Source organism: Agrobacterium pusense, assembly GCF_013285525.1.
Taxonomy (GTDB): Bacteria; Pseudomonadota; Alphaproteobacteria; order Rhizobiales; family Rhizobiaceae; genus Agrobacterium; species Agrobacterium pusense.
Map to the genome: position 1 here is coordinate 1,338,561 of NZ_CP053857.1, position 53,940 is coordinate 1,392,500.

The 53,940-nt window shown below is 59.5% G+C and carries 47 protein-coding genes (2 of these 47 running past the window's edge); 28 read left to right on the forward strand and 19 right to left on the reverse strand.

Annotated features, from left to right (window positions below; all coding sequences use genetic code 11):
* The 6 genes from HQN82_RS19770 to HQN82_RS19795 form a co-directional block, all read left to right on the forward strand.
* Positions 1 to 1,379: the 3' portion of a GMC family oxidoreductase gene (locus tag HQN82_RS19770; protein WP_006698061.1), read on the forward strand. 217 nt of this gene lie to the left of the window's left edge; the window shows 1,379 of its 1,596 coding nt (coding positions 218-1,596); the start codon falls outside the window, past its left edge; its stop codon occupies positions 1,377 to 1,379.
* A 13-nt stretch (positions 1,380 to 1,392) separates the two neighbouring features.
* Positions 1,393 to 2,277: a 3-hydroxyisobutyrate dehydrogenase gene (gene mmsB, locus HQN82_RS19775; protein WP_006698060.1), complete on the forward strand. Its 885-nt coding sequence runs from the start codon at positions 1,393 to 1,395 to the stop codon at positions 2,275 to 2,277.
* Entirely contained in the window at positions 2,274 to 4,229 is a 1,956-nt protein-coding gene (locus HQN82_RS19780; RefSeq protein WP_006698059.1) for an acetoacetate--CoA ligase, read from the forward strand. Before mmsB ends, HQN82_RS19780 begins: the two co-directional genes overlap by 4 nt.
* Positions 4,230 to 4,233: 4 nt before the next feature.
* Complete coding sequence (locus tag HQN82_RS19785; RefSeq protein ID WP_004437889.1) at positions 4,234 to 5,019, forward strand: 3-hydroxybutyrate dehydrogenase; 786 nt, start codon at positions 4,234 to 4,236, stop codon at positions 5,017 to 5,019.
* A 123-nt stretch (positions 5,020 to 5,142) separates the two neighbouring features.
* Positions 5,143 to 5,484, forward strand: coding sequence for a hypothetical protein (locus HQN82_RS19790; protein ID WP_173615669.1), 342 nt, complete (start codon positions 5,143 to 5,145; stop codon positions 5,482 to 5,484).
* A gap of 93 nt (positions 5,485 to 5,577) precedes the next feature.
* Positions 5,578 to 7,914, forward strand: coding sequence for a glucose/quinate/shikimate family membrane-bound PQQ-dependent dehydrogenase (locus tag HQN82_RS19795; protein WP_173615670.1), 2,337 nt, complete (start codon positions 5,578 to 5,580; stop codon positions 7,912 to 7,914).
* 75 nt (positions 7,915 to 7,989) lie between these two features.
* Here the strand turns inward: HQN82_RS19795 and HQN82_RS19800 are convergent, their stop codons facing one another.
* A complete protein-coding gene (locus HQN82_RS19800; protein WP_004437899.1) occupies positions 7,990 to 8,490 on the reverse strand; it encodes a YciE/YciF ferroxidase family protein in 501 nt (166 codons plus the stop codon).
* Between the two features lie 174 nt (positions 8,491 to 8,664).
* Here HQN82_RS19800 and HQN82_RS19805 point away from each other — a divergent pair, with 174 nt between their 5' ends.
* Positions 8,665 to 9,150, forward strand: coding sequence for an MgtC/SapB family protein (locus HQN82_RS19805; protein ID WP_173615671.1), 486 nt, complete (start codon positions 8,665 to 8,667; stop codon positions 9,148 to 9,150).
* Between the two features lie 6 nt (positions 9,151 to 9,156).
* Here the strand turns inward: HQN82_RS19805 and HQN82_RS19810 are convergent, their stop codons facing one another.
* The 6 genes from HQN82_RS19810 to HQN82_RS19835 are packed head-to-tail and all read right to left on the reverse strand — an operon-like array spanning position 9,157 to position 13,033.
* Positions 9,157 to 10,383 carry an NAD(P)/FAD-dependent oxidoreductase gene (locus HQN82_RS19810; RefSeq protein ID WP_173615672.1) on the reverse strand — a complete coding sequence of 409 codons (1,227 nt, stop codon included), beginning with the start codon at positions 10,381 to 10,383 and terminating at the stop codon, positions 9,157 to 9,159.
* 19 nt (positions 10,384 to 10,402) lie between these two features.
* On the reverse strand, positions 10,403 to 10,813 hold the full coding sequence (locus tag HQN82_RS19815; protein WP_004437907.1) for a TIGR02588 family protein: 411 nt from the start codon (positions 10,811 to 10,813) through the stop codon (positions 10,403 to 10,405).
* Positions 10,814 to 10,820: 7 nt separating this feature from the next.
* Positions 10,821 to 11,681, reverse strand: a complete 861-nt coding sequence (locus tag HQN82_RS19820; RefSeq protein ID WP_004437909.1) for a TIGR02587 family membrane protein — start codon at positions 11,679 to 11,681, stop codon at positions 10,821 to 10,823.
* A 53-nt stretch (positions 11,682 to 11,734) separates the two neighbouring features.
* Positions 11,735 to 12,175 (reverse strand): PPC domain-containing DNA-binding protein, encoded by a 441-nt coding sequence (locus HQN82_RS19825; protein ID WP_173615673.1) that lies wholly within the window; start codon positions 12,173 to 12,175, stop codon positions 11,735 to 11,737.
* A gap of 58 nt (positions 12,176 to 12,233) precedes the next feature.
* The gene (locus HQN82_RS19830) at positions 12,234 to 12,794 is read right to left on the reverse strand and encodes a DJ-1/PfpI/YhbO family deglycase/protease (protein WP_107340525.1); all 561 of its coding nucleotides are present in this window, start codon (positions 12,792 to 12,794) and stop codon (positions 12,234 to 12,236) included.
* A 17-nt stretch (positions 12,795 to 12,811) separates the two neighbouring features.
* Positions 12,812 to 13,033 carry a hypothetical protein gene (locus HQN82_RS19835; protein ID WP_004437916.1) on the reverse strand — a complete coding sequence of 74 codons (222 nt, stop codon included), beginning with the start codon at positions 13,031 to 13,033 and terminating at the stop codon, positions 12,812 to 12,814.
* Positions 13,034 to 13,077: 44 nt separating this feature from the next.
* Between HQN82_RS19835 and HQN82_RS19840 the strand changes: the two genes are divergently transcribed.
* The 4 genes from HQN82_RS19840 to HQN82_RS19855 are packed head-to-tail and all read left to right on the forward strand — an operon-like array spanning position 13,078 to position 17,073.
* Positions 13,078 to 13,308: a hypothetical protein gene (locus tag HQN82_RS19840; RefSeq protein ID WP_107340523.1), complete on the forward strand. Its 231-nt coding sequence runs from the start codon at positions 13,078 to 13,080 to the stop codon at positions 13,306 to 13,308.
* 15 nt (positions 13,309 to 13,323) lie between these two features.
* Positions 13,324 to 14,142: an N-formylglutamate amidohydrolase gene (locus HQN82_RS19845; RefSeq protein ID WP_173615674.1), complete on the forward strand. Its 819-nt coding sequence runs from the start codon at positions 13,324 to 13,326 to the stop codon at positions 14,140 to 14,142.
* Positions 14,139 to 16,016, forward strand: coding sequence for a flavohemoglobin expression-modulating QEGLA motif protein (locus HQN82_RS19850; protein WP_173615675.1), 1,878 nt, complete (start codon positions 14,139 to 14,141; stop codon positions 16,014 to 16,016). Before HQN82_RS19845 ends, HQN82_RS19850 begins: the two co-directional genes overlap by 4 nt.
* 10 nt (positions 16,017 to 16,026) lie before the next feature.
* Positions 16,027 to 17,073 (forward strand): glutathione synthase, encoded by a 1,047-nt coding sequence (locus HQN82_RS19855; protein WP_107340520.1) that lies wholly within the window; start codon positions 16,027 to 16,029, stop codon positions 17,071 to 17,073.
* Here HQN82_RS19855 and HQN82_RS19860 read toward each other — a convergent pair whose 3' ends face one another.
* Positions 17,074 to 18,096 carry an NAD-dependent epimerase gene (locus HQN82_RS19860; protein ID WP_173615676.1) on the reverse strand — a complete coding sequence of 341 codons (1,023 nt, stop codon included), beginning with the start codon at positions 18,094 to 18,096 and terminating at the stop codon, positions 17,074 to 17,076.
* Positions 18,097 to 18,179: 83 nt separating this feature from the next.
* A complete protein-coding gene (locus HQN82_RS19865) occupies positions 18,180 to 19,511 on the reverse strand; it encodes a UDP-glucose dehydrogenase family protein (RefSeq protein ID WP_173615677.1) in 1,332 nt (443 codons plus the stop codon).
* Between the two features lie 381 nt (positions 19,512 to 19,892).
* On the opposite strand from HQN82_RS19865, the gene HQN82_RS19870 reads away from it, so the two are divergent.
* Positions 19,893 to 20,780, forward strand: coding sequence for a DMT family transporter (locus HQN82_RS19870; protein WP_004437937.1), 888 nt, complete (start codon positions 19,893 to 19,895; stop codon positions 20,778 to 20,780).
* A 9-nt stretch (positions 20,781 to 20,789) separates the two neighbouring features.
* On the opposite strand, the gene HQN82_RS19875 is transcribed toward HQN82_RS19870, so the two are convergent.
* Entirely contained in the window at positions 20,790 to 21,692 is a 903-nt protein-coding gene (locus HQN82_RS19875; RefSeq protein WP_173615678.1) for a LysR family transcriptional regulator, read from the reverse strand.
* Between the two features lie 213 nt (positions 21,693 to 21,905).
* Between HQN82_RS19875 and amaB the strand changes: the two genes are divergently transcribed.
* From amaB to HQN82_RS19895, 4 genes are all read left to right on the forward strand, one after another.
* Positions 21,906 to 23,435: an L-piperidine-6-carboxylate dehydrogenase gene (gene amaB, locus HQN82_RS19880; protein WP_173615679.1), complete on the forward strand. Its 1,530-nt coding sequence runs from the start codon at positions 21,906 to 21,908 to the stop codon at positions 23,433 to 23,435.
* 254 nt (positions 23,436 to 23,689) lie between these two features.
* Entirely contained in the window at positions 23,690 to 24,643 is a 954-nt protein-coding gene (locus HQN82_RS19885) for an aliphatic sulfonate ABC transporter substrate-binding protein (RefSeq protein ID WP_035210700.1), read from the forward strand.
* Positions 24,644 to 24,659: 16 nt separating this feature from the next.
* Positions 24,660 to 25,439, forward strand: a complete 780-nt coding sequence (locus HQN82_RS19890) for an ABC transporter permease subunit (protein ID WP_107341467.1) — start codon at positions 24,660 to 24,662, stop codon at positions 25,437 to 25,439.
* A gap of 8 nt (positions 25,440 to 25,447) precedes the next feature.
* Positions 25,448 to 26,275 (forward strand): ABC transporter ATP-binding protein, encoded by an 828-nt coding sequence (locus tag HQN82_RS19895; RefSeq protein WP_173615680.1) that lies wholly within the window; start codon positions 25,448 to 25,450, stop codon positions 26,273 to 26,275.
* Between the two features lie 43 nt (positions 26,276 to 26,318).
* Here HQN82_RS19895 and putA read toward each other — a convergent pair whose 3' ends face one another.
* Positions 26,319 to 29,993: a trifunctional transcriptional regulator/proline dehydrogenase/L-glutamate gamma-semialdehyde dehydrogenase gene (gene putA, locus HQN82_RS19900; RefSeq protein ID WP_173615681.1), complete on the reverse strand. Its 3,675-nt coding sequence runs from the start codon at positions 29,991 to 29,993 to the stop codon at positions 26,319 to 26,321.
* A 175-nt stretch (positions 29,994 to 30,168) separates the two neighbouring features.
* Between putA and HQN82_RS19905 the strand changes: the two genes are divergently transcribed.
* Positions 30,169 to 30,639, forward strand: a complete 471-nt coding sequence (locus HQN82_RS19905) for an Lrp/AsnC family transcriptional regulator (protein WP_173615682.1) — start codon at positions 30,169 to 30,171, stop codon at positions 30,637 to 30,639.
* A gap of 64 nt (positions 30,640 to 30,703) precedes the next feature.
* On the opposite strand, the gene HQN82_RS19910 is transcribed toward HQN82_RS19905, so the two are convergent.
* Positions 30,704 to 31,270, reverse strand: a complete 567-nt coding sequence (locus tag HQN82_RS19910) for a sigma-70 family RNA polymerase sigma factor (protein ID WP_004437960.1) — start codon at positions 31,268 to 31,270, stop codon at positions 30,704 to 30,706.
* Complete coding sequence (locus HQN82_RS19915) at positions 31,270 to 31,476, reverse strand: NepR family anti-sigma factor (RefSeq protein ID WP_004437962.1); 207 nt, start codon at positions 31,474 to 31,476, stop codon at positions 31,270 to 31,272. Before HQN82_RS19915 ends, HQN82_RS19910 begins: the two co-directional genes overlap by 1 nt.
* A 138-nt stretch (positions 31,477 to 31,614) precedes the next feature.
* On the opposite strand from HQN82_RS19915, the gene HQN82_RS19920 reads away from it, so the two are divergent.
* Both HQN82_RS19920 and HQN82_RS19925 read left to right on the forward strand, forming a co-directional pair.
* A complete protein-coding gene (locus HQN82_RS19920; protein ID WP_004437964.1) occupies positions 31,615 to 32,409 on the forward strand; it encodes a response regulator in 795 nt (264 codons plus the stop codon).
* Positions 32,410 to 32,505: 96 nt separating this feature from the next.
* A complete protein-coding gene (locus tag HQN82_RS19925) occupies positions 32,506 to 33,495 on the forward strand; it encodes a sensor histidine kinase (RefSeq protein ID WP_173615683.1) in 990 nt (329 codons plus the stop codon).
* Between the two features lie 257 nt (positions 33,496 to 33,752).
* On the opposite strand, the gene HQN82_RS19930 is transcribed toward HQN82_RS19925, so the two are convergent.
* Positions 33,753 to 35,477, reverse strand: a complete 1,725-nt coding sequence (locus tag HQN82_RS19930) for a sensor histidine kinase (protein WP_173615684.1) — start codon at positions 35,475 to 35,477, stop codon at positions 33,753 to 33,755.
* Between the two features lie 231 nt (positions 35,478 to 35,708).
* Between HQN82_RS19930 and HQN82_RS19935 the strand changes: the two genes are divergently transcribed.
* Complete coding sequence (locus tag HQN82_RS19935; RefSeq protein WP_004437975.1) at positions 35,709 to 36,284, forward strand: PRC-barrel domain-containing protein; 576 nt, start codon at positions 35,709 to 35,711, stop codon at positions 36,282 to 36,284.
* A gap of 97 nt (positions 36,285 to 36,381) precedes the next feature.
* On the opposite strand, the gene galE is transcribed toward HQN82_RS19935, so the two are convergent.
* From galE to HQN82_RS19950, 3 genes are all read right to left on the reverse strand, one after another.
* Positions 36,382 to 37,365, reverse strand: a complete 984-nt coding sequence (galE, locus tag HQN82_RS19940) for a UDP-glucose 4-epimerase GalE (RefSeq protein ID WP_173615685.1) — start codon at positions 37,363 to 37,365, stop codon at positions 36,382 to 36,384.
* A 171-nt stretch (positions 37,366 to 37,536) separates the two neighbouring features.
* A complete protein-coding gene (locus HQN82_RS19945; protein WP_173615686.1) occupies positions 37,537 to 37,974 on the reverse strand; it encodes a hypothetical protein in 438 nt (145 codons plus the stop codon).
* A 4-nt stretch (positions 37,975 to 37,978) separates the two neighbouring features.
* Entirely contained in the window at positions 37,979 to 38,323 is a 345-nt protein-coding gene (locus HQN82_RS19950) for an ElaB/YgaM/YqjD family protein (protein WP_004437983.1), read from the reverse strand.
* Between the two features lie 277 nt (positions 38,324 to 38,600).
* Here HQN82_RS19950 and nspC point away from each other — a divergent pair, with 277 nt between their 5' ends.
* The gene (nspC, locus tag HQN82_RS19955) at positions 38,601 to 39,698 is read left to right on the forward strand and encodes a carboxynorspermidine decarboxylase (protein ID WP_173615687.1); all 1,098 of its coding nucleotides are present in this window, start codon (positions 38,601 to 38,603) and stop codon (positions 39,696 to 39,698) included.
* A gap of 59 nt (positions 39,699 to 39,757) precedes the next feature.
* Positions 39,758 to 40,996, forward strand: a complete 1,239-nt coding sequence (locus tag HQN82_RS19960) for a saccharopine dehydrogenase family protein (protein WP_006698037.1) — start codon at positions 39,758 to 39,760, stop codon at positions 40,994 to 40,996.
* A 295-nt stretch (positions 40,997 to 41,291) separates the two neighbouring features.
* On the opposite strand, the gene HQN82_RS19965 is transcribed toward HQN82_RS19960, so the two are convergent.
* Entirely contained in the window at positions 41,292 to 43,139 is a 1,848-nt protein-coding gene (locus tag HQN82_RS19965; RefSeq protein WP_173615688.1) for a DEAD/DEAH box helicase, read from the reverse strand.
* Positions 43,140 to 43,529: 390 nt separating this feature from the next.
* Here HQN82_RS19965 and HQN82_RS19970 point away from each other — a divergent pair, with 390 nt between their 5' ends.
* The 6 genes from HQN82_RS19970 (at position 43,530) to clpB (ending at position 53,391) form a co-directional block, all read left to right on the forward strand.
* Complete coding sequence (locus HQN82_RS19970; RefSeq protein ID WP_006698035.1) at positions 43,530 to 44,807, forward strand: aspartate kinase; 1,278 nt, start codon at positions 43,530 to 43,532, stop codon at positions 44,805 to 44,807.
* A gap of 174 nt (positions 44,808 to 44,981) precedes the next feature.
* On the forward strand, positions 44,982 to 47,249 hold the full coding sequence (gene ptsP, locus HQN82_RS19975) for a phosphoenolpyruvate--protein phosphotransferase (RefSeq protein ID WP_004437993.1): 2,268 nt from the start codon (positions 44,982 to 44,984) through the stop codon (positions 47,247 to 47,249).
* 29 nt (positions 47,250 to 47,278) lie between these two features.
* Complete coding sequence (prfA, locus tag HQN82_RS19980; RefSeq protein WP_173615689.1) at positions 47,279 to 48,358, forward strand: peptide chain release factor 1; 1,080 nt, start codon at positions 47,279 to 47,281, stop codon at positions 48,356 to 48,358.
* Positions 48,355 to 49,224 (forward strand): peptide chain release factor N(5)-glutamine methyltransferase, encoded by an 870-nt coding sequence (prmC, locus tag HQN82_RS19985; protein ID WP_173615690.1) that lies wholly within the window; start codon positions 48,355 to 48,357, stop codon positions 49,222 to 49,224. The genes prfA and prmC overlap by 4 nt, the downstream gene beginning before the upstream one ends.
* A gap of 395 nt (positions 49,225 to 49,619) precedes the next feature.
* Entirely contained in the window at positions 49,620 to 50,402 is a 783-nt protein-coding gene (locus HQN82_RS19990; protein ID WP_006698033.1) for a DUF4167 domain-containing protein, read from the forward strand.
* 364 nt (positions 50,403 to 50,766) lie between these two features.
* Positions 50,767 to 53,391: an ATP-dependent chaperone ClpB gene (gene clpB / locus HQN82_RS19995; protein ID WP_173615691.1), complete on the forward strand. Its 2,625-nt coding sequence runs from the start codon at positions 50,767 to 50,769 to the stop codon at positions 53,389 to 53,391.
* 68 nt (positions 53,392 to 53,459) lie between these two features.
* Here clpB and HQN82_RS20000 read toward each other — a convergent pair whose 3' ends face one another.
* Positions 53,460 to 53,940, reverse strand: the 3' portion of a protein-coding gene (locus HQN82_RS20000; protein ID WP_173615692.1) for a M23 family metallopeptidase. It continues 1,466 nt past the right edge of the window; only the last 481 of its 1,947 coding nucleotides appear in the window; its start codon lies beyond the right edge, outside the window — the gene reads right to left on this strand; its stop codon occupies positions 53,460 to 53,462.

Below are 53,940 nucleotides of genomic sequence, written 5' to 3' on the forward strand. Positions count from 1 at the left end.
GACGCGCGCTGATCTATCCGCGCGGCAAGGTGCTGGGCGGCTGCTCCTCCATCAACGGCATGATCTACATGCGCGGGCAGGCGCGGGACTATGACGTCTGGCGGCAGCTTGGCTGCGAAGGCTGGGGCTGGAACGACATCCTGCCCTATTTCCTGAAGTCTGAAGATTTTTATCGCGGCAAGAGTGACCTGCATTCCAGCGGGGGCGAGTGGCGTGTGGAAAAGGCCCGCGTGCGCTGGGATGTGCTTGATGCCTTCCAGAAGGCGGCAGGAGAAGCGGGTATTCCCGCGACTGACGATTTCAACCGCGGAGACAATGAAGGGGCCGGTTATTTCGATGTCAACCAGCGGGCGGGCTGGCGCTGGAACACGGCGAAAGCATTCCTGAAACCGGTGCTTGGCCGCAAGAACCTCACCGTTTTGACCAAGGCCCATGTCAAACGGCTCATCATCGAAGAAGACCGGGTGACGGGTGTCGAATTCCATCATGACGGCGTCCTGAAAAAAATGCGGGCGCGGCGCGAAACCGTGCTGTCCGCCGGCGCAATCGGCTCGCCGCATGTTCTGGAGCTTTCCGGGGTCGGCCGTGGGGATGTGTTGCAGGCTGCCGGTATCGATACGGTGGCGGAGGTCCAGGGTGTGGGCGAGAACCTGCAGGACCATCTGCAGCTGCGCATGGTCTACAAGGTCTCCGGTGTTCTGACGCTCAATGAGCGGGCCTCGACGCTCTTCGGCAAGGCGCGGATCGGCCTGGAATATGCGCTGACGCGCTCCGGGCCGATGTCCATGGCGCCGAGCCAGCTCGGTGTCTTCACCCGCTCTTCTCCGGAAAAGGAAACCGCTGATCTGGAGTATCATGTGCAGCCGGTTTCGCTCGACAAGTTCGGGGATCCGGTTCACACTTTTCCCGCCATAACGGCAAGCGTCTGCAATCTGCGGCCGGAAAGCCGTGGCTCAGTGCATGTGAAAGGACCGGATTTCGCCATGCAACCGGAAATCCGCCCGAACTACCTTTCCACTGAAGGCGACCGGAAGGTGGCCATAGATGCCATGCGGCTGACGCGCCGCATCGTCGCCCAGCCGGCCTTTTCCCGCTTCAGGCCGGAGGAATACCGGCCCGGCCCCTCCTTCGAAAACGACAATGATCTTGCCAAGGCGGCAGGTGATATCGGCACCACCATCTTCCACCCTGTCGGCACGCTGCGCATGGGGTCGGATATGGAAAGTGTCGTTGATGCGCGCCTGAAGTTCCGCCGCCTCGCCGGGCTGCGCGTCGCCGATGCCTCGGTGATGCCGCGCATTACATCCGGAAATACCAATTCGCCTACGATCATGATTGCCGAAAAGGCCGCCGACATGATCCTTGCGGATAATCGCTGAAAGGAACCTACCGATGAAGACCATCGCTTTTCTGGGGCTGGGACATATGGGCCTGCCGATGGCCGCCAATCTCGTCAAGGCGGGTTATGCCGTCAGGGGATACGATCTTGCCGAAGCCTGCCGTGCAGCGGCAAAGGAGGCGGGCATTCCGGTTGCCGCGAATTCTGCCGAAGCAGTCAACGCGGTTGATGTGGTCATCACCATGCTGCCCAAGGGCGAACATGTCGTTTCGGCCTATGGCGATCTGACTAGTAAAATCTCTGCCGGAACGCTCCTTATCGACTGCTCGACCGTGGATATGGCAAGCGCATTGAAGGCGCATGAACTGGCCGCTTCCGCCGGCTGCCCTTCGGTCGACGCCCCCGTTTCCGGCGGCACGGGCGGTGCGGCCGCCGGCACCCTGACCTTCATGTGCGGTGGTGAGGCGGAGGCTTTTTCGGCGGCGAAGCCGCTGCTGGAAGCCATGGGCAAAAAGATCGTGCATTGCGGCAAGGGCGGCAACGGGCAGGCGGCCAAGATCTGCAACAACATGATCCTCGGCATTTCCATGATCGCGGTTTCCGAGGCTTTTGTGCTCGGCGAAAAACTCGGGCTTTCGCACCAGGCGCTGTTCGATGTCGCCTCCACATCTTCCGGGCAATGCTGGTCGCTCACCACCTATTGCCCGGTGCCGGGTCCGGTGCCGACATCACCCGCCAACAAGGATTACCAGCCCGGATTTGCCGCAGCCTTGATGCTCAAGGACCTGAAGCTTTCTCAGGAGGCGGCCAATGGTGCTGACGCCTCCACACCGCTCGGTGCTGCTGCGGCAGCGCTTTATGAGAGCTTCGTTGACGACGGGCAGGGCGGGCGTGATTTTTCCGCCATCGTTGAGATGCTGCGCGGGAGCAGAGCATGACAGCCGCCGCGCCATCTGACATTCTGTGGGTGCCGCCGGAAGAGAGGGTGAAGCGCTCGGCGCTTTCCGCCTTCGCGACAAGAACCGCAAAGATACACGGGCAGGCCGCCGATGATTATGCCGGCCTGCTGCGCTGGTCCATCGACGCGCCGGAAGAGTTTTACGATGCGCTGTGGGACGAGCTCGGCATTATCGGCACGCGCGGCGACGTTGCGTTCAAGCCGGGCGCGACGATCCGGGAGGCTGAGTTCTATCCGGGCGCGAGGTTGAATTACGCCGAAAACCTGCTGCGCGATGCCGATGAGCGGTTGGCCATCATCGCCCATCGTGACGATGGTACAAGGCGCGAGATAAGCCGCAAGGGGCTTTACAACGCAGTGTCCCGCATGGTGCAGGCGCTCGTGCATGCCGGGGTGCAGGAAGGTGATCGCGTCGGGGCGATCGTCACCCATGATATAGAGGCGATTGTGGGATATCTGGCCGTGAGTGCCATCGGTGCCATCTGGTCGTCCTGCTCTCCGGATTTCGGCCCGGCAGGCGCCTCTGACCGCCTGTCTCAGATCGGCCCGAAAATCATCATCGCCGTGCCGGAATATGGTTATGCCGGTAAACGCATCGACGTCGGCCCGACCATCCGCGCCGTGGCGGAAAGTGCGGCCCCTGAAAAGATCGTCCTGATCGGTGAAACCGTTCCCGAAAGCCTTACTGATCTCGGCTGCGTCACGCTTGCGGCTTTCGTTGCGCCTTATGCGGCGGGCGAGATTGTCTTCAACCGTCTGCCCGTCAAGGCGCCGCTGGTGATCCTTTATTCCTCCGGCACGACAGGCAAGCCGAAATGCATCACCCATTCCGGCGGCGGCCTGCTTCTTCAGCACATGAAGGAGCTGAAACTGCAATGCGATATCAAGGAGGGTGAGCGCTTTTTCTATTTCACCACCTGCGGCTGGATGATGTGGAACTGGCAGGTCTCCGGTCTCGCGCTCGGTACCACCCTCGTCACCTATGATGGCAATCCCGGCTATCCGACGCCCGGCCGGCTGATCGATCTCATCGACGCCGAAGGGATCGCCACTTTCGGCACGTCTGCGAAATTTATCGATGCATGCCTGAAGGCGGGACTGAAACCGCGGGAAAGCCATGATCTTTCATCGCTGCGAACAATTCTCTCCACTGGTTCGCCGCTCATCCCGCAATCCTTCGATTATATCTATCGCGACTGGAAGGCGGATGTGCATCTCGCCTCCATTTCCGGCGGCACCGACATCTGCGCCTGTTTCCTCGGCGGCAATCCCGTACAGCCGGTTCATCGCGGTGAATTGCAGGGCGCGATGCTCGGCATGGATATCGATACGCTTGACGATGAGGGCCGTTCCGTTCGCGGCGTTCCCGGCGAACTCGTCTGCCGGAATGCGCATCTGTCCATGCCGGTGAAATTCTGGGGCGATGAGGATGGTTCGCGCTATCAGGCCGCCTACTTCGATCGTTTCCCCGGCATCTGGGCGCATGGCGATTTCGCCGAACTGCGGCCCTCCGGCGGTTATGTGATCCATGGACGCTCGGACACGACGCTTAATCCAGGTGGGGTGCGCATCGGGACTGCGGAAATCTACCGGCAGGTGGAAACCGTGCCCGAAGTAGAGGAGGCCATTGCCGTTGGGCAGGATATCGACGGGGACCAGCGGGTCATCCTCTTCCTGCGCATGAAGGGTGGTGCTGCCTTGACGGAAGAGCTGGAAAAGACCATCCGCAGCCGCATCCGTTCAGGGGCGACGCCGCGGCATGTGCCGGCAAGGATCATTGCTGTCAGCGCTATCCCGCGCACACGCTCCGGCAAGATTTCCGAAATCGCGGTGCGCGACACCATCCATGGTCGGCCGGTGAAAAATGCCGATGCGCTCGCCAATCCCGAAGCGCTCGAACTTTTCCGCAACCTGCCGCAGCTGAAGGACTAGGCCCATGGAGGATCAACCGAAAACCGTGCTTGTCACCGGTTCCACCAGCGGCATCGGACTTGCCATCGCCAGGCGTTTCGCCGAGGCGGGCTATCTGGTCGCTGTGCATGGCATAGAAACGGTGGAGGAGGCGACGCAGGCGCTGGAGGCTGTAGGGAAAGTGGCGCGGCAAAGGCCGGCCTATTTCTCCGCCAACCTCGCGAACTATGAAGAAAGCGCGCATCTGCCTGAAAAGGTCATTGCGGAATTCGGCCATGTCGATGTCCTCGTCAACAATGCCGGCATTCAGAAGGTCGCGCCAATCGATGAGTTCGACTTCGCGGATTTTTCCCGCATCGTTGCCATTTCTCTCGACAGCGCCTTTCACACCATCCGCGCTGCTTTGCCGGGCATGAAGGAAAGAGGCTGGGGCCGCATCGTCAACATTGCTTCCGCGCATGGTTTGCGCGCGTCTCCCTTCAAGGCGCCCTATGTGGCAACCAAACATGCGGTGGTGGGACTGACGAAAAGCGTTGCGCTGGAGGTTGCCGAACTCGGCATCACCTGTAACGCCATCTGCCCCGGCTATGTCTGGACCCCGCTTGTGGCCGCGCAGGTCGCGGATCAGGCGAGGGTACACGGCATGAGTGAGGAAGATGTGGTGAAAAAGGTGATGCTTGCGCCGCAGCCGACAAGACGCTTCATCCAGCCGGAGGAAATCGCCGAAATGGCACTTTATCTCGCTGGCGATATGGCCCGTTCCATCACCGGCACCACCATTTCCATTGATGGCGGCTGGACCGCGAAATAACCGAGAGGCCCGACGCCCTCTTCCGGTAAGGGCCAGATTGCGCCATGTCGAATGCGCCGGCCCCTCGCGGGAACAAAACCTCTCCCTGTGGATTAGATTGACAGAGTTTAGGGAGTGAAAGACATGGCCAGAGAAAATATTAGCTATCTCGACGGTCGGGATGCTCCGAAAAAGGAGACGGCCACACGGGCACGGCAAGGATCGACAGGACGTCCGGTTCTTGTCATTCTGATCGTCAGCGTGTTGTTAGCGCTGGTGGTCTGGGCTGTTGTGGAATACGCGGTTTTCGAACCGGACGAGAACCTGCCGCAAAATCCGCAGACGGAGAACGCCCCCGTCCCGCAGCAGCCGTCGGGCTCGGAAAGCTTCGACAACAATCCCGCAAACGGCCGTGCTTCGCCGCCGGCTTCAACGGACCGAAACCCTTCCCCGCAGGACTCCACGGGGGCGCCACAGAACCCGTGACGCAGATGCCATGAATTTTCGTGGCGTTTGAATGGAACCATATTGCTCCCGATTTCATTTCACACAAAGTGACAGGAATCGGGGGTTTCATTCATGGCAGTCACCGTCACTGCAGTTTTTCTCACGCTCATCGGCCTCGCGCTGTTCGGTTTTGGCTCCCAGCTTGTGATGCTTGGGGGCAGTTTTTATTATGTGCTTTCCGGACTGGCTTTCCTGTTGACGGCCGTTCTGCTCTTCAAGCGCAATCGCGCAGCACTTCACGTCTATGCCGTGTTCATTGTCGCAACACTTGCGTGGGCCGTCTGGGAAGTCGGTTTTGACTGGTGGCAGCTTGGCCCGCGCGGCGGTTTTATCATTGTGATAGGCCTCTGGCTCCTGGTGCCCTGGGTGAGGAAGCCACTCGGTTTTGCAAGCCCGACGGGGCTAAGCTATGGGCCGAATGCCTGGCCGCTGGCGCTTTCCGTTCTCGCTTCCATCGCGGTTGCCGGATATTCGATGGCACAGGACCCGCATGATCAGCCAGGGTCCTTGCCGCAGGAAACGGCGTCCGCGACGCCCGCCTATGGCGGCAATGTGCCTGACGGTGACTGGCATCAATATGGCCGCACGCCCTATGGGCAGCGTTATTCCCCACTGACCCAGGTCAATGTCGACAATGTTTCGCAATTGAAGGAAGCGTGGCGTTACCAGACCGGCGACGTGAAGCTGCCGGACGATGTGGGCGAAACCACCTATCAGGTGACGCCGCTTAAGATCGGCAATACGCTTTTCATCTGCACGCCGCATAATTGGGCCATCGCCATCGATGCGGCGACCGGCAAGGAAAAATGGAAATACGATCCGAATGTCGGCCTCAATCCGGATCGCCAGCACCAGACGTGCCGCGGCGTGTCCTATTATGCCGAACCGGGTGCCGCGCCGGGAACGGCCTGCGCCGAGCGGGTCTATCTGCCCACGTCGGATGCACGGTTGATCGCGCTCGATGCCGCCACCGGCCAGGTTTGCACCTCCTTTGCCGATCAGGGTGTGCTGCATCTCGAGCAGGGCATGAAATATAATCCCGCCGGCTATTATTATTCGACATCGCCGCCCGTGATTGCTGCGGGCAAGATCATCATCGGCGGCGCGGTGAATGACAATTACTCCACGCAGGAACAATCCGGCGTGATCCGCGCTTTCGATGTGAACAGCGGTGCGCTCATCTGGAACTGGGATTCCGGGAACCCGCAAAAGACCGAGCCGATTGCGGCCGGTGAGACCTACACGACCAACTCGCCGAACAGCTGGTCCGTCTTCAGTTATGACGAAGGCCTCGGGCTCGTTTATGTCCCGCTCGGTAATCAGGTTCCGGACCAGCTCGGCATGGGCCGCAGCGAGAATGTGGAGAAATATTCTTCCTCCATCGTCGCGCTCGATATCAATACGGGCAAGGATCGCTGGGTGCGCCAGACGGTTCATCACGATCTCTGGGACATGGATGTGCCGGCCCAGCCGGTGTTGCTCGACATAACGAAGGATGGTCAGACCGTTCCTGCTCTCGTCGGGCCAACGAAGCAGGGGGATATCTACGTTCTCGACCGGCGCACCGGCGAGCCGCTTCTGCCGATCACGGAGGAGCCAGCCCCGGGCGGTGCGATCCCCGAGGACTTCACCTCGCCGACGCAGCCGACAACGGCCCTCTCGTTCAAGCCGGAGCCATTGCAGGAAAAGGACATGTGGGGCGTCTCCATGTTCGACCAGCTCGCCTGCCGCATCCGCTTCCATCAGCTGAACTACAAGGGCCGCTACACCCCGCCGTCACTGACCGGCTCGATCATCTATCCCGGCAATTTCGGCACCTTCAACTGGGGCAGTGTGGCTGTGGATCCTGAAAGGCAGGTCATGTTCGGTATGCCGACCTATCTCGCCTTCACCTCCCAGCTCGTCCCGCGCGATCAGATTCCGCCGAAGGGTCAGGACGAAAAGGGCAGCGAGCAGGGTCTGAACCGTAATGACGGTGCGCCCTATGGCGTTTTCATGGGACCGTTCCTCGGCCCGCTGCAGATTCCCTGCCAGGCGCCGCCGTGGGGTTATGTCGCCGGCGCGGACCTGAGCACCGGGGATGTGGCCTACAAGCACAAGAACGGGACGGTCTATGACATGACCCCGCTGCCGCTCCCCTTCAAGGTGGGCGTGCCGGGAATTGGCGGACCGATGATCACCAAGGGCGGCGTAGCCTTCCTGGGTGCCGCAGTGGATAATTATCTGCGGGCCTATGACCTCACCACCGGCAAGCAGCTCTGGGAAGCGCGCCTGCCCGCTGGCGGTCAGGCAACGCCGATGACCTATGCACTGGAAAACGGCAAGCAATATGTGGTGATGGTTGCGGGCGGTCACGGTTCCGTCGGGACCAAACCGGGCGACTACGTCATCGCCTACACCCTGCCGTAACTTCAGGCTACGACGACAATAAAAAACCGGAATGGGTGACCATTCCGGTTTTTCTTTGAGCCGATGCGGATGGCGTCAGGCGGCCTTCTTCTCGGCCGCGGCGTTCACCGAAGTCTTGGCAAGCGCGGTCAGCGCGTCATCGGTCTTCGACTCTTCCTTAAGAGTGGCATCGAGCAGCGATACCGCCTTGGTATGGCCGAGCTTTTCCGCCCAGGCCTTCAGCGTGCCGTAGCGGGCGATTTCATAGTGTTCGACCGCCTGGGCGGATGAGACGAGACCGGCGTCGAGGGCGGCGGTGCCCTTGAAATCCTCCATGATTTCCTCGCCCTCGGCGATAATGCCCTGGATGGCTTCGCAGGTCTTGCCCTGGGCGCGCTTGCCAATGATCTCGAATACTTCCTGCAGGCGCTCTACGTGGCCCTGCGTTTCTTCCTTGTGCTTTTCGAAAGCCTGCTTCAGCTTCGGGTCGGTCGCCGCCCGCGCCATTTTCGGCAGGGCTTTCAGGATCTGCCTTTCGGCGTAGTAGATGTCCTTCAGCGTGTCGTAAAACAGGTCGTCGAGTTTCTTCTCGGCCATTGGTCCTTCTCCCATGAAGTGGAAATGCACGATGTGCGCTCATGCGCACGGGAAACAAACTTTCAGCTGCTCCTATGGTTCCGGTTCGGTTGTACGCAACGTTTATATTGCTGTGCGGAACCATCGCGCCTTTTCGAACTTAGTGTGGAGAAATTTCCGGGAGGAGACGCGACAGTGCCCCAAAGCCTTGCAGAAGAATTTTCCATGAATATTTCCATTCCGTTCGAGGTGCTGCTGGTGCGCGTGTTCGGCGCGGTCATCCTGTGCGGCATGATCGGTCTGGAGCGCGAATTTCACAAAAACACCGCTGGTCTGCGCACCAATATGCTCATCGGCCTTGCCGCCGTCACTTTCTGCGTCATCACCATCCATATGATGGAAACGATGGCGGAAGGGCATGAGGCAGCCCGGCTCGATCCCATCCGACTGGTGGAGGCCGTAACCGCCGGTATCGCCTTTCTCGCCGCAGGTGTGGTCGTTTACACCAAGGGCGACGTCAAGGGGCTGACGACGGGCGCAAGCATGTGGCTTTCGGCGGCGATCGGCCTCTCGGCCGGTCTCGGCATGTGGCCGCTCGCTCTGCTCGCCGCAGCAATGGGCATCGTCGTCTTATGGACGCTTCGCCGTATCCAGGTGGTAATCGGTATCAAGGATGAATGAACGGCATCAGCGGAAGTGAAAAAGATCGGCGTCGGGGTCGGTACCGCCATTGATGGCGGCGGCCACGATTTCGGCGGCGATCTGGCTGAAAGTGATGCCGTTGCCGCCGAACCCCATCACCGCATAGACATTCTTCATGCCCGGAACGAGGCCGATCAGCGGCAGGCCCGTGGTGGTCGTACCAAAGGCTCCCGCCCAGCGATAATCGGGTTCGCCGATATCCACGTCCAGCAGTTTTTCAATCTTGCGGCGGATTGTTCGTGTCTTGGCTGTCAGCTTGCTCTTCGACTGATAGGAGACAGGATTTTCCTCGTCCTCGCCGCCGGCAATCACTCGTCCCTCACGGTCGGTTCGCAGATAGAGATAGGGGTCTGCCGCCTCCCATACGATGTGGCTTTGCAGCCAGTCCGGCAGATCCAGCCCTTTTCTGCTGGCCAGCGCCCAGGTGGAAATGATCCGGTGTGTCGGGCTTTCAAGCGCTTTCAAGAACTCATACCCGGTGCAAAATACGATGTTGCCGGCGGAGAGGATTTTCCCGTTGGCAGTGGCGACGATTACTTCGTCGCCAACGTTTCTCAGATCGGTGATTTCCAGAGGAGCGACGATTTCCGCTCCAGCGCTCGCGGTATGGCGCAACAATCCCGCTGTCAACTGGGCGGGATTGGCGGAGGCCGATATGTCGCTGACGATGGCGGCGGTCCGTTCCAACCCATAATGCTCTCTCAGTTGCGCGGCGCCGAGAAACTCAGCCTGGATGCCGGCTTCTGCGCGGGCATCCGCCTCTGCCTTCAGCGCGCGCGAACCCATGTCGTCACCGGCGAGGTACAGTGCCTGTTTTCGCCTCATGCCGCAGGAAATATTGAGCGAGGTGACGATTTCCTCCAGACGAAGAACCGCGCGCGCCGAGCGCTGCCAAGCCCTGTCTGCGGCCTCCCTGCCGATCATCGTCCGGAGTTTCGTCAGCGGCGTGTCGATCTCGTGCTGTATCATTGCGGTGCTCGCCATGCTGCTGCCTTTGACGGGTTCGCGTCGGTCAACGATCAGCATGGATCGTCCCGGGCGATGCAGCGAGTGGGCCACCAGCGCGCCGCTGATACCGGTCCCGACAACGATTGTGTCGTAGTAGTTGTCTTTCGGCGTCTTGCCGCTTCTGACACCGATCCGCGCCGTATCGGCCCAGAGCGGGGTTGACACCCTGAGGTCGCGTTCCTTCGTCAGGTCTGATGCGGTCATGAAATGGTCCTGAAAACTGTCACGGTTCGGTATAGCCGGCGACGTTGATGATAAGCCTCCCGCCTGCGGGATCGTTGCGGAAGAAAAGCGTTCCGCTGTCGCGCGATTCCGAGGCGACGTAATCGAATGTCACGTCCGCGCTTTCCTGCGTGCCGCCGTCCTGCTGCAGATCTCCGCGCACCTGCACCTGCGCCGCCGTCGTCATTGAGAGATTGCGGATATCGAATTTCACCCGATATTGCCCCGGCTCACCGTTAACGTCTGTCACGGCGATCTCGAAGCGGGCGTCGTCCGGTTCGTAGCGATAGATGTCGTAGAGGATCCAGCCGAGCATGGCGGCGACGAGCAGGGTGCAGATGGCGCCCGTGACCCATTCGATCCAGTGCGGATCGGAACTTTCCGTGTGTTTTCCATCCTTGGAGATTGTCATGATGTCCTCACAGGATCAGCCGGGCCGAGGCGGCGCCGATCGAGGCGGGAACGCCGAGAATGACGGCGGCATTCAATATCTGCGACAGGGAGGTGTGGTCGAGGCGTTCGAAAGTCCAGAGCGTGTAGATGCTGATGCCGATGGCGATGACGTAGCCCGGCAGGGTGAAGCGGATGAAGGATTGCCACCATTTCTGTCCCTCGTGTAGCCGATGCGAGCCCTTGAAATGAAGCGCGTAGACGAAACCATGCATGATGGCGATCGACAGCAGGCACAGGGCGAGAATGTGATAGGGGGTCACCTTATAGGCGATGAGGATCATTTCTTCCGTCGGCGCGACGTTGAGGTTCAGAAAGAGCGCACCCACCACCATCATGAAAAGCTCGTGCAGATATCCGGTCTCGCCCGAATATTCGCCTTTCTCTTCATCCTGCTCATCGGAATGCTGTCCAAGCTGGCTGCGGCCGAGCAGGGCGCCTATGCTCGCGGGAACGGATTGTAACGCAACCTTTGTGACGATGTTGGAGGCGGTGATCTGGTCATTGAGGACACCGAACAGCAGGAGTGCGGCCGCGCTCACCGCGACGCCCAGCCCATAGGCGGTAATTGCGTCTCGCGCCGCCTGGCTCCAGGAGTGGATATTCTCGAACCCGATCCGACGGGCGAGAAGTAGAAGCAGCGGCAGGTTGAGGACGCAAAGCAGCAAGAGCCGCCATGGGCTGATGTATAGGCCCAGAAACCACATCTCCATGGTCATCAACATGGGCAGGGCAAACAGCAATGCGCCCGCCGTTCCTCGCGCCAGACCTGTCAGAAACTGTCTGACCTCGTCGTCGCCTTCACCGTCCCGATCGATTGTCGCCGCCATGCCATCCCCCGTGTGAAGAGATAACGCAATCGCGTTTTTCCGGTTCCGCGGGATTATTTCGCGGGGTCGATGAGAGCTATGCCGAACTCACTGATATAGCTGCGTCGCAGCTCTGCGGGTGTTTCGCGGATAACCACCTCCAGTGTCGGTCGTACCACGCCTTTCAGAAAATGCCCGCCCTTGGTCGAGCCATCGGCAAAGCCCAGGACGACATGCAGGTGCGGGTTCGGCGTATCGTTTTCGTCAAGGGTGATATCGCCGAGCAGGCTCAGGACCTCGCTCTGTTCCGTCACGGGTATTTCTTTGTATTCTCGCGATGAAAGGTCGAAAAACGCAAGCGTCGCGGTGGAGAAGGCACCGATCGCCGTCACCGACGCCGCGTTGATGTTTTCGGTCCGCGCAAAGCGGCGGATCGCGTCGAATGCCTCTTCTTCCGGCTCGATCACGAGAATGAAGGTACGTTCGGCGGCGCTCGCCAGCAATCTGCTTTTCATGACTTCCTCCAAAAAAGTACCGCCGGAAGCCGGCGGCACAAAGGAATTGCGGAGCGTGTCAGGCGGCACGGCGCTCGTGGCGACCTTCCTCCACCTCTTCGACGATCTTGGCCACAAAGGCATCAAGATCATCGGGGCTGCGGGAGGTGATGATCCCCTTGTCGGTGACCACCTTTTCATCCTTCCAGTTGGCGCCGGCGTTTTTCAGGTCGGTCTTGATCGACCAATAGGATGTGGCGTCACGGCCGCGAAGGGCGTCGGCTTCGACCAGAAGCCAGGGCGCGTGGCAGATGGCCGCTACCACCTTGCCGGATTTGAGAAAATCGCGGACCACCCGCATGGCGTCTTCGTCATGGCGCAGCACGTCTGGATTGATCTGGCCGCCGGGAAGCACCAGCGCATCGAAATCATCCGGGCGAACGCTTTTCGCGGGCAGGTCGACGGCGATGCTGTCGCCCCAGTCCTTTTCATCCCAGCTTTTGATCTCCCCTTCCTTGATAGAGGCGATCTTTACATCCGCGCCTTTGGCCTTGAGCTGATCGTAGGGCACCCTGAGCTCCGAGCGTTCATAGCCGTCGGTTGCCAGGATAAGGATTTTTGCGGCGTTAATAGCAGTCATATCTGTCTCCTTTGGGTTCAATCTTCCTTGTCCGAATTCACGGAGGGGAGAAAAAATTCCACGTCCTTGCGGCGTTCCGCGTCGAGCGGTTCGATGTGCGTCTGCCAGAATGTCTCGGCTGCAGCTGGTTCGTGCTCCCATTGGCGCACAAATGTCTTGTTGTCGTCGATCATCACCTGACGCGTGCCGCCGAGCCGCAGATATTCTTCCGCAAGTTTGCGCGTTTCGGTTTTTTCCATGTCGCGGCTCCTTGTGTGTGGAATCGGGAACGGAGGGACGCCGGATGGGTAAGAAGCTCGACTGCCGTTTCGTTGGCCACCGGGAGAAAACGGAAAAACCCCGATGTTCTTCAGCGCCATCATGTCCGTTTGACACGGCGGCCCTCCTGCCAGAACAACGTGAGCTTTCCGGTATGGTTCCGCAGTTTTTTGACGGTGCATGCGTGCTGCGGCCCAATAAATCGCGCGCAATTTTTACCGGAACAAACGGGCCGCTTGTGCTGTTCTACCCCTGATGCAGGGGAGGCAGCATGGTAGCCAGACACAGCGACGGCAAGGATGAAAATACGGGCTTCTGGACGATCGGGTTTGGCAATTCGCCGGTTATCGGCACGGCCATCCATGACGGCCACCGCATACGGCCCGATATAGCCGGGCTGATGGCCCTTTCGGGAGAACAACGCCTGAGAGAGGAAGATCCGTTCACCGGCGACATGATTGCGGGATTGACCAACCGCATCATCGTGCACCACTCACGTTTCGAAATCGACCTCAACCGCGCCGCCGATCAGGCCATCTATCTGAAGCCGGAACAATCCTGGGGGCTTGAGGTATGGAAACAGGAGCCCGCGCCGGCAGCGGTCCGGCAATCTCTGGATTTCCACGCGGATTATTACGCGATGCTGGAAAATACGCTGGCCGCGCTTGAACGGCGACACGGCGCTTTTGTCGTGCTCGACGTGCACACCTACAACCATCGCCGGCAGGGTCCGACTGCGCCGCCTACCACGCCTGCGGAAGCACCCGATATCAATATCGGCACCTTTTCCATGGACCGCAGCCGCTGGAACGATATCGTCAGCGCCGTCGGTCATCATTTCGCGTCAGCGACCATTGCCGGACGCCGTCTTGATGTCCGCGAGAACGTGGCGTTTCAGGGCAAGGGGGAGCAGACCCGTTTCATCCACGAGCGTTTCGCGGAAAACGGCTGTGCCATCGCCATCGAGTTCAAAAAATTCTTTATGGACGAATGGACCGGAAAGCCGGACAGACGCGTAGTGTCGGAAATACGGGACATGATTACGGCACTTCAGCCCGTTGTCGAGGAATGTCTGAGGTCGCGGCGATGAATGTTTCTGCCGCCCGTGATGTCCCTTCTCCCACTGCCGAGCTGGTGGATGACGTGACATCCTGCCTCCAGGCAGGCAAGGCAATACGTCGCGATATCGGCAAAGACGGCAGGCTTCATATCGACCGGCCACTGCCTTTCCTGTGCCTGCATCTGACCGGCGGCACGAAAGATCTTGCCGCGCGCGACATTGCCGCCGCTCACGCTTCCTATCTCATTGCTTCGACCGTTCAGGAGGCCGCGCCGTTGATCGAGGCCGTGGGTGCGGCCATGCGGGAGCGTTTCGGCGCCTTCATCGTGCTGGATATAGGTGAGTTGGAGCACGACATCCTGCTCGCCGACGATTCACCCTTCTTACCGCATTATGAGGTCTCCGTCTCGGCGACAGCCGAACCGGAAACACAAAAGGCCCGTCGGGTATTCATCAAGGCCGTGTGTGACGCCGAGGTGCGGTTTCGTACACCGCGCATCACCCGGCCCGAGCCGGAAGGCGACCCGATCCTCCGGTTTCAGAATGCAGGACTGGACTTTCCCTGTATCAGTGTCCGTTTCGCGCCGATCTATCGACAGCCTGAATCCGGTGCCGATTATCCGGGCCTGCGCGAGACGATGATCGCCGATCTTTTCGACGCGGGCCTGCAGGCCTTCTCGTCATTCTCTGCAGGGATGGACGCGCTCAAGGTGACCAGCCACAGGGCGCTAGGCCGCAAGGCCTTCGTCGATGCGGTCAGGCGCGCAGACAGGTCCATCGACGATATCGTATCGTCCTTCGATTTCCTTCTCTCCGTCACGCCAATCAATGCCCGCCGGGCCTTCGAGGAGTTTCGGGACGGCAGCTTCCAGTTCGCGCCGCGTCTTCTCTACCGGCCGTTGGGCGTCGATGTCGAGGAGCAGAAGCGAAAGCTCTATTCGGTTGTTTTCGATCATCTGGAAGATCCGGTGCTTTACCATCTCTATCGGGAGAAACAGCAGGAGATCGATCTGCAACTGACGATGCTGGCCAATCTGCACCGGCGCACTTTCACGGATTTTTCCCGCGCCCTCTATGGCGCCGTCGAACCTGCGCTGCTGACGCTGGCGCTGCGGGTGCTGGAGGATTGTCCCCGCCGGGAGGAGGCCGGCGAAATCGCGATGGTCGATTGCTACGCCGTCGCACGGAAGTCGCGCGAGATGGTCGAGTCCTACTTGGCCGAGGAGCCGGGCTTCAAGGCACGGGTGGAAATCCGCGACGACCTGCCGCCGGGTCTGATGGTGACGGGCGAGAAACTTCTGATTTCCCGACACACCGTCATGGAGCAGCGCCGTGTCGAAGCGCTCCTGTCGCATGAGATCGGCGTGCATCTTCTCACCTATTTCAATGGGTCGTTTCAGGGGCTCAGGCTCTTTCGTACCGGCCTCTCCGGCTATGAGGGCGTGCAGGAAGGGCTGGCGGTGCTGGCGGAACATCTGGCTGGCGGAATGACGCGCGAGCGCCTGCGGCTAATTGCGGCCCGCGTCGTCGGCTGTGCCGCCATGCTGGATGGCGCCAGCTTTGTGGAGACGTTCCGGCTCATGACCCGCGACCATGGTTTTGATGAGGCTGGCGCCTTCAACATGACGTTGCGCATCTATCGCGGCGGCGGCCTCTCGAAGGACGCGATCTATCTGCGCGGGCTGGCGGAGGTGCTGGACCATCTGCGCAAGGGCGGCGCGCTCGATCTGTTCTGGATGGGCAAGATCGCCGCCCAGCATTTCCCGGTCATGCAGGAGCTTGCCCTGCGCGGCCTTTTGCGCCCGCCAGGGGTCAGGCCCGCATTCCTGCTGCCGGCCAGGGCCAACGAGCGTCTGGAAAAAATCCGGGCGGGAATATCCATTGCCGAACTCGCGACATTATAGGAGGGGCTTCATGCGTATCGCATTTTTCGTCAATTCGATTGAAACCGAGGGGCCGAATTTTGCAACCGGCCTGCTGGCCATGGCGGCGCTCAATCGCGGCCACGAGGTTATCTATCTGACGCCGGGTGACTTTACCCTGCGTTCGGATGACAGCCTGACGATCCATGCCACGGTGCTGCCGAAGGCGAAATACAAGAAATCCGACGCGTTTCATGCTGCTCTTCAGGACAAGACGCTGGAACGGCGGACCATGGATGTCGAGGAGGTCGATGCTCTGATGCTGCGCAACGATCCCTCGCTCGACCAGACCACACGGCCCTGGGCGGTCCATGCCGGCATCCTGTTCGGTCGGCTCGCCGAACAGCGCGGCGTCGTCGTACTGAACGATCCCGAAGGTCTGGCGCTGGCGCAGAACAAGCTCTATTTCCAGAGCTTTCCCGAAATCGTTCGGCCGACCACGATCATTTCGCGCAATGTGGATGAAATCCGAGCCTTCGCCGATGCCCATCCAAAAGGTGTCATCGTCAAGCCGCTGCAGGGCTCCGGCGGCAAGAACGTCTTCAAGATCGGCTCCAGCAAGGAAACCAATCTCAACCAGATTTTCGAGGCCGTCAGCCTTGAGGGTTATCTGATCGCGCAGGCCTATCTGCCAGCTGCTAAGGACGGCGATATCCGCTTCTTCATGATGAATGGCCGGCCGCTGATGCGCGACGGCAAATATGCCGCCCTTCGCCGTGTGCCTGCAAAAGGCGATCTGCGTTCCAACATCCATGCCCGCGGTACGGCGGAGGCCGTGAAGGTGACAGACGACATCGTGGCGCTTGCCGAAATGGTGCGGCCGAAGCTGGTGGAGGACGGCATGTTCCTTGTCGGACTTGATATCGTCGGTGACAAGATACTGGAGGTGAACGTGTTTTCGCCGGGCGGACTTTCCAATATCCGCGACCTCACGGATATGGATTTCAGCGACACAATCATAGAGGCAGTGGAAACCAAGATCGCCATGCAGAGCGCGTCCGGCGGCACCATCTCCAATCGCCTGCTGGCAACGCTGTAGTTATTCCTTCAGCGCGGAGGATTGCATCTGCCGATACCAGGCGACGAGGGCCTCGATGCCCTCTTCGACCGGCGTCTGCGGCACGTAGCCGGTAAGGGCTCTCAAAAGATCGGGCGAGGCGAAAGTGCGGGGAACGTCACCCTGCTGCATCGGCAGCATGTTGCGGACCGCCGGTTTCCCAACCGCTTTTTCGACCGTCTCGACGAAATGCATCAGTTCCACCGGCTGGCCGCCGCCAATATTGACGACGCGGAACGGTGCATGGTGGGAGAGCGTGTCGGTGACGCCTTCCTGTGTGACGCGGTTTTCCTCGGAGGGGATGACCGCGCTCAGTCGGACGATGCCCTCCACCAGGTCGTCGATATAGGTGAAGTCGCGGCTCATTTTGCCTTGACCGTAAATATCGATCGGGCGGCCGTTCGAGATGGCGTCGACGAATTTGATCGGCGCCATGTCCGGGCGCCCCCATGGACCGTAGACCGTAAAGAAACGAAAGGCGGTGGTGGGCAGCTTGTGCAGATGGGCATAGCTGTGCGCCATCAGTTCCATCGATTTCTTGGTGGCGGCGTAAAGCGTCATCGGCTCATCGGCCTTGTCGCTTTCCGCAAACGGGATTTTCTCATTGGCGCCGTAGATGGAGGAGGTCGATGCCAGCATCAGGTGCTTGACATCAAGGCTTCTGGCAAGCTCCAGCATGTTGAACGAGCCAATGAGATTGGAATCGACATAGGCGCGGGGATTTTCAAGGCTGTAACGCACACCCGCCTGGGCGGCGAGATGAATGATGATTTCAGGCTCGGCGGCGTCGGCCGCGCGCTTCAGCGCATCCGTATCCTCGAGCATGCCGATCTCCGCCCGGAAACCGTTGGAGCGGGAAAGAATGGCGTGACGCTTTTCCTTGAGGCTGACATCGTAATATTTCGTCATGCCGTCGAAGCCGGTGACGAAATGACCAGCATCGAGCAGACGCTTGGCGACGTAAAAGCCGATAAAGCCTGCTGTGCCGGTGACCAGATAACGCATGATGATTTCCCGAATTCATTGGTGCGTCTGCGGTTAAACCGAAACGCAGAAAACCTTTTGATGAAACTGCGATGGTGGCGCCTTCAAGCGTCGTTATCCGACCCGCCTTCCTGCGGGCGACCGACGGCGGCATAGATGAAGCCATGGGCGGCGACTTCGTCGGTGCGGTAAATATTGCGCAGATCCACCAGCACCGGGCTTTTCATGATCGCCTTGAGGCGCGGCAGGTCGAGGGCGCGGAACTGGTTCCACTCCGTCACGATGACCACCGCGTCAGCGCCTTCCGCAGCCTTATAAGGCCCGGTTGCGTAATCGATGTCCTCGATCAGATGGCGGGCATTCGCCATGCCTTCCGGGTCGTAACCCACCACCTTCGCGCCGCCGTCCTGCAGGGTCTGGATGATGGCTATTGCCGGACTATCGCGCATGTCGTCGGTATTCGGCTTGAAGGTGAGGCCTAGCACGGCGATCTTCTTGCCGCGCACGTCACCACCCACCGCGTTGATGACCTTGCGGCCCATGGCGCGCTTGCGGTTGTCGTTGATGGCGATGGTGGTTTCGATCAGCCGCACCGGCGCGTCGTAATCCTGCGCGGTCTTGGCGAGCGCCAGCGTATCCTTGGGAAAACAGGAGCCGCCATAACCGGGGCCGGCATGCAGGAATTTCGGGCCGATACGGCCATCGAGGCCAATGCCGCGCGAGACATCCTGCACATTCGCACCGACCTTTTCGCACAGATCGGCCATTTCGTTGATGAAGGTGATCTTCATCGCCAGAAAGGCGTTGGCGGCGTATTTGATGAGTTCTGAAGCGCGTCTGGTGGTGAAGAGCAGTGGCGACTGGTTGAGATAGAGCGGGCGGTAAACCTCGGTCATGACCGGCCGGGCACGTTCATCCGAAAGGCCAACGACGATACGGTCCGGCCGCTTGAAATCCTCTATCGCCGCACCTTCGCGCAGGAATTCCGGGTTGGAAACCACGGCGAAATCGGCCGAGGGGTTTTCCTCATGGATAATTCGTTCCACTTCGTCGCCGGTGCCGACGGGAACGGTGGATTTGGTGACGATTACGGTGAAACCATCCAGCGCATGGGCAATTTCCTTTGCCGCCGCATAGACATAACCGAGATCGGCATGGCCGTCCCCGCGCCGCGACGGCGTGCCGACCGCGATGAAGACCACGTCGGCCTTGGCAACGGCGGCGGAAAGATCGGTGGTGAAGCTCAACCGCCCGGCTTTGGCATTGTTGGCGACGATGGTCTCCAGACCCGGCTCGAAGATCGGGATATGGCCATTTTTCAAGGCTTCGATCTTTTCCGGCATCTTGTCGACGCAAACCACGTCATGGCCGAAATCGGCAAAACACGCGCCGGACACAAGGCCGACATAACCCGAACCGATCATCACAATCCGCATTCTTTTTCCTTTCGGTTAGCGAGGCCATGGTAACGCAGCAATATCAGCCGGGGAAATCATCGGGTGAAAATCGCAGGATAATATTTAGCCGCCTTCATGCCCGCCGCCAAGCGCCGCGATCAACACCGGCTAACCTCTTTCCATGACGGTGATGTGATGCCGCGGCGGGACAAATTTGCCGCACCTTGCAGCCATCTGCACCGGCCGCGCCCAATCGGACAATTTTGCTGCTTTTGCGGCTTGCACTCATAGGTAGCCGGGTCTAGCCATAGGGTCGAGGATCAAATCTGCCAGACTATCTGTCCCCAAAAGGGGCATCCGGGTCGCGTTCCACGCGACCGGGAGAAGCTTTGCGTTGCGGTCGATGTTCGGGGAAGTCAAATGCAAAAGGGTTTTCTGCTCGGTCTGTTCGCCTACGCGACCTTTTCCATGGGCGATGCCACCATCAAGTCGCTTGGATCGCAGATCAGCGTTTTCGAAATCGGCTTTTTCAGCATCCTGTTCTCCGGCATCTTCATCTTCTTCAGCAAACCGCGCGAGGAAAGGTGGCGTGAGTTCTGGCGCATGAGCCGGCCGTTCGCGGTGCACGGTCGCGCCATTTCCGGCCTGTTCGCGGGTATTTTCGGTATTTATGCCTTCACCACCATTCCGCTGGCGGAAGCCTATGCGCTGATCTTCCTGTCACCGCTCTTCGTAACCGTCCTTTCCGCCGTCGTGCTGAAGGAGAATATCGGCCCATGGCGCTGGGCTGCGGTTCTTGCGGGCATCGTGGGCGTTATCCTTGTCGTGCGGCCAGGTTTCAAGACGCTGGAACTTGGGCATATCGCCGCAATCGGCGTCGCCTTCCTGGCGGCCATGACCATCGTGCTTTTGCGCTCGCTTGCGGGCAAGGAAAAGCGCACTTCGATCATGGGTGTGCTGCTGGTCTACGGCCTCACCTTCAACGGCATTGCCTCCATTCCCGATTTTGTCATGCCCAACCTGCACCAGCTGCTGGCCTTTGCCTTTATCGGGCTTTGCACGGCGACAGGGCAGATCACGCTTCTGGTGGCAACCCGCATTGCACCGGCAAGCCAGATCGCCCCTTCGCATTATTCGCAAATCCTCTGGGCAGTCGCGATGGGCATGGCCTTCTTCCACGAATATCCTGACGCCATTGCGGTACTCGGGCTCGCCGTCATCGCCGCATCCGGGCTGCTGACGATGATCCGCGAAAAGGTCAGGCTCGGCACGGTGCGTTGGAATCCGTTTTTCCGCAATCGCCTCTAATGCGCACAGCTATAATGGCTTGCCGACCTGATCCAGCAGCCAGGCCTGAAAGGCACGGGCGAGCGCATTGTCCTGCCGCCCTTCCGGCAGGGCGACATAATAGCTCTTGTCGGTCTGCAACGGCATATCGAAAACGATTTCGAGGCGGCCGGAGGAAAGTTCGGCCTCGATGAGATATTTCGGCAGAAGGGCGAAACCGATACCGCTCGCGGCGGCTTCGATGATCATGGAGAACTGGTCGAAACGGCTGCCCTGATAGGCATTTTCGGCCATCACCCCTTTCATTTCCAGCCACTCCGTCCACAGTTTCGGGCGCGTGGTGACGTGCAGCAATGGCTGCCGCGTCAGGTCTTCAGGCCGCGTCACCGCCGCATGGCGCAGCAGGGCAGGGCTGGCGACGGGTACGATCACCTCATCGCACAGGAATGTGCAGGTGCCATGTGCCCAGACCGGCTGGCCATAGTGAATGGCCAGATCGAAGCCCTCCTCGTCGAAATCGAAGGGATGAGAGCGCGAGCCGATTGTGATCGTCATATCCGGGTTGGCGTCGATGAATCGGTGCAGGCGCGGCATCAGCCAGCGGCTTCCAAACGTCGGCAGCGTCGCGACGGATAGCGATGCATGCGATGTTCCCGCCGAAACCGCACGCACCATCAGCTGCTCGGATTGCTGCAACAGGCGCCGCACATCGGGCAGGAATTTGCGCCCCGCCTCTGAAAGGACCACCCGTCTGCGGATACGCTCGAAAAGCTGCATCCCCGTCTGCGCTTCGAGTTCGCCGATCTGCCGGCTGACAGCGCTCTGCGTGAGGTTGAGTTCTTCCGCTGCGCGGGTAAAATTGCCATGCCGTGCGGCGCATTCGAACGCCTGCAGGGTGACGATGTCAGGAACCAGTCTTCTACGCGGATCCATTCCATTCTCGCATCAACTTACCCGCTTTCCTCATTGGAAAAGGGTCATAATGCCCATATATGATTACGGGAAAGAATGGAACGGGGTTTTGCCGAGTTCGACGGAGCGAGTTTCCAGAACATATAACGAATTCCGGGGAAAGAACAGCGACGGGAGTTGAAAGCGCCGTATCAAGGCGGCCTTTCCTCCCTCTCAGCCAGAAGGACAATTGATATGGATGCAACCACCAAGCTCGACGTGAAACAGGAAGCCGCCGCCCTGCTCGAGAGGATGGGCGTTGCCCGCGATCTCTACACTGGCGGCGACATGGCCTCTTTCAGCCCTGTGACAGGCGAGCGGATTGCAAGTCTGAAGACCGTGTCGGTCGAGGGCGTAGCGGCCGTGATCGACAGGGCGGACGCTGCCTTCAAGGTATGGCGTAATGTTCCCGCGCCGCGCCGTGGTGAGCTGATCCGGCTGCTTGGTGAAGAACTGCGCGCTTTCAAGGCCGATCTCGGCCGTCTCGTATCGCTGGAAGCGGGCAAAATCCCGTCCGAAGGTCTCGGCGAAGTGCAGGAAATGATCGATATCTGCGATTTTGCGGTCGGTCTTTCCCGCCAGCTTTATGGCCTCACCATCGCCACCGAACGCCCCGGCCACCGGATGATGGAAACCTGGCATCCGCTCGGCGTCGTCGGCGTCATCTCCGCCTTCAACTTCCCCGTCGCTGTCTGGTCGTGGAACGCCGCACTTGCCCTCGTCTGTGGTAACGCGGTCGTCTGGAAGCCTTCGGAGAAGACCCCACTGACGGCGCTTGCCGTTCAGGGCATTTTCGAACGCGCTGCCGCCCGCTTCGGCGATGCGCCGGAAGGTCTGTCGCAATTGCTGATCGGCGATCGCGCGGTTGGCGAAGCATTGGTGGATAATCCCAAGGTGCCGCTGGTTTCGGCCACCGGCTCAACCCGCATGGGCCGTGATGTCGGGCCGCGTCTGGCGAAACGCTTCGCCCGTGCCATTCTTGAACTCGGTGGCAACAATGCCGGCATCGTCTGCCCCTCCGCCGATCTCGACATGGCGTTGCGCGCCATCGCCTTCGGTGCGATGGGCACGGCCGGCCAGCGCTGCACCACCCTTCGCCGCCTTTTCGTGCATGACAGCGTTTATGACGAGCTCGTGCCACGCCTGAAAAAGGCCTATGCTTCCGTCTCCGTCGGCAACCCGCTGGAAACCTCCGCACTCGTCGGCCCGCTGGTCGACAAGGCGGCATTCGAGGCCATGCAGAAAGCGCTCGAAGCGGCCGAGGCGGCTGGCGGCGTGGTGAATGGGGGCGGGCGCGTGGATACGGGCGCGGCAGATGCCTATTACGTGAAACCGGCGCTGGTCGAAATGCCCAACCAGGTTGGCCCCGTTCTCGAAGAGACCTTCGCCCCGATCCTCTACGTCATGAAATATAGCGATCTCGATCAGGCGATCGACGCGCACAACGCCGTTGCCGCCGGTCTTTCGTCGTCCATTTTCACCCGCGACATACAGGAATCGGAACGTTTCCTGTCGTCGGAAGGCTCCGATTGCGGTATCGCCAACGTCAATATCGGCACGTCGGGTGCGGAAATCGGCGGTGCCTTCGGCGGTGAGAAGGAAACCGGCGGCGGCCGTGAATCCGGTTCGGATGCGTGGAAGGCGTATATGCGCCGCGCCACCAACACGATCAACTACTCCAAGGCGCTACCGCTGGCGCAGGGGGTTTCCTTCGATATCGAGTAATCGACTTTTCGATCGCGTTGTCGAAAGAGAAATTGATCCATCATGCCGGTGCGGCTTCCTCCGCGCCGGCATTTCTATTCGATGGGTCCGACAAGGGTCTCCGCGATGATTTGCGGAAAACATGTGGTTGCGCGAAATTTTATTCCCGCAACATTGCCGATATTGAATTATCGTCTCTCTATCGTTTTAATAGAAAACCATAGCATTGCTCCATATCGTGATCCGGCCAGAGGGGCTGGTGATAAGGAGATGAAATGCCAGCCATCACCCGACGCGCGCTTTCCGCCAGCCTTTTTGCCGCCGCCGCATTTTCCGTTCTGCCGCTGCAGGCAGGGGCGGCGGAAGAGTTGAAGATCGGTTATCAGAAAACCGGCCTGCCTGTTATCGCCCGCCAGCAGGGTGTCATCGAAAAGGCGCTCGAAGCCAAGGGCGTGAAAGTTTCATGGGTCGAATTCACCGCAGGCCCGCCGCTGGTGGAAGCCCTGAATGTCGGCTCCATCAATGTCGGCTGGACGGGTGATGCGCCGCCGATCTTCGGCCAGGCAGCGGGTTCGGCCATCGTTTATGTGGCGGCGCTTCCCTCGAACGGTAAGGGCGAGGCGATCTTCACCAAACCCGAAAGCGGCATCAAGTCGGTTGCCGATCTGAAGGGCAAGAAGGTTGGCGTCGGCAAAGGCACCAGTGCACATAACCTGCTCGTCGCGGCTCTCGAAAAGAACGGCCTGAAATTCAGCGATATCGAGGTGACCTATCTCAGTCCTGCCGATGCCGCGGCAGCCTTTGCCAGCGACAAGATCGACGCCTGGGCCGTATGGGATCCCTTCTATGCGATTGCCGAAACCCGATACAAGCCGGTGACGCTGGCCCGCACCAGCGATGTGCTTGCTGTCAGCACCTATTTCCTCGCCAATCGCGACTATGCCAAATCGCATGGCGACACCATCAACACGACGATCGATGCGCTCGGTGAGGCTGCGAAATGGTCCGCCGCCAATCGCGACAAGGTTGCTGCGGCGCTGCATGAGGTGACGGGCGTTCCGCTGGAGGCGCAGACGCTTGCCGCGAACCGTTCGGAATTCGGCATTACCAAGATCGATGACAAGATCATCGCGAGCCAGCAGGAAACGGCGGATCGCTTTTATCGTCTCGGCCTGATCCCGAAACAGATCAGCATCAAGGATGCCGTCTGGTCGGGCGCCACCAATTGAGCCGGAGGGACATGCCGTGAGCAGCAGTAAGCGCATCGAGTTTGGCGGTATCATCGGCTGGCTGCTTCCCGCACTCATCCTTGCAGGATGGGAGGTGGCGGCGCGCGCGGGGGTGATTTCCGCCAATGTGCTGCCCGCCCCCTCCGCAGTCGCCGAAGCCTTCTGGCGGCTTCTGCTCTCGGGGGAACTCCTCGCCAATATCGGCGTCAGCTCCGCCCGCGCACTCGCCGGTTTCGCCATCGGCGGCTCCATCGGCTTCATCTTCGGGCTGGCGAACGGGCTGTCGAAGTTTTCCCGCAGTTTCACCGATACGACGCTGCAGATGATCCGCAACATTCCGCATCTGGCGCTCATTCCGCTCGTCATCCTGTGGTTCGGCATTGATGAAGAAGCGAAGCTCTTTCTGGTCGCGCTCGGCGTGTTTTTCCCGATCTACATCAACACGCTGCTCGGCATCCAGGGCGTCGATCCGCAACTGGTGGAAATGGGCCGTACCTACGGCATGTCGCCCTTCACGCTGTTTCGGCGGGTCATTTTACCCGGTGCACTGCCCGCCATTTTCACCGGATTGCGTTATGCGCTGGGCATCATGTGGCTGACACTGATCGTGGCGGAAACCATTTCCTCCTCGTCGGGCCTCGGCTACATGGCCATGCAGGCGCGCGAGTTCCTGCTGATCGACGTCGTCGTGCTGTCGATCCTTATCTATGCGCTTCTCGGCAAGCTGGCCGACAGTTTTGCCCGCTTCCTCGAAAGCATCTTCCTGCAATGGCATCCAGCCTTCAAGAAAGTCTGAGGTAACCCATGTCGACCGGTAATGTGACGACGTTGAGACGCCCTGATGCCCAGCCATCCCCTCCGCCAGGAGCGGAGGCAAAGATCGAACCCGGCCCGAAATCGACCGAAGGCAAGGTTGCCTTCAGCTTCCGCAACGTCACGAAGAGCTTCGGCGACAAGCCGGTTCTGCGTGGCATCGATCTCGATGTGCGGGAAGGCGAGTTTCTGGCCATCATCGGCAAAAGTGGCTGTGGCAAGAGTACGCTTTTGCGTATTCTGGCCGGTCTCGACACGCCGACGACCGGAACCGTCTCTAAGGATGCCTCAAGCCGCACCCGCATGATGTTTCAGGAGCCGCGTCTTCTGCCGTGGGAGCGTATCGCGAATAACGTTTCAGTGGGATTGACCGGCATCGCCAGGGGCGAGGCGGCGCAGGAACAGGCGCTTGCCATCCTCGATGAGGTGGGCCTGAGGGATCGGGCGGGTGAGTGGCCTTATGTGCTTTCCGGCGGCCAGAAGCAGCGTGTCGCGCTGGCGCGGGCGCTTGTCGCCCATCCGCAGATCCTGGCGCTGGATGAGCCGCTCGGCGCGCTCGACGCGCTCACCCGCATCGAAATGCAGCTTTTGCTGGAGCGCATCTGGCGCAAGCAGAAATTCACCGCCGTGCTCGTCACGCATGATGTTTCCGAGGCCGTGGCGCTCGCCGATCGCATCGTCGTCATCGATGAGGGCCGCATCGCACTCGACCTCGATGTGAAGCTGCCCCGTCCGCGCCGCCATGGCACGGCGGAGTTTGCGAGACTGGAAGAACAGGTTCTGAACCAGCTCTTCGGCCGGGGAGAGGTTACAGGGTAATAATGGGTGTCGCGGCAGGGCCAAGACCCTGCCGCCCCATGTTTTAGCCAATGCTCATCAGGCTGGCATTGCCGCCAGCGGCGGTGGTGTTGACGCTGACGGAGACCTCTTCCACCAGCCAGTCCAGCGTATAGGGCTGGCTTTCCCCGGAAAGCGCTTCCGTGGTCGCGGCCTGAACCAGAACCAGCGGACCGGAAAGAGCCGAGATTTTCCTGTTGATCTCAACCACACGCTCCGCATCGCCTTCAACGAGCGCACCGGCAAAGGGGCCTGACTTTGCCCAGTCATCCGCCCAGACGATGCGCGAGGTGACGGTTGCAGGCAGGCCATAGATCGACTTTTCAAGCCCCGACGCGTTGTCGATGACAACCGCATTTCCAGTCGCAAGCGCTGCCGCGAGCTGGCGGTAAAGCCCCTGTTCGGTTGCCGGGACCAGCAAAACCTTTCCGCGCGGATGCAGCGCATAGACATTTCTCTCACCGACAGGGCCTGCCAGTTCGGTCTCGAAGCCAAGGCCGGAAAGCGCCGCGGCCTGCCGTGCGGCTTCTGCCGCGACCGTCTCACCGTTCTCGTCCAGCCAGCGGGCGAGATCGACGGCGGCCTGATCCTGCTGGCTGGCGATGCGGTCGATCTTCGGTGCCTTTTGTGTCATGCGCCCGAGATAGAGCGGGCCGCCCGCCTTGGGGCCCGTGCCGGAAAGACCGCGTCCGCCAAACGGCTGTACGCCGACGACTGCGCCGATGATGTTGCGGTTCACATAAAGATTGCCGGCCGCGACACGGGAGAGCACGTGCTGGATGGTATCATCGAGACGTGTGTGCAGACCGAAGGTCAAGCCGTAACCGGTGGCGTTGATCTCATCGATCAGCCGGTCGAGATTGTCGCGCTTGAAGCGGATGACATGCAGCACCGGACCGAAAACTTCGCGTTTCAGATCCGCAAGGGACTTCATCTCGATGATGGTCGGCGGCACGAACGTGCCCTTGCCGGTCTCGCCCGCAAGTGTGATCTGCTCGATGCGGTGACCGAGCGAACGCATGTCCTCGATGTGTTTTTCGATGACACCCTTGGCCTCGGCGGTGATGACCGGGCCGACATCGACCGAGAGTCGGTCGGTGCGGCCGATGCGCAGCTCGTGCAGCGCACCTTTCAGCATGGTCAGTGTGCGGTCCGCCACATCTTCCTGCAGGCAGAGAATGCGCAGCGCCGAGCAACGCTGACCGGCGCTGTCGAAGGCGGAAGCAATGACATCGGCGACGACCTGTTCGGCAAGAGCAGAGGAATCGACGATCATGGCGTTCTGGCCGCCGGTTTCGGCAATCAGCGGTACCGGCTGGCCATTCGCCAGAACCCTGCCGGCAAGCTGCCCCTGAATGAGCCGCGCCACTTCCGTGGAGCCGGTGAACATGACGCCTGCCGTCAGCGGCGAACCCACGAGTGCTGCACCCGTCTTGCCGTCGCCCGGCAGAAGCTGCACAGCGTCTTCCGGAACCCCCGCCTCATGCAGCAGGCGCACGCCCTGCGCAGCGATGAGCGGGGTCTCTTCAGCAGGCTTTGCCAGAACCGGATTACCGGCCACCAGCGCCGCCGTCACCTGACCGATGAAGATGGCGAGCGGGAAGTTCCATGGGCTGATGCAGACGACCGGGCCGAGTGGCTTTTCGCCGGCCGCGAAATTCCTGCGCGCTTCCGCTGCGTAATAACGCAGGAAGTCGATGGCCTCGCGCACCTCGGCAATGGCGTTCGGCATGGATTTTCCCGCCTCGCGCATGACAAGGCCGAGCAGATCGGGCATTTCGGCCTGCATGGCGTCGGCGGCACGCTCCAGGCAGTCGGCGCGCTCTTCCACAGGGGTGGATGGCCAGTTCGAGGACGCCGCGCGCTGCATGGCCGCTTCCACATCAGCTTCAGTCGGTTCGGTGACGTATCCGACGATATCATTGTGGTCGCCCGGGTTGAGAACAGGCCGCGTTGCGCCGCCCGCTTGCGATGCGGCCGCTTTCCACTCGGCCGATGCCCCCGCCTTCAGGGCCTTGTCGAGAGCAGAGAGTGTCGTTTCGCTGGAGAGATCGAGGCCGGCGGAATTTTTACGTTGCGGCCCGAACAGGTCGGCAGGGGCGGCGATGCGGTCGTGACGTGCGCCGGGAACGGCATGGGCCTTGACGACGGCGACCGGGTCTTCCAGCAGGGAATCCACCGGCACTGCGGGGTCGGCAATGCGGTTGACGAAAGAGGAGTTGGCACCGTTCTCCAGCAAGCGGCGGACGAGGTAGGCCAGCAACGTTTCATGGGTGCCGACCGGGGCGTAGAAACGGCACGGCCGGTCAAGCTTCTTCTTGCCGACGACCTCGCTGTAAAGCGGTTCGCCCATGCCATGCAGGCACTGAAACTCGTAGTCGCCAAGTTTGAAGTCTGGACCGGCAAGATGATAGATCGTCGCCATGGACTGCGCATTATGGGTCGCAAATTGCGGGAATATCACGTCGCGCGCGGCGAGCAGCTTGCGAGCACAGGCAATGTAGGAGACATCGGTGTGCACCTTGCGGGTGAAGACCGGGAAGTCTTTCAGCCCCTCCACCTGCGCGCGCTTGATTTCGGCGTCCCAGTAGGCGCCCTTGACAAGACGCACCATGATGCGGCGGTTCGAACGGCGGGCAAGGTCGATAATGTAGTCCAGAACGAACGGGCAGCGGCGGCCATAGGCCTGCACAACGAAACCGAGGCCGTTCCAGCCGGCAAGGTCCTTGTCCAGCGCCAGCTCTTCCAGAAGATCAAGCGACAATTCCAGCCGGTCCGCTTCTTCAGCGTCGATATTCAGGCCGATATCGTATTTTTTGCTAAGCAGCATCAGTGATTTCACGCGGGGCAGAAGCTCCGCCATGACGCGTTCGGCCTGCGCGCGCGCATAACGCGGGTGCAGCGCTGAAAGCTTGATGGAAATGCCCGGACCGCCATAGATACCGCGCCCGGCAGAGGCCTTGCCGATGGCGTGGATGGCGTTTTCATAATCCTTGTAATAACGCTCCGCATCCTTTGCGGTGGTCGCGGCTTCGCCCAGCATGTCGTAGGAGTACTGAAAGCCCTGTTCTTCCAGCGGCCTGGAACGCTTGATCGCTTCCCCGATCGTCTCGCCGGTCACGAACTGCTCGCCCATCATGCGCATCGCCATATCGACGCCGCGGCGGATGACGGGTTCGCCAGCCCGGGCGATCAACTTGGTCAGAGCCGCCGAGAGGCCGCTATCGTTCACCGTCGAGGTGAGCTTGCCGGTGATGACGAGACCCCAGGTGGCGGCATTGACGAAGAGCGAGCGGCCGCCGCCAATGTGGGATTTCCAGTCGCCGCGAGCGATCTTGTCGCGGATCAGCGCATCGCGGGTGGCGGTGTCGGGGATGCGCAGCAGGGCCTCGGCGAGGCACATCAAGGCAACACCCTCGTGGCTGGAGAGCGAATATTCCTGGACCAGCCCTTCGACGCCGGTGCCCTTGGTCTTGGCGCGCAATGCGTCGATCAGTTTGCGAGCGGTCTCGCGAATGGCTTTCGCCTGTTCTGCCGTCACCGTGGCCGCTTCGATCAACGGCGCCATGCATTCTTCTTCGGTGCGGCGATAGGCGGCAGTGATCGCCTTGTGCAGCAGGGTCTGCTCACGCACCGGCGGCGCAAAATTCTGGAAAATACCGCTCGTCGCTACACCGGCGTTGCTTGCACCATCGGCCATTCTGAAAATCCTGAAAACGCTGTTGAAGACAGGCTGCAGGCGGCAGCGTGTCCTCAGCCCGCCGCTCGTCATCCTTACGCTCACAATATCATTGCCGCGAAAATTGCTATGGCCTTATTTTTAGCATAAAACAGGCAATATGAACTTTTATTGTCCCAATTTGGCGTAAAAATGAATGGCATATAGTCAGAAAACAGACGGTTTGGATGACTTCGACCTCAAGATTCTCGAGGCGCTCAGCGAGGATGGGCGCATGTCCGTGCTGCAGCTGTCGAAAAAGGTAGGCCTTTCCAAGACACCTTGCCAGACGCGGCTGAAGCGACTGGTGGATGAGGGCTATATTCTCGGTTTCCGCGCCATGCTCAACCCGCAGAAACTCGGCGTCGACCATATCGCCTTTGCCGAGGTCAAGCTGTCCGATACACGGGAAAAAGCACTGGAGGAGTTCAACACTGCGGTACGCAAGATCAAGGAAGTAGAAGAATGCCACATGATCGCCGGCGCCTTCGATTATCTCCTGAAGGTCCGCACCAGCGACATACGCAAATACAGAAGAGTACTGGGCGAAAAAATCTCGAGCCTACCATCTGTCGCTAACACGTCGACCTTTGTGGTCATGCAGTCTGTCAAGGAAACCGGCATCTAAAAAGAAGACGAAAAAACGGGCAGATTCGCGTCTGCCCGTTTGTCATCTTTTGCGTTCAGTCCTCTCAGCGCGCCGTTGCAGCGGCAGTGACGGCTGTCATCTGCGCATCGGGACCGAACTCGTTTTCATTCTCTATGCCCAGCAGTTCCTGCAGGCGCAACCTTGCACGGCTGACGCGGCTCTTGATCGTGCCCACCGGGCATCCGCAGATTTCCGCCGCCTCTTCATAGGCGAAGCCGGAAGCGCCGATCAGCAGTATGGCTTCACGCTGGTCGTCGGGCAATTTCGCGAGCGCTGCGCGGAAATCCTGAAGGTCCACCGAACCATGCTGTTCCGGCGGGACCGACATGCGGGACGTATAGACACCATCCGTGTCCTGCACCTCGCGGCCGGATTTGCGGATCTGGCTATAAAACTCGTTGCGCAGAATCGTCACCAGCCAGGCGCGCATATTGGTGCCGGGTTGATAGCTGTCCTGTTTCGCCCAGGCTTTCATGATCGTGTCCTGCACGAGGTCGTCGGCCCGGTCCCTCGAACGGATCAGCGAAATTGCGAAGGCGCGAAGGTTGGGCAGTGCTGCCAGCATCTCGCGCTTGAAGTTGTATTCTGTCTGCTCCGGCTCTTTCGCCATCATTCCTCCAAAGCCTTGATTTTGGCTCTGCTTTCCGCTTCATCGAGTTTTTCGAGAAGGTCGAGGAATTTGTCAGGGATGCCTTCGTCCTGAACGGCATCATAAAGCTCCCTGAGCTTACGGGAAATCACCGCCCGCCCTGAGTGCGGGACCTGGGGGGCGGCCGGATTATCCGGCTGATCTTGGTCCGATTGAAATATGCTCATAACGTCCGGTATTCCTTTTTTGTCGTAGCAAAGAATGCGCGGCGAAAAAAATAGTTCCGGTGGTTCGGAACTTTTTTTGCGATGTGCACGTTGCTATCTTGGGTTTGCGTTGCAGACCGCATGAAAGGGGAGAATTCCATGTCAGTTTCTACACGCATCGCACCGCACCTGCCATATCTGCGCAGGTTCGCGCGTGCCGTTTGCGGCTCACAATCAACGGGCGATGCCTATGTTGCGGCTACACTCGAAGCGCTGATCGCCGATATCAGCATCTTCCCGCAGACAAGCAGCGATCGTGTTTCGCTCTATCAATTGTTCGTATCGATCTTTAGTTCCGTCACGATCAATATTAAGGCCGACGAAAACCTGTCTGGGTGGGAAAAACGCGCTTCCGCCAATTTGTCCGCCGTGCCGCCACTTGCCCGTCAGGCTTTCCTCCTCACAACCGTCGAAGAGTTCTCGCCTTCGGAGACGGCGGAGGTTCTGCGGGTATCCGAAGACCAGGTCGGTAAGCTCATCGACGAGGCAGCGTCTGAAATCGCCCGGCAGGTGGCGACCGATATCATGATCATCGAGGACGAACCGCTGATCGCCATGGATATCGAACAGATGGTCACCGATCTCGGCCATCGTGTGACGGGCATCGCCCGCACGCACACGGAAGCGCTCGATCTCTTCCATCGTACCCAGCCGAAGATGATCCTGGCCGACATCCAGCTCGCCGATGGCAGCTCCGGCCTCGATGCGATGAAGGACATCCTTCAGATGACCACCCTCCCGGTAATCTTCATCACGGCTTTCCCGGAGCGTCTTTTGACGGGTGAACGGCCCGAGCCGACATTCCTCGTAACGAAGCCCTTCAACCCGGACATGGTGAAAGCACTCATCAGCCAGGCCCTGTTTTTCAACGAAAGCTCGCGCGTCGCGGCGTGAGATTTTGCCGAAACCGCACGCTGACCGGGAACCTCTCTGGTGCCCGGGCGTTGGCGGTTACGGTCGTGGGGCTGCCCCGCGACTTTCTGCAAGGAGATGAATTTGCATCGGCTGGCGTGGCATAACGCGGAGAGGGACGAAAGCGAACTTCACGATTCGCTCGTCCTTGCCTTGCTCGATTCGGGTGAGACAGTCATGCTCCAGGACCGGAACCGTGACTATATATTCGTGGCCAATCTTCCGGATGTCTGGAAGCTGCCGGCTGGATCCCCTCCAACTGATGAAAATCTGTTCGGAAAGGATTTGTCCGGACGGCTGGCCGAGCTCAAGAAAGACATGGGCGCGGCGGGCAGTCGCGGCATGCTGGAAGTGGGCGCGGGCAATGATCGAGTCTTCCAGTTCCACGTGCACTCAACGTTGAATCAGATGAACCAGATGGTGATGAAAACCACCATCCGGGAAGTGACGGCGGAGCGGCGACGCGAGCAGCTTCTGCGTTCGTTGCTGCGCGAAGTCAGTCACCGTTCCAAGAATCTGCTGGCGATCATCCAGAGCCTTGCGGGCCAGACGGCCCGTTTCAGTCTCACCAAGGATGATTTCCTGCGCAAATTCCGGGGGCGCCTGCATGCGCTTGCCCAAAGCCAGGATCTCATCACCGATTCTGACTGGCGGGGGGCACGTATATTCGAGCTGCTGCGCCAGCAATTCGATCTCTATGTGCCTGAATATCCGAACCTCATCCATATGGAAGGTGAGAACCTGCTGCTTAATCCGAACGGCGCGCTCTATATCGGGCTCGCCTTTCACGAACTTGTTGTCAACACTGTCAGCCACAGCGGCAATCTCGCCTATCACCCGCCAATATCCCTGCAATGCCGGCAGGAGGGTGACTTCTACATAGTCGAATGGAACGAGCCGATGACGCCGTCGAAGGAACCCGTGGAGGCAAGGCGAGGCAGTTTTGGCAGCGTCGTGCTGGAAAAGGTGGTTCCCTCCGCTCTGGGAGGAAGCGCAGAATATAAGCTTACTCCAGAGCGCATTGTTTATAGGCTGAAATTCCCCTCGGGCGACGTCGCAGATATGTAACCGACGCACGCGGCCGGACGGACGTCTCGGCCGCCTTTCACTACAGAAGACATTAAAAAAGCACGGCTCAGAGAGAGCCGTGCTATTTCAATGACGGGTTTTCAGGGGCGAAACCCGTTTATACTGGGCCAAGCTTCAGGCGGGGACGGGGGAATTGCTTGGCCTGCATTAAAAACACACTTGGAGAGATTCGGTTCCAGCAAAATGTATATTTTTTGCGGTTCACGATTTATCGTCACTTTTGCGGGTCCGATTAGTTAGTGGGAGCCGGCCTGATCGGATCGTTTGGGCGTGAAGTAACGCATCGGCGCCTCCAGCGCCCATTCGAAACCGCTTTCACGATATTCCGTTGTCACATTCCCTCCGAAAGCGCCTTCCGCGTGCCTCTTGATGACCGTAGTGCCGAAACCCTTGCGGCTGGGCTCCTGCGCCGGGGGGCCGCCCGTTTCAGTCCACACAAGATGAAGCATCTGCCGTCCGTCTTTTTCAACCGGTTTCCAACGGACAGTAATTTTGCCTGAGGGCGCGGACAAAGCGCCATATTTTATTGAATTTGTGGTAAGCTCATGCACGACGAGGCCAAAATTTTGCGCGGCTTCGGGCGAGAGCATGAAATCGTCTCCCGCCAGAACGAAACGCTCTGCCACCGTGCCAAAAACATCGAGGTGGGTCTCGATCAGTTTCCGGATTGGCAAGCCCTGCCACTGAACTTCCGCCAAGGCCCGGATCGACATGCCGAGGCCGCGCAGGCGGTGGTCCACCTCTTTCTGGAATTCCGGAATGCTTTTATTCTCGCGGCCCAGTTGCCGTATCATTGCCTGAACAAGCGTGAGAATGTTCTTGGAGCGGTGCACCAGCTCATGCAGCAGCAATTGCAGCCTTTCTTCTGACTGGCTTCTGTCGAAGGAGGCGTTTGAAAGCGCGATGGCCACCTGATTGGCCTCTTTTATCTTGGTGTCCACCGGCGCGACGATCTCACCTTCACCAATGCGCTCGGCCATGAGGGTCAGGTCGCGGATCGAGCTGCGCAATTGCCGCCCCACCAGATAGGCGCCGCCTATAGCAATCAAAACGAGTACCAGGCTGCCGATCATCATCTGCCGCCATGTATCGACCAGCGCAGCCTGACTTGCGGCAAGCGGCCCCCACATGACGGTTTTCCACTGCCAGCCCGGCAATTGCGCATAGGCGTAAAGATTGCCCTTGCCGTCGAAAAAATTGCCGCTGAAGGCCTGCATTTCGGAGAGTATGGCCGGGGTGACGAACGGTTTGCCAATCGCCGCCTCGTCAGGAGAGGTGGATACAACGACACGATTGGTGCCGTCGATGATAGCGACCGCCCAGTTTCGCGGCAGGTTCTCGGTGGAGATGAGCCGGCTCAGGTCACTGGCATTCTGCGTCAGGATGAGGGCGTCCCCGGCAGACCCGAGTTCCGGATCGAGCGGCATGGTAACGTTGAACACCCAATCCTTGCTGGTTGAGCCGAAAAAAATGTTCGATACCGTAATACGGCGGGATTCTATCGCCTTGGCGAGATCGGCCTCGACCGGCACCTTGCCGAGAGGCTTGCCAAAGGGCACACGGGTGTTGAGATGCTGCTGGCCATCCTTGGTGGCAAGAATGGCATAAAGACCCTCCCGTTTCAGGCTGTCTGCTACGCGCCCCTGAAAGGCGGCGAGATTGCCGCTTTCGAGTTCGGGAAATTGCGACAGGAGATTGAGCGAGGTGGCGATTTCCTGCAGACGGCGATCGATGTTGCGGCTGACGACCCGTACATCCTCGATCGTCTCGCGCTGCAGGTCGTCGCGTTTTTCCGCTTCCAGGCGGAGCATCAAGTAGCCGACGAAAAGGATCAGCGGCAAAGTTATAACGGTCGCCATCACCACCAGATAGGTGCCGATGGAGGCGGTCGGGAAAAAATTCGCGCTACGCCGACGCAAAGCCGAGATCATGTTCTTCAGTCTGTTGCCGGGTCGAGGCATATAAAACTCCGGCATTTATCCCTTTGTTACGACATGGATAATACCGCGCCATACCCCATTGGCAATGGCTGATTTCTTACCTTTGGTTGTTGTGGTTCACGACATCTCCCAAAGCCGTGATTGAAAAAATCGGAACTATTTGGACAACCATGCCGTTTGCCAGTCGAACCGGTCGAAGAGCGGAAAAATGTTTCCGCCGGCCAGTTGAGAACGATGAAAGGAAGGTACGAAATGGCAAAGAAACTTACGATCCTCGTCACCGCCGCCCTCATGGGCACCACGGCTTTCGCGCCGCTTGCCATCGCTCAGGGCACGACGCAACCCGCGCCGGCAAATCCCAGCGCACAGACTGAACCGGCGACGCCGCCAGCGACGCCCATGGCTCCTGCAGCACCTTCGGCCAATGACAGCGCAGCCACGACCACCGGCGGAGCCTATCTGACGGAACAGGGCGAAACGCAAATCAGCGCCAATGACTATATCGGCAAGTCTGTCTATACAGCGGCCGATGAGAGCATTGGTAATGTGACCAACCTCATCATGGAACAGGACGGCGGTCTGGTTGCAGCGGTGATCGGTGTTGGCGGTTTCCTGGGCATCGGCGCCAAGGACGTGGCCGTTCCCATGGACAAGGTGACGATGACGCGCAACGCGCAGGACGGCACCATTCGCCTCACGACGACTGAAACCGCAGAAACGCTGAAGGCAGCGCCGGAATTCAAGACTCTGGAGCAGAAGACCAGCGAGCAGAACGCCGCAACCCCGGCAGCACCCGACAGCACCACCACGTCGGCGACAAAGCCGTAAATCCCATACCTGGGAGGCAGGAGCGGGTACAGGCGCCATCCGCCGTCCCGCAGGAGACACCGGCCGTCGGCCGGTGTCTTTTTATGAACCGATTGGTTTAATCCCCCGCGTTCCGCGACGAATGCCATGCCCAGGCGGATTTGATGATATCGGAAAGAGAATAGCGCGGTTCCCAGCCCAGAACCTCTTTCGCCTTTTCGTTATTTGCCACCAGTGTTGTCGAATCGCCATCCCGACGCCCGGTATATTCGACGGGGAAGGGTCGGCCGGAAACCTCCGAAATCGCTGCCAGCAATTCTTTGACCGTGGTGCCGGTGCCGGTGCCGAGGTTGAGCTCCACGGTTTCTCCGCCCGCCAGCAGATAATCCACTGCACGCACATGGGCGTCGGCGAGATCGAGAATATGGATGTAGTCGCGCACGCAGGTTCCATCGCGCGTGTCGTAATCCGTACCGAATACCTTGAAGCCCTGACGCCGGCCGAGCGCGGCCTCGATGGCCAGCGGGATCGCGTGGGTTTCCGGTTTGTGCCATTCACCGATGCGGCCTTCGAAATCAGCGCCTGCGGCATTGAAGTAGCGCAGCATTACCGAGCGCAGCCCCTTATAGGCGCTGTAATCCTTCAGCGCCTGCTCGACCACCCATTTGGTGCGTCCATAGGGATTTATCGGCGCTTGCCGGTGCGTTTCGTCGATCGGGACCTGTTCCGGCAGACCATAGGTGGCGCAGGTGGAGGAGAAAACGAAGGCGTTGACACCGGCATCGATGGCGGATGAAAGCAGGTTGAGCGAGCCGATGACGTTGTTGTCATAGAAAGCCACCGGCTGCTTGACCGATTCACCGACCTCGATCAGTGCCGCGAAATGCAGAACCGCCTCCGGCCGGTGTTTGGCGAAGACTTCGTCCAGCCGCGCCCGGTCGCGAATATCGCCCTGTTCGAAAGGCCCCCAGCGGACGAATTCCTCATGCCCGTTGGAAAGATTGTCGAAAACGACGGGTTCATACCCTCTTTCAGAGAGGAGAAGGCACGTGTGCGAACCGATATAGCCGGCACCACCGACGACAAGGACTTTCTTCTTCATCAATTGCCTTTCAAAAAATTACGGATGCGCCGAGACTGTATGTTACTTTGTTTAAATAAGGGCGGCGTGACGCAGTGCGCCATCATCCAATCTATCCTTCGCGGGTAACATAAAAAAAACCGCGCATCCATGGGCCGGATGCGCGGTTGGTGTCGCTGGCGAGCCAAGAAGTTACTTGGTCTTTTTTGTACCTGCTCTCGTGGCGAGAAACCCGGCTGCGACGGCGACGGCAAGTGTCGCATAGGGGCGCGCCTGTATCGCAAGTGAAAGCAACGACTGAAGAGCAAGCGGCGCCGCCGTCAGCGGCGCTGCGGCGGCGAGCGGCGTGACCGGCCTTGGTGCATAGACCCTTGGACGCTTCAGGATGGCGAGTGCCACAAGCATGATGACTCCAAGCAGAAAAGCGGATCCGGCGACGACCAGCGCTGCAGGGCCTGCGCCGACGTGCCGGGCGAGGTAAATCGATCCGGCTACAACGGCCGCCACGAAGGCTATCAGGAAAAATATTCCCGCCAGCACCGATAATATGATGACAGAGCGCAGTCGTCTCGTGACGACACGCCCTTCACGCTGGGTCTCCCCCAGATAGACCAGCAATGCCTCAAGCATGAGCTTATCGACGTGTCAGGAGGGCAAGAACGAAACCGACGCCGACCGCGATGCCAAGCGACTGGAGCGGGTTTCGCTGGACCTGATCCGTCAGATTGTCATTCAGCGTTGAAATCTCGTTGCGCACGGTATCCGCCATGTCGCTCGATGCGGAGATGGCATCGTCCGCAACGCGCGCGGCCTGAGCTTTCAGCTCATGCGAAGCACCGACGCCAAGCGCCTTCACGCTCTTGGCAAGATTTGCCAGATCTTCGCGAAGCTGGGCGAGCTGCGCGGCCACATCGGCTGCATCACCGCTTTCGAGGGATTGCTGGATCTTGTCATTAACGCTGCTACGCACGCTTGCCATGAGTGAAGTCCTTCTTGAACATCGTTGATGGAGATGGCGACATGTCCATGACTGACGCCGCTTGACTTTCATTACGGCGGCAGAAACTACCCGCCTGTCCGTGATTGAAACGCAGCGACACCGACTTGGTTCCGCAACGTCATGTGTTTTCTTCGTCCCGCTCGACGTGCCTCATTTTTAAGGAATTAGCCCCCGGACATTTGTTTTCCTGTAACAAGCATCATATAAGGCCCATCATCCAAGACCGACCTTGACTTCAATCAATATGTGAACCGAGATGCTGCAGACGCCATATTACCTCATCGACAAGACAAAACTTCTTCGCAACATGGAGAAGATTGCCTATGTGCGGGAAAAATCCGGTGCCAAGGCGCTGTTGGCGTTGAAATGCTTCGCTACCTGGTCGGTGTTCGACTTCATGTCGCAATATATGGATGGCACCACTTCCTCCTCGCTTTATGAAGTCCGCCTTGGCCGCGAGAAATTCGGCGGCGAGACCCATGCCTATTCCGTTGCCTATGCCGATTACGAGATCGACGAGGTGCTTGCGAATGCCGACAAGATCATCTTCAATTCCATTGGCCAGTTGGAGCGCTTTGCCGACAAGGCGTCCGGCATCACACGCGGTCTGCGCCTCAATCCGCAGGTCAGCTCCTCGAGCTTCGATCTCGCCGATCCCGCGCGTCCGTTCAGCCGCCTTGGCGAATGGGATGTCGCCAAGGTCGACAAGGTCATGGATCGCATTTCCGGTTTCATGATCCACAATAACTGCGAAAACAGCGATTTTGCCCTGTTCGACCGCATGCTGACGCAGATCGAGGAAAAATTCGGATCGCTGCTGTCGCGTGCTGAATGGGTCAGCCTCGGCGGCGGCATTCATTTCACTGGCGAGGATTACCCGCTCGACCAGTTCTGCGACCGTCTGCGTGCCTTCTCAGAAAAATACGGTGTGCAGGTGTATCTTGAGCCGGGCGAAGCCTCGATCACGAAGAGCACGACGCTCGAAGTGACGGTTCTCGACACGCTGTTCAACGGCAAGAACCTCGCTATCGTCGACAGCTCCATCGAAGCGCACATGCTCGATCTTCTGATCTATCGTGAGAGCGCCAAGGTATCGCCGAACGAGGGCGAACATCCCTATATGGTTTGCGGCAAGTCCTGCCTAGCCGGCGATATTTTCGGCGATTTCCGCTTCGACAAGGAGCTGAAAGTGGGTGACCGCATCTCCTTCCAGGACGCAGCCGGTTACACCATGGTCAAGAAGAACTGGTTCAACGGCGTGAAGATGCCGACGATCGCCATCAAGGAACTCGACGGCTCGGTTCGCGCCGTCCGTGAATTCGACTTTGCCGATTTCGAGCAAAGCCTGTCTTAAACCCTGTTTCAACATCCAACGAAGCTCATCCCTGCGGGGAAAAGGAGGCATCACCTGAAATGAAGAAGAACGTTCTGATCATCGGCGCCGGTGGCGTAGCACAGGTCGTGGCGCATAAATGCGCCCAGAACAGCGATGTATTGGGAGACATTCATATTGCGTCACGGACCTTGGAAAAGTGCCGCAAGATTGTCGAGTCCGTACGCGAAAAGAAGAGCCTCAAGACAGAAGTGAAACTTGAGGCCCATGCGCTTGACGCGATGGATATCGAGGCGACGAAAGCCTTGATCAAAAAAACCGGCGTGGAAATCGTCATCAATGTCGGTTCGGCTTTCGTCAACATGTCCGTTCTTCGTGCCTGCATGGACACGGGTGTTGCCTATATGGATACGGCGATCCACGAGGATCCCACCAAGATCTGCGAGACGCCGCCGTGGTATGGAAACTACGAGTGGAAGCGCGCTGAAGAGTGCAAGGAGAAGGGCATTACCGCCATTCTCGGTGTCGGTTTTGACCCGGGTGTCGTCAACGCCTATGCGCGTCTTGCCAAGGATGAGTATTTCGACAAGGTCACCTCGGTCGATATCGTCGATATCAATGCCGGCAGCCATGGCCGCTGGTTCTCCACCAACTTCGATCCGGAAATCAATTTCCGTGAATTCACAGGCGTCGTCTATTCCTGGCAGAATGGCCAGTGGCAGACGAACCAGATGTTCGAAGTCGGCCAGGAATTCGACCTGCCTGTCGTCGGCAAGCAGAAGGCCTATATGACCGGCCATGACGAGGTGCATTCGCTGTCCAAGAACATGGACGGCGCCGATGTCCGGTTCTGGATGGGTTTCGGCGATCACTATATCAACGTCTTCACCGTGCTGAAGAACCTCGGGCTGCTGTCCGAAAAGCCGGTCAAGACGGCCGAAGGTCTGGAAGTCGTGCCGCTGAAGGTGGTCAAGGCCGTGCTGCCCGATCCGTCTTCGCTGGCGCCCGATTATGTCGGCAAGACCTGCATTGGCGATATCGTCAAGGGTATCAAGGACGGCAAGGAACGCGAAGTCTTCATCTACAACGTGGCCGACCATAAGGACGCCTATGAAGAAGTCGGCTCGCAGGGCATTTCCTACACAGCCGGCGTTCCGCCGGTTGCGGCCGCCATGTTGATAGCGACGGGCGAATGGGATGTGAAGCAGATGGCAAACGTTGAAGAACTGCCACCGAAGCCGTTCCTGAACCTTCTGAACAAGATCGGTCTTCCGAACCGCATCAAGGACGAAAACGGCGATCGCGCGCTGGAATTCTGAGCGCAGGCGTTTTGAGAGTTGAGACAAAATAAAAGCCCCGCGAAAGCGGGGCTTTTTGCTGAATCTGTCGACCTGAATCGATTGCAAAGTTTTCGCATCCCCACTCCGTCACCCCGGACTTGATCCGGGGTCTAGCGCGATCAAGTCTTTGATCGCAAAAGGGTCTTCTCACGACGCAGACGCGTCGTGGCTGGATGCCGGATCAGGTCCGGCATGACGGAGGAGGTCGTCGACCGGCTTGAGTCCCACAAAAAGGGACCCATTTTCCTGCAATAGCTAAAAACAAAGGGCGTCCTCAGCCCTTCGTCGGCTTTGGCCCACGCTTTTCGGAAGGCTTGTCCTTCATGCCTTCGTATTTCGGCTTGTCGCCAAAGGGCTTTTTCTTTTTCCAGGGCTTGTCTTCGCCCTTGCGATCATCGCGGGGGGCGCTCGCGTTGTCGGACTTGCTGAACTTCCGCTGGGCCTTGGCCGGCCGCGTGTCTTCGCGGAAGCCGCCGGTCATCTCGGGTTTGCCCTCAAGCGCCTTCAGGCGAATGCCCTTTTCGAGCGTCATGTCCTTGCCGATGGCGGAGGTGAAGCGGTCGACGGCGTCGGCTGCCAGTTCCACGAAGGTTTCGGTCTGCTGCATGCGGATCGCGCCGATATCCTGGCGGGTGATCTTGCCGAAACGGCAGAGCATCGGGATAAGCCAGCGCGGTTCCGCACTCTGCTTGCGACCGACAGACAGGGAGAACCAGGCACTGTCGGAGAAATCGGACCTGTCGCGGCGCGGAGCGTTGTTTTCGACCGTTTCGAAACTGTCGCGGCGCGGCTTGCGGGTGTTATCAAGCGCGACTTCAAAAATGTCTTCCGGTGCCGAACGTCCCGCATGATAAAGGCGCACGAAGGCCGCCGCGACTTTTTCCGCGCCATGCTGTTCCAGCAGCTTGGTCACGAAATCGCGCTCGTCATCCGCCACTGCTTCGCTCAGCGTAGGATCGGCCAGAAGCCGGGCGCCGTCGCGCTCGACGATCTCTTCAACGGAGGGTGGGTGTACCCATGCGGCACTGACCTTGGCGCCTTCGAGCAGGCGCTCGGCCTTGCGGCGTTGGCTGACCGGCACCACGATGGCGCTGACGCCCTTCTGACCGGCGCGGCCGGTACGGCCGGAACGGTGCAGAAGCGTTTCGGAATTGGTCGGCAGGTCGGCATGGATGACGAGTTCGAGGCCGGGTAGGTCGATGCCGCGGGCGGCAACGTCGGTCGCCACGCAAACGCGGGCGCGGCCGTCACGCATGGCCTGCAGGGCATGTGTGCGCTCGTTCTGTGTTAGTTCGCCGGAGAGAGCCACGACGGAGAAGCCGCGATTGTTCAGGCGTGCCGTCAGGTGGTTCACCGCGGCGCGGGTGGAGCAGAACACGATGGCGTTGCGGGCTTCGTAAAAGCGCAGCGCATTGATGATGGCGTTCTCACGGTCGGAAGGCGAGACGAGAAGCGCGCGATATTCGATATCCACATGCTGCTTCTGTTCGGAAGCGGTGGCGATGCGCACGGCGTTCTTCTGGTAGCTTTCAGCCAGCTTGGCGATGCTGCGCGGCACCGTGGCCGAGAACATCAGCGTGCGGCGATCCTCGGGCGATTCTTCCAGAATGAATTCCAGATCTTCACGGAAGCCGAGATCCAGCATCTCGTCGGCCTCGTCCAGCACGACAGCACGGATCGATGAGAGATCGAGCGCATTGCGCTTGATGTGGTCGCAGAGACGACCGGGCGTGCCGACGACGATATGAGCACCGCGCTCCAGCGCCCGGCGCTCATTGCGGATATCCATGCCGCCGACGCAGGAGGCAATGGAGACACCGGCAAATTCGTAAAGCCATTCCAGCTCGCGCTTGACCTGCATGGCCAGTTCGCGTGTGGGGGCGATGGCAAGCGCCAGAGGGGCAGCGGCCTGGCCGAAACGGGTATTGTCACGCAGCAGCGTGGTCGCGAGCGCGATGCCGAAGGCAACGGTCTTGCCGGAACCGGTCTGCGCGGAAACCAGCGCGTCCTTGTCGGCAAGTTCCGGCGCAAGCATGGCCTGCTGCACGGGGGTCAAATCTTTGTAGCCGCGTTTTTCCAACGCCTGCGCGATCGCCGGGGCGATACCCTGGGTGTCTGTCATCTACCGTCTTTCGGATATGAAGCTGCCCGCATCCGCCCGAAACCAATAGATCCTAAAGTCTCCGGGGCAGCCGATACAGGCCATTTCGGCCATCTGGCCGGTTGCATTGCCGCGCTCATACTGCGAATGGGTCGATTTGTACAGTGCACCGCGGTACGCTCTTTTGCGGGTGCTTTATCCCGCCGGCGCGTCAGTGCGCCATTGTTGCATGTTCAGGCTCCCGAAAAAGGCGTACCGCATGGTTCATAAACGGCATTGCGTGGCCCCCGCCTTTTCGCTAAGAGACCCGCAACTTGAGGCTCTTTGTCAGGAAGAGCCGACTGGGTTTGTTCTTGTCCGTCCGTCTCGTGGAAGAGCCGGCGGGAAAATGGGATGGTACTGGTCAAGGCTATGGCTCGCATTGTCATGAAATTCGGCGGCACGTCCGTCGCGAACCTCGAACGCATTCACAATGTCGCACGGCATGTGAAACGCGAAGTGGATGCCGGCCATGAAGTGGCCGTGGTCGTTTCCGCCATGTCCGGTAAAACCAATGAGTTGGTTGACTGGGTGCAGAACGCAGCAAAGATTACGGGGAGCAATGCCGCGTCCTTTTATGATGCGCGCGAATATGACGCGGTTGTCGCATCCGGCGAGCAGGTGACGTCAGGTCTTCTGGCGATCACGCTGCAATCCATGGGCATCAATGCGCGCTCCTGGCAGGGCTGGCAGATCCCGATCCGCACCGACAATGCGCACGGCGCCGCCCGCATTCTGGAAATCGACGGCTCGGATATCGTGAAGCGCATGGGCGAAGGCCAGGTTGCCGTTGTTGCAGGCTTCCAGGGCATCGGTCCCGATAACCGCATTGCAACGCTTGGCCGCGGCGGCTCCGACACCTCGGCCGTTGCCATTGCCGCTGCCGTAAAGGCGGATCGTTGCGACATCTATACGGATGTCGATGGCGTCTACACGACCGATCCGCGCATCGAGCCCAAGGCTCGCCGCATGAAAAAGATCGCCTTCGAGGAAATGCTCGAAATGGCGTCGCTCGGTGCCAAGGTCTTGCAGGTCCGCTCGGTCGAGCTTGCCATGGTACACAAGGTGCGCACCTTCGTTCGCTCCAGTTTCGAGGATCCCGATGCGCCGGGCATGGGCGACCTCATCAACCCGCCCGGTACTTTGATTTGTGACGAGGATGAAATCGTGGAACAGGAAGTCGTAACCGGCATCGCCTATGCCAAGGATGAAGCACAGATCTCGCTGCGCCGCGTGGCCGACCGTCCGGGCGTCTCCGCCGCGATCTTCGGGCCTCTGGCGGAAGCGCATATCAATGTCGACATGATCGTGCAGAACATTTCCGAAGACGGTTCGCGCACCGACATGACCTTTACCGTTCCTTCGGGCGACGTTGCCAAGGCGCTTAAGGTTCTCGATGACAACAAGGCCCAGATCGGCTTCGACGTTGCACAGAACGAAACCGGCCTCGCCAAGGTTTCGGTCATCGGCATTGGCATGCGCAGCCACGCGGGCGTTGCCGCCAGCGCATTCAAGGCACTGGCCGAGAAGAACATCAACATCAAGGCGATCACCACGTCCGAGATCAAGATTTCGATCCTGATCGACGGTGCCTATGCCGAACTTGCGGTTCGCACTTTGCATTCTGCTTACGGCCTCGATAAGAGCTAAGCCGAGACATCGGTTCCCGATGCTCCGATTCTTCGGAGTTGCGTTCTTCCGATGTGGCGTTTCATGAAAGAGTGTCCCTTGCGGGACGCGCTTCTCGCGCTATAAATTTTTAAATGACGTTTTGATTCCCGAATATTATGACATTCGGATCGGAAGCGTCGGGGAGCAAACGCGATGAGAGACCTTTCCGCAGGTCCGCGCGTCCTGCTCAAGCGGCTGCGCGAAATGATGGCGGAGCACCTTGAACCGCAGGACCGCCTTGACCAGATCGTCCGTCAGATCGCCGGCAACATGGTGGCGGAGGTTTGCTCGGTCTATGTGCTGCGTTCCGACAGCGTGCTTGAGCTTTATGCGACGGAAGGTCTCAACAAGGATGCCGTGCATCTTGCCCAGCTGAAAATGGGGCAGGGTCTTGTCGGCACGATTGCCGCTTCCGCCCAGCCGCTCAATCTTTCCGATGCGCAGGCGCATCCCGCATTCCGCTATCTTCCTGAAACCGGTGAGGAAATTTATCATTCCTTCCTCGGCGTGCCAATTTTGCGCTCCGGTCGCACTCTTGGCGTTCTTGTGGTCCAGAACAAGGCCAGCCGAACGTACCGGGAGGACGAAATTGAAGCGCTCGAGACAACCGCGATGCTTATCGCTGAAATAGTGGCGAGCGGCGAGTTGAAGAAGATCACACGCCCCGGTGTCGAGCTGGACCTGACGCGTGCCGTCTCCATCGACGGCGACGCCTATGGCGAAGGCATCGGTCTTGGCCATGTGGTGCTGCACGATCCGCGCATTGTCGTTACCAACCTGCTGAACGAAGATGCGGATACGGAAATCCGTCGCCTTGCCGATGCTATCGGCTCGCTGCGGCTCTCCATCGATGACATGCTGCAGCGCCGTGACGTACCGACCGAAGGCGAGCACCGCGAGGTTCTCGAAACCTACCGCATGTTCGCCCACGATCAGGGCTGGGTGCGACGCATGGAAGAAGCGATCCGCAACGGCCTGACGGCGGAAGCGGCGGTCGAGAAGGTGCAGAGCGATACCAAGGCGCGCATGATGCGCCTGACCGATCCTTACCTTCGCGAGCGCATGCATGATTTCGACGACCTCGCCAACCGGCTGCTGCGTCAACTCATCGGTTTTGGCGGTCGTGGTCCGGAGCAGGATTTCCCGCTCGATGCAATCGTGCTGGCCCGCGCCATGGGGGCGGCCGAACTCCTGGATTATCCGCGCGAAAAACTGCGTGGTCTGGTGCTGGAAGATGGCGCGGTGACCAGCCATGTCGTCATCGTTGCCCGCGCCATGGGCATTCCGGTTATCGGGCAGGCGACAGGCATTGTAGCGCTTGCCGAAAACAACGATCCCATCATCATTGATGGCGACGACGGCCAGGTGCATTTGCGTCCGATGTCGGATCTGCAACGCGCCTATGAGGAAAAAGTGCGTCTGCGTGCCCGCCGGCAGGAGCAGTTCCGCGCACTTCGCAATGTCGAACCGATCACCAAGGATGGCCAGAAGGTCAACCTCAAGATGAATGCTGGTCTTTTGGTGGATCTGCCGCAGCTGGATGAATCGGGTGCCGATGGCATTGGACTGTTTCGTACCGAGCTGCAATTCATGATCGCTTCCAACATGCCGAAGGGTGAGGAACAGGAGGCCTTCTATCGCTCTGTCCTGCGGCAGGCGAAGGGGAAGAGCGTTACCTTCCGCACGCTCGATATTGGCGGCGACAAGGTCGTTTCATACATGCGCGGCCAGGAGGAGGAAAATCCGGCGCTTGGCTGGCGGGCGATCCGCCTGTCGCTCGACCGGCCGGGGCTGATGCGCACGCAGATGCGCGCGCTTCTGCGTGCCGCTTCCGGTGCAGAACTGCGCATGATGTTGCCGATGGTGACGGAAGTGTCCGAAATCCGCGCTGCACGCGACCTGCTGCAGAAGGAAGTACAGCATCTTTCCAAATTCAGCCATGCGCTGCCGAAAAAGCTGCAGTTCGGCGCCATGCTGGAGGTGCCGGCGCTGATGTGGCAGCTCGATGAGCTGATGCAGGAGGTGGATTTCGTCTCCGTGGGTTCGAATGATCTCTTCCAGTTCTCGATGGCTGTGGATCGCGGCAACGCCCGTGTTTCGGATCGCTTCGACAATCTCGGCAAGCCGTTCTTGCGCATGCTTCGCGATATCGTGCGGGCGGGCGAAAGGCATCAGACTTCGGTTACGCTGTGCGGTGAAATGGCGAGCAAGCCACTTTCGGCAATGGCTCTTATTGGGCTTGGATTCCGTTCGATTTCCATGTCGCCGACGGCGATCGGCCCCGTGAAGGCCATGCTGCTCGGGCTCGATGCCGCAAGTCTTGCCGAAGAGTTGAACGCGGCGCTGGATGATCATAATTCGCTGGAAAGCGCGCGCGAGGTGTTGTTACGCTTTGCGGCGACGCATTCCATTCCCATTTAAAAAGAACTGTTTCATAATTGGAGTGACTGGTGGCGAAGCTTCCCGTCGAAAAAATGCGCGAGTTGGAAAGACGTTTCGGCGAGATCGAAGCGCGTATGTCGGCCGGGCCTGCTGCGGATGTCTATGTGAAGCTCGCTTCGGAATATTCCGAGCTCGAGCCGGTGGTGAAGAAAATTCGCGAATACGAGAAGGCGATCTCTGAGGCCGCCGATCTCGAAGCGCTGCTTGCCGACAAGACGACCGACAAGGATATGCGCGATCTGGCGGAAATGGAGCTGCCGGAAATCGAGAGCCGCATCGAAGAGCTCGAAAAGGACATGCAGGTCCTGCTGCTGCCGAAGGATGCTGCGGACGAAAAAAGCGCGATCCTCGAAATACGCGCCGGGACCGGCGGTTCCGAGGCTGCACTGTTTGCCGGCGATCTGTTCCGCATGTATGAGCGTTTTGCTGCTTCCAAGGGCTGGAAGGTGGAAGTGCTCTCCGCAAGCGAGGGTGAAGCCGGCGGTTACAAGGAAATCATCGCCACGATCAGTGGGCGAGGGGTGTTCTCCAAGCTAAAATTCGAGTCCGGCGTTCACCGGGTGCAGCGCGTGCCGGAAACGGAAGCAAGTGGCCGCATCCACACGTCTGCGGCCACCGTCGCGGTGCTGCCGGAAGCGGAAGAAATCGATATCGAAATCCGCCCGGAAGACATCCGCATCGATACGATGCGTGCGTCGGGCGCCGGCGGCCAGCACGTCAACACCACCGATTCCGCCGTTCGCATCACCCATTTGCCGACAGGGCTGATCGTGACGAGCTCGGAGAAATCGCAGCATCAGAACCGCGCCAAGGCCATGCAGGTTCTTCGTTCACGGCTTTACGATATCGAGCGCCAGAAGGTGGACAGTGAACGTTCGGCCGACCGCAAGAGCCAGGTGGGCTCCGGCGACCGCTCCGAGCGCATCCGCACCTATAATTTCCCTCAGGGCCGTGTCACCGATCACCGTATCAATCTCACGCTCTACAAGCTGGACCGGATGATCGAAGGCGAGATTGATGAGCTCGTGGATGCGCTGATCGCCGATTATCAGGCGGGGCAGCTGGCGCAACTCGGCGAGCAGCATTGAGCGCGCCGGCCGGTGCCACTGTCGCAAGTGAACTTGCCGCGGCCCGCAAGCGGCTGCAGGCGGCGGGGATCGCCGATCCACTTCTCGATGCGCGTCTCCTGATTGCCGAGGTCGTCGGTTTTTCATTGACCGACTTCGTGATGAAGCCGGACCGGTCGCTCACGACCGAGGAGCAAGCCCGAATTGATGCGATGATTGAAAGACGCGCCGGCGGCGAGCCTGTTCACCGCATCCTGGGCCATCGGGAGTTTCATGGCCTGGATCTTCTTTTGTCGAGGGAAACGCTCGAGCCGCGCCCTGATACGGAGGTTCTGGTCGACACGCTGCTGCCTGCCTTGAAGGCTGCCGTTTCAGCCAGGGGCAGCGCGTATATTCTCGATCTGGGCACAGGCACGGGGGCGATCTGTCTCGCGCTTTTGAAGGAATGCCCGGAGGCGACCGGTGTCGGCAGCGATATCTCCGCCGACGCGCTGGAGACAGCCTCGAGAAACGCATTCCGAAATGATCTCGGCGGTCGTTTCGAACCCGTTCAAAGCGACTGGTTCGAAAAAATCTCTGGCCGCTTTGACATAATTGTGTCGAATCCGCCTTATATAAGAAGTGATATCGTCGCAACGCTTGACCGAGAGGTTCGTCATCATGATCCTCTGGCGGCGCTGGATGGAGGTCAGGACGGCCTTGCACCGTACCGCCTCATCGCTGCCGAGGCAGGCCGCTTTCTTGTGGAAAACGGGATTGTCGGTGTGGAGATCGGTTTCGATCAAAGGCTTGATGTTTCCGCTATATTTTCTTCCCACGGCTTCTCTCTTCTGGATGCCGTGAAGGATTATGGCGGTAATGATAGAGTTTTGACCTTCCGGAGATAGTTGACGACGATATGTCTGCGGAATTTTTTGCAAGGATATTTTGCACAGCAAAAGAAAAGGCTTGGATTTCCGCGGGAAGCGGGATAGTTTGCGGCCACATGCCGGGTGGCTGAGGACGAACTGAGATTCGTCAGGGTATGGGTCAGTCCCGAAGCGGGTTCTTTAAAGAGCCCTGAAAGGCTGGGCGTTTCCGGCATGTGAATCAGTAAACTTTGTTCGCAGACGGCTCGGTGCAGCATTTGCGCGACCGGTCGTCTTACGCGAGGTCTTGTCCAGAGGTATCTCGGCAGGGCGCGTGATGGAGCAATTTCAGGAAAAATTTCCAGCGGTTTTCCGCCCGGAATTGCATGAAAACAACCAGATTATCAGCAAAACAGAATTCAGGTGAGCAATTGATGAGGCCAGGACAGCAAAACAAGCGCGGCCGGGGGCGTGGAAACAACAACAATAATAATGGTGGCGGTAACAACAACTTCAACCGCAAGGGCGGTAACCCGCTGACCAGGACTTATGACAGTTCCGGCCCCGATGTTAAAATCCGTGGCACAGCCCAGCACATAGCGGAAAAATACGCGGCTCTGGCGCGCGACGCACAGAGTTCCGGCGACCGCGTGATGGCTGAAAACTATCTGCAGCACGCTGAACATTATAACCGCATCATCGCGTCGGCTCAGGCGCAGATGCAGGAACGCTTCCAGCGCGACGACCGCGGCGAGTATAACGCCGCCGATGCCGACGAGATGGATGTGAACGATGGCGACGAAGGTGCCATTGCACCGCAGCATCAGGCCGAACAGGCCGAGCGCGCGCAACAGCCCGAACGCCAGGAGCGCGCCGAACGGAACGAGCAGCGCCAGGAGCGCCGTGAACGTCCCGACCGCCGTGAGCGGCAGGAGCGTCAGCCACGCCAGCAGGTGAGCGCAGACCAGCAGCCTCCGGTTTATGACGCCAGTCAGGCGCCGCAGCCCGTCATCGAGGGTACGCCGATGGAGGTGGCCGTCGAAGAGGAACAGCAGCAGGCGGAAGCTCCAGCCGAACGCGCACCGAAGGCGCGCCGGGCGGCCGGTCCGCGCCAGCGCCGTCCACGTCGCACTGCGGCTGCCGAAGGTGCCGAAGGTGAAGATGCAGGAGCCGGTGAAGATGCCGCTCCCGCCACGCTTGAAAACGCCGCGGAATAAACAGCGCAGGCAGACATGCCCCAGGACTGAAAAACTCCGGCTCGCCGGAGTTTTTTATTTTGGCGCGCCAAATTCCATGACCGCGCGCGCCAGCATGGCTAGCAGGGTGAAGCTGACGCCCGTCAACTTCCTGGGAAAATTTCTCGACGGCCGGATTTCTTCCCCTTTAAACCGATGAAAATGCCTCCCATATTCGAGCAGGATGGAAGGTTGCCGACACTGCTGGCGACCGACCATCGAGAGGCGGCGATCGTGAAATCCTTAAACACGGCCGTCGTAGCGGGGCTTGCCTTTTGAGGGAGCCTCAACCCTAACACCCGGAGCCGTGCCGAAAGCGGGCGGGCCGGTCTATGGAGGTTCGACTATGAATATTGAAAAATACTCCGAGCGCGTTCGCGGTTTTTTACAATCGGCGCAGACCTTTGCGCTTGCCGAAAACCATCAGCAGTTTTCGCCCGAACATGTTCTCAAGGTGCTGCTCGATGACGAGCAGGGCATGGCGGCATCGCTGATCGAGCGGGCTGGCGGCGACGCGAAAGAAGCGCGTCTTGCCAATGATGCCGCACTGGCAAAATTACCCAAGGTATCCGGTGGCAATGGCGGCCTTTCGCTGACGGCTCCCCTCGCAAAGGTGTTTTCCACCGCCGAAGACCTGGCCAAAAAGGCTGGCGATAGTTTCGTGACTGTCGAGCGTCTTCTGCAGGCGCTTGCGATTGAAAGCTCTGCTTCCACTTCGGCTTCCCTGAAGAAGGCCGGCGTGACGGCGCAGGCGCTCAATCAGGTCATCAATGATATCCGCAAGGGCCGCACGGCTGACAGCGCCAATGCCGAACAGGGCTTTGACGCGCTGAAGAAGTTCGCGCGCGACCTGACGGAAGAGGCCCGCGAAGGCAAGCTGGATCCTGTTATTGGCCGCGACGATGAAATTCGCCGTACCATTCAGGTGCTGTCTCGCCGTACCAAGAACAATCCCGTGCTGATCGGTGAACCCGGCGTCGGTAAGACGGCGATTGCCGAAGGCCTCGCCCTGCGCATCGTCAATGGCGATGTGCCCGAAAGCCTCAAAGACAAGAAGCTGATGGCGCTCGATATGGGCGCGCTGATCGCAGGTGCGAAATATCGCGGTGAGTTCGAAGAGCGCCTGAAGGCTGTCCTCAATGAGGTGCAGTCTGAAAATGGCGGCATCATCCTCTTCATCGACGAAATGCATACGCTGGTCGGCGCCGGTAAGGCGGATGGGGCGATGGATGCCTCCAATCTGCTGAAGCCCGCGCTTGCCCGCGGTGAGCTGCACTGCGTCGGTGCAACGACGCTCGATGAATACCGCAAGCACGTCGAAAAGGATCCGGCCCTTGCCCGCCGTTTCCAGCCCGTGCTGGTGGATGAACCGACCGTTGAGGACACGATCTCGATCCTGCGCGGGTTGAAGGAAAAATACGAACAGCACCACAAGGTTCGTATCTCGGATTCGGCCCTGGTTGCGGCTGCGACGCTTTCCAACCGCTATATCACCGACCGTTTCCTGCCGGATAAGGCAATTGACCTTATGGACGAGGCCGCCTCGCGTCTTCGTATGCAGGTGGATTCCAAGCCGGAAGAACTGGACGAACTGGATCGCCGCATCATCCAGCTCAAGATCGAGCGCGAAGCCCTGAAGCAGGAGACGGACCAGTCTTCTGTCGACCGGCTCAAGAAGCTCGAGGATGAACTGGCGGATACGGAAGAGAAGGCCGATGCGCTGACGGCCCGCTGGCAGGCGGAAAAGCAGAAGCTCGGCCACGCCGCCGATCTCAAGAAACGGCTGGACGAAGCCCGCAACGAGCTGGCGATCGCACAGCGCAACGGGCAGTTCCAGCGCGCGGGTGAATTGACCTACGGCATCATTCCGGGGATCGAAAAGGAACTGGCTGCAGCGGAAGCGCGGGACAACAGCGGCGCCGGCTCGATGGTTCAGGAAGTGGTGACGGCGGACAACATCGCGCATGTCGTTTCCCGCTGGACCGGCATTCCGGTTGACAAGATGCTGGAAGGCCAGCGCGAAAAGCTGTTGCGCATGGAAGACGAACTTGCCAAGTCCGTTGTCGGGCAGGGTGAGGCCGTTCAGGCTGTGTCCAAGGCGGTTCGCCGCTCGCGTGCCGGCCTGCAGGATCCCAACCGGCCGATCGGTTCGTTCATCTTCCTCGGCCCGACGGGCGTGGGCAAGACCGAGCTGACCAAGTCGCTCGCCCGCTTCCTGTTCGACGACGAAACCGCGATGGTTCGCCTCGACATGTCGGAATATATGGAGAAACACTCCGTTGCCCGGCTGATCGGCGCGCCTCCCGGCTATGTCGGTTACGAGGAGGGCGGGGCGCTCACGGAAGCGGTTCGCCGCCGGCCTTATCAGGTCGTGCTGTTCGACGAGATCGAAAAAGCGCATCCGGATGTCTTCAACGTCCTGCTGCAGGTGCTGGATGATGGCCGCCTGACGGATGGCCAGGGCCGCACCGTCGATTTCAAGAACACCATCATCATCATGACCTCGAACCTCGGTTCGGAATTCATGACGCAGATGGGCGACAATGACGACGTGGATTCGGTTCGCGAACTGGTGATGGAGCGTGTCCGGTCGCATTTCCGGCCGGAATTCCTCAATCGTATCGATGATATCATCCTCTTCCATCGCCTGCGGCGGGACGAGATGGGTGCCATCGTGGAAATCCAGTTGAAGCGGCTCGTTTCGCTGCTGGGAGATCGCAAGATTTCGCTCGAACTGGATGAGGATGCCCGTAACTGGCTTGCCAACAAAGGCTACGATCCCGCCTATGGCGCGCGTCCGCTGAAGCGGGTAATCCAGAAGGCGGTTCAGGACAGGCTTGCGGAAATGATCCTCGGCGGGGAAATTCCCGATGGTTCGCGGGTCAAGGTGACCTCTGGAACCGACCGGCTGCTGTTCAAGGTCAAGCCGCCAAAAGCCGAGGCCGACACTGAGGCCGCCGACGCTGCATAAAGAAAGGGCTCCGGAAACGGGGCCCTTTTCTCATAAGCGGACTCTGTTGATCTGAAATCCGCTGCCGATCAGCGGCTTGCCACCTGGTTGGACTTTTCTTCGATATTCAGCAGATTGTCGATGCGTTTTCTCTCGTCGGAGAAACGCGCCAGCGCCTCGCCGGAAAGCGACTTGCCGCCCGGCAGACGCACCTTCATTGCGTCCACCTTGGTGCCGTTGACGATCAGCTCGTAGTGCAGATGCGCGCCGGTCGAAAGACCGGTCGACCCCACATAGCCGATGACCTGACCCTGCCGGACCTTTGCCCCCTCAGTGACCCCCTTGGCGATCGCGCTCTGGTGGTTATAGGACGAGACATAGCCATTGGCATGGCGGATCAGGGTCTGGTTGCCATAACCGGAGGCCCATCCGGCCTTCTCGACAGTGCCGTTACCCGTTGCGATAATCGGCGTGCCCCGGGCGGCGGCCCAGTCTGTTCCCGTATGCATGCGGCTGAATTTCAGCACGGGATGGCGGCGCATGCCGAAACCGGAGGTCATGCGGCCGTTT

Excerpts from the sequence above, each read along its gene's own strand:
- putA (WP_173615681.1), bottom strand. The coding sequence starts at position 29,993 with ATGGCCGATGGTGCAAGCAACGCCGGTGTAGCGACGAGCGGTATTTTC.
- HQN82_RS19930 (WP_173615684.1), bottom strand. The coding sequence starts at position 35,477 with ATGCCTCGACCCGGCAACAGACTGAAGAACATGATCTCGGCTTTGCGT.
- HQN82_RS19780 (WP_006698059.1), top strand. The coding sequence starts at position 2,274 with ATGACAGCCGCCGCGCCATCTGACATTCTGTGGGTGCCGCCGGAAGAG.
- HQN82_RS19800 (WP_004437899.1), bottom strand. The coding sequence starts at position 8,490 with ATGGCCGAGAAGAAACTCGACGACCTGTTTTACGACACGCTGAAGGAC.
- mmsB (WP_006698060.1), top strand. The coding sequence starts at position 1,393 with ATGAAGACCATCGCTTTTCTGGGGCTGGGACATATGGGCCTGCCGATG.
- nspC (WP_173615687.1), top strand. The coding sequence starts at position 38,601 with ATGCTGCAGACGCCATATTACCTCATCGACAAGACAAAACTTCTTCGC.
- HQN82_RS19970 (WP_006698035.1), top strand. The coding sequence starts at position 43,530 with ATGGCTCGCATTGTCATGAAATTCGGCGGCACGTCCGTCGCGAACCTC.
- HQN82_RS19810 (WP_173615672.1), bottom strand. The coding sequence starts at position 10,383 with ATGACCGCATCAGACCTGACGAAGGAACGCGACCTCAGGGTGTCAACC.
- HQN82_RS19885 (WP_035210700.1), top strand. The coding sequence starts at position 23,690 with ATGCCAGCCATCACCCGACGCGCGCTTTCCGCCAGCCTTTTTGCCGCC.
- HQN82_RS19895 (WP_173615680.1), top strand. The coding sequence starts at position 25,448 with ATGTCGACCGGTAATGTGACGACGTTGAGACGCCCTGATGCCCAGCCA.
- HQN82_RS19815 (WP_004437907.1), bottom strand. The coding sequence starts at position 10,813 with ATGACAATCTCCAAGGATGGAAAACACACGGAAAGTTCCGATCCGCAC.
- HQN82_RS19950 (WP_004437983.1), bottom strand. The coding sequence starts at position 38,323 with ATGGCAAGCGTGCGTAGCAGCGTTAATGACAAGATCCAGCAATCCCTC.
- HQN82_RS19825 (WP_173615673.1), bottom strand. The coding sequence starts at position 12,175 with ATGAAAAGCAGATTGCTGGCGAGCGCCGCCGAACGTACCTTCATTCTC.
- ptsP (WP_004437993.1), top strand. The coding sequence starts at position 44,982 with ATGAGAGACCTTTCCGCAGGTCCGCGCGTCCTGCTCAAGCGGCTGCGC.
- HQN82_RS19935 (WP_004437975.1), top strand. The coding sequence starts at position 35,709 with ATGGCAAAGAAACTTACGATCCTCGTCACCGCCGCCCTCATGGGCACC.
- HQN82_RS19910 (WP_004437960.1), bottom strand. The coding sequence starts at position 31,270 with ATGGCGAAAGAGCCGGAGCAGACAGAATACAACTTCAAGCGCGAGATG.
- HQN82_RS19875 (WP_173615678.1), bottom strand. The coding sequence starts at position 21,692 with ATGGATCCGCGTAGAAGACTGGTTCCTGACATCGTCACCCTGCAGGCG.
- HQN82_RS19845 (WP_173615674.1), top strand. The coding sequence starts at position 13,324 with ATGGTAGCCAGACACAGCGACGGCAAGGATGAAAATACGGGCTTCTGG.
- galE (WP_173615685.1), bottom strand. The coding sequence starts at position 37,365 with ATGAAGAAGAAAGTCCTTGTCGTCGGTGGTGCCGGCTATATCGGTTCG.
- HQN82_RS19850 (WP_173615675.1), top strand. The coding sequence starts at position 14,139 with ATGAATGTTTCTGCCGCCCGTGATGTCCCTTCTCCCACTGCCGAGCTG.
- HQN82_RS19870 (WP_004437937.1), top strand. The coding sequence starts at position 19,893 with ATGCAAAAGGGTTTTCTGCTCGGTCTGTTCGCCTACGCGACCTTTTCC.
- HQN82_RS19865 (WP_173615677.1), bottom strand. The coding sequence starts at position 19,511 with ATGCGGATTGTGATGATCGGTTCGGGTTATGTCGGCCTTGTGTCCGGC.
- HQN82_RS19830 (WP_107340525.1), bottom strand. The coding sequence starts at position 12,794 with ATGACTGCTATTAACGCCGCAAAAATCCTTATCCTGGCAACCGACGGC.
- HQN82_RS19960 (WP_006698037.1), top strand. The coding sequence starts at position 39,758 with ATGAAGAAGAACGTTCTGATCATCGGCGCCGGTGGCGTAGCACAGGTC.
- amaB (WP_173615679.1), top strand. The coding sequence starts at position 21,906 with ATGGATGCAACCACCAAGCTCGACGTGAAACAGGAAGCCGCCGCCCTG.
- HQN82_RS19920 (WP_004437964.1), top strand. The coding sequence starts at position 31,615 with ATGTCAGTTTCTACACGCATCGCACCGCACCTGCCATATCTGCGCAGG.
- HQN82_RS19925 (WP_173615683.1), top strand. The coding sequence starts at position 32,506 with ATGAATTTGCATCGGCTGGCGTGGCATAACGCGGAGAGGGACGAAAGC.
- HQN82_RS19915 (WP_004437962.1), bottom strand. The coding sequence starts at position 31,476 with ATGAGCATATTTCAATCGGACCAAGATCAGCCGGATAATCCGGCCGCC.
- HQN82_RS19835 (WP_004437916.1), bottom strand. The coding sequence starts at position 13,033 with ATGGAAAAAACCGAAACGCGCAAACTTGCGGAAGAATATCTGCGGCTC.
- HQN82_RS19855 (WP_107340520.1), top strand. The coding sequence starts at position 16,027 with ATGCGTATCGCATTTTTCGTCAATTCGATTGAAACCGAGGGGCCGAAT.
- HQN82_RS19795 (WP_173615670.1), top strand. The coding sequence starts at position 5,578 with ATGGCAGTCACCGTCACTGCAGTTTTTCTCACGCTCATCGGCCTCGCG.
- HQN82_RS19965 (WP_173615688.1), bottom strand. The coding sequence starts at position 43,139 with ATGACAGACACCCAGGGTATCGCCCCGGCGATCGCGCAGGCGTTGGAA.
- HQN82_RS19820 (WP_004437909.1), bottom strand. The coding sequence starts at position 11,681 with ATGGCGGCGACAATCGATCGGGACGGTGAAGGCGACGACGAGGTCAGA.
- clpB (WP_173615691.1), top strand. The coding sequence starts at position 50,767 with ATGAATATTGAAAAATACTCCGAGCGCGTTCGCGGTTTTTTACAATCG.
- HQN82_RS19990 (WP_006698033.1), top strand. The coding sequence starts at position 49,620 with ATGAGGCCAGGACAGCAAAACAAGCGCGGCCGGGGGCGTGGAAACAAC.
- HQN82_RS19785 (WP_004437889.1), top strand. The coding sequence starts at position 4,234 with ATGGAGGATCAACCGAAAACCGTGCTTGTCACCGGTTCCACCAGCGGC.
- HQN82_RS19790 (WP_173615669.1), top strand. The coding sequence starts at position 5,143 with ATGGCCAGAGAAAATATTAGCTATCTCGACGGTCGGGATGCTCCGAAA.
- HQN82_RS19945 (WP_173615686.1), bottom strand. The coding sequence starts at position 37,974 with ATGCTTGAGGCATTGCTGGTCTATCTGGGGGAGACCCAGCGTGAAGGG.
- HQN82_RS19840 (WP_107340523.1), top strand. The coding sequence starts at position 13,078 with ATGGGTAAGAAGCTCGACTGCCGTTTCGTTGGCCACCGGGAGAAAACG.
- HQN82_RS19860 (WP_173615676.1), bottom strand. The coding sequence starts at position 18,096 with ATGCGTTATCTGGTCACCGGCACAGCAGGCTTTATCGGCTTTTACGTC.
- HQN82_RS19905 (WP_173615682.1), top strand. The coding sequence starts at position 30,169 with ATGGCATATAGTCAGAAAACAGACGGTTTGGATGACTTCGACCTCAAG.